General features: G+C 42.3%; 53 protein-coding genes and 1 CRISPR repeat array (2 of these 54 cut by a window edge). Of the genes, 9 read left to right on the forward strand and 44 right to left on the reverse strand.

The genetic code is table 11. From position 1 onward, the window contains the following. On the reverse strand, positions 1 to 1,926 hold the 5' portion of the coding sequence (locus JOC94_RS09930; protein ID WP_321189683.1) for a heavy metal translocating P-type ATPase. It extends 465 nt beyond the left edge of the window; 1,926 of the gene's 2,391 nt are visible here — the first part of the coding sequence; it begins with the start codon at positions 1,924 to 1,926; the stop codon falls past the left edge of the window. A gap of 229 nt (positions 1,927 to 2,155) precedes the next feature. Here JOC94_RS09930 and JOC94_RS09935 point away from each other — a divergent pair, with 229 nt between their 5' ends. Together JOC94_RS09935 and JOC94_RS09940 are read left to right on the forward strand one after the other, a co-directional pair. Next, entirely contained in the window at positions 2,156 to 2,248 is a 93-nt protein-coding gene (locus tag JOC94_RS09935; protein WP_083717573.1) for a YjcZ family sporulation protein, read from the forward strand. A 100-nt stretch (positions 2,249 to 2,348) separates the two neighbouring features. Beyond that, a complete protein-coding gene (locus JOC94_RS09940; RefSeq protein ID WP_077112219.1) occupies positions 2,349 to 2,651 on the forward strand; it encodes a hypothetical protein in 303 nt (100 codons plus the stop codon). 23 nt (positions 2,652 to 2,674) lie between these two features. On the opposite strand, the gene JOC94_RS09945 is transcribed toward JOC94_RS09940, so the two are convergent. Next, positions 2,675 to 3,019, reverse strand: a complete 345-nt coding sequence (locus JOC94_RS09945; protein WP_077112217.1) for a hypothetical protein — start codon at positions 3,017 to 3,019, stop codon at positions 2,675 to 2,677. Positions 3,020 to 3,547: 528 nt separating this feature from the next. After that, a complete protein-coding gene (locus JOC94_RS09950; RefSeq protein WP_077112215.1) occupies positions 3,548 to 4,960 on the reverse strand; it encodes a SpoVR family protein in 1,413 nt (470 codons plus the stop codon). 280 nt (positions 4,961 to 5,240) lie between these two features. On the opposite strand from JOC94_RS09950, the gene JOC94_RS09955 reads away from it, so the two are divergent. The 3 genes from JOC94_RS09955 to JOC94_RS09965 all read left to right on the forward strand — a co-directional run bounded on the left by JOC94_RS09955 (position 5,241) and on the right by JOC94_RS09965 (position 6,518). Then, positions 5,241 to 5,489, forward strand: a complete 249-nt coding sequence (locus JOC94_RS09955; protein WP_077112214.1) for a YhdB family protein — start codon at positions 5,241 to 5,243, stop codon at positions 5,487 to 5,489. A 127-nt stretch (positions 5,490 to 5,616) separates the two neighbouring features. After that, positions 5,617 to 6,051, forward strand: a complete 435-nt coding sequence (locus tag JOC94_RS09960) for a disulfide oxidoreductase (protein ID WP_321189682.1) — start codon at positions 5,617 to 5,619, stop codon at positions 6,049 to 6,051. Beyond that, entirely contained in the window at positions 6,048 to 6,518 is a 471-nt protein-coding gene (locus JOC94_RS09965; protein ID WP_205179262.1) for a thioredoxin family protein, read from the forward strand. The genes JOC94_RS09960 and JOC94_RS09965 overlap by 4 nt, the downstream gene beginning before the upstream one ends. A 196-nt stretch (positions 6,519 to 6,714) precedes the next feature. On the opposite strand, the gene JOC94_RS09970 is transcribed toward JOC94_RS09965, so the two are convergent. Together JOC94_RS09970 and JOC94_RS09975 are read right to left on the reverse strand one after the other, a co-directional pair. Then, a complete protein-coding gene (locus JOC94_RS09970) occupies positions 6,715 to 7,116 on the reverse strand; it encodes a DUF5365 family protein (protein ID WP_077112212.1) in 402 nt (133 codons plus the stop codon). Between the two features lie 121 nt (positions 7,117 to 7,237). Next, positions 7,238 to 8,071, reverse strand: coding sequence for an aldo/keto reductase (locus JOC94_RS09975; protein ID WP_077112412.1), 834 nt, complete (start codon positions 8,069 to 8,071; stop codon positions 7,238 to 7,240). A 341-nt stretch (positions 8,072 to 8,412) separates the two neighbouring features. Between JOC94_RS09975 and JOC94_RS09980 the strand changes: the two genes are divergently transcribed. Continuing rightward, the gene (locus JOC94_RS09980; protein ID WP_077112210.1) at positions 8,413 to 9,711 is read left to right on the forward strand and encodes an NCS2 family permease; all 1,299 of its coding nucleotides are present in this window, start codon (positions 8,413 to 8,415) and stop codon (positions 9,709 to 9,711) included. Between the two features lie 282 nt (positions 9,712 to 9,993). Here the strand turns inward: JOC94_RS09980 and JOC94_RS09985 are convergent, their stop codons facing one another. The 18 genes from JOC94_RS09985 to queG form a co-directional block, all read right to left on the reverse strand. Beyond that, positions 9,994 to 11,412 carry a dihydrolipoyl dehydrogenase family protein gene (locus tag JOC94_RS09985; protein WP_077112208.1) on the reverse strand — a complete coding sequence of 473 codons (1,419 nt, stop codon included), beginning with the start codon at positions 11,410 to 11,412 and terminating at the stop codon, positions 9,994 to 9,996. Between the two features lies 1 nt (position 11,413). Further along, a complete protein-coding gene (locus tag JOC94_RS09990; protein WP_077112206.1) occupies positions 11,414 to 12,619 on the reverse strand; it encodes a dihydrolipoamide acetyltransferase family protein in 1,206 nt (401 codons plus the stop codon). Between the two features lie 17 nt (positions 12,620 to 12,636). Further along, complete coding sequence (locus JOC94_RS09995) at positions 12,637 to 13,635, reverse strand: alpha-ketoacid dehydrogenase subunit beta (protein WP_077112204.1); 999 nt, start codon at positions 13,633 to 13,635, stop codon at positions 12,637 to 12,639. Continuing rightward, positions 13,632 to 14,699: a pyruvate dehydrogenase (acetyl-transferring) E1 component subunit alpha gene (pdhA, locus tag JOC94_RS10000; RefSeq protein WP_077112202.1), complete on the reverse strand. Its 1,068-nt coding sequence runs from the start codon at positions 14,697 to 14,699 to the stop codon at positions 13,632 to 13,634. Before pdhA ends, JOC94_RS09995 begins: the two co-directional genes overlap by 4 nt. A gap of 31 nt (positions 14,700 to 14,730) precedes the next feature. Then, positions 14,731 to 15,840 carry a Leu/Phe/Val dehydrogenase gene (locus JOC94_RS10005; RefSeq protein WP_077112200.1) on the reverse strand — a complete coding sequence of 370 codons (1,110 nt, stop codon included), beginning with the start codon at positions 15,838 to 15,840 and terminating at the stop codon, positions 14,731 to 14,733. A gap of 220 nt (positions 15,841 to 16,060) precedes the next feature. Next, positions 16,061 to 16,858: an ABC transporter ATP-binding protein gene (locus JOC94_RS10010; protein ID WP_077112199.1), complete on the reverse strand. Its 798-nt coding sequence runs from the start codon at positions 16,856 to 16,858 to the stop codon at positions 16,061 to 16,063. Next, positions 16,836 to 17,885 carry an ABC transporter permease gene (locus tag JOC94_RS10015; protein ID WP_077112197.1) on the reverse strand — a complete coding sequence of 350 codons (1,050 nt, stop codon included), beginning with the start codon at positions 17,883 to 17,885 and terminating at the stop codon, positions 16,836 to 16,838. Before JOC94_RS10015 ends, JOC94_RS10010 begins: the two co-directional genes overlap by 23 nt. Positions 17,886 to 17,907: 22 nt before the next feature. Continuing rightward, on the reverse strand, positions 17,908 to 18,900 hold the full coding sequence (locus JOC94_RS10020; RefSeq protein WP_077112410.1) for an ABC transporter substrate-binding protein: 993 nt from the start codon (positions 18,898 to 18,900) through the stop codon (positions 17,908 to 17,910). Positions 18,901 to 19,062: 162 nt separating this feature from the next. After that, on the reverse strand, positions 19,063 to 19,836 hold the full coding sequence (locus JOC94_RS10025; protein WP_077112195.1) for an enoyl-CoA hydratase-related protein: 774 nt from the start codon (positions 19,834 to 19,836) through the stop codon (positions 19,063 to 19,065). Between the two features lie 11 nt (positions 19,837 to 19,847). Continuing rightward, positions 19,848 to 20,624: an enoyl-CoA hydratase/isomerase family protein gene (locus JOC94_RS10030; protein WP_077112193.1), complete on the reverse strand. Its 777-nt coding sequence runs from the start codon at positions 20,622 to 20,624 to the stop codon at positions 19,848 to 19,850. Beyond that, a complete protein-coding gene (locus tag JOC94_RS10035; RefSeq protein ID WP_077112192.1) occupies positions 20,617 to 20,922 on the reverse strand; it encodes an EthD family reductase in 306 nt (101 codons plus the stop codon). The genes JOC94_RS10030 and JOC94_RS10035 overlap by 8 nt, the downstream gene beginning before the upstream one ends. A 57-nt stretch (positions 20,923 to 20,979) precedes the next feature. Continuing rightward, positions 20,980 to 21,354, reverse strand: coding sequence for a 1,2-phenylacetyl-CoA epoxidase subunit PaaB (paaB, locus tag JOC94_RS10040; RefSeq protein WP_077112190.1), 375 nt, complete (start codon positions 21,352 to 21,354; stop codon positions 20,980 to 20,982). 494 nt (positions 21,355 to 21,848) lie between these two features. Then, entirely contained in the window at positions 21,849 to 23,018 is a 1,170-nt protein-coding gene (gene yhbH / locus JOC94_RS10045) for a sporulation protein YhbH (protein WP_077112188.1), read from the reverse strand. 241 nt (positions 23,019 to 23,259) lie between these two features. After that, positions 23,260 to 25,155, reverse strand: a complete 1,896-nt coding sequence (locus JOC94_RS10050; protein WP_077112186.1) for a PrkA family serine protein kinase — start codon at positions 25,153 to 25,155, stop codon at positions 23,260 to 23,262. Positions 25,156 to 25,499: 344 nt separating this feature from the next. Next, positions 25,500 to 25,973: a tRNA (uridine(34)/cytosine(34)/5-carboxymethylaminomethyluridine(34)-2'-O)-methyltransferase TrmL gene (gene trmL / locus JOC94_RS10055; protein ID WP_077112184.1), complete on the reverse strand. Its 474-nt coding sequence runs from the start codon at positions 25,971 to 25,973 to the stop codon at positions 25,500 to 25,502. Between the two features lie 80 nt (positions 25,974 to 26,053). Beyond that, the gene (locus JOC94_RS10060) at positions 26,054 to 26,920 is read right to left on the reverse strand and encodes an amidase domain-containing protein (protein ID WP_077112182.1); all 867 of its coding nucleotides are present in this window, start codon (positions 26,918 to 26,920) and stop codon (positions 26,054 to 26,056) included. 276 nt (positions 26,921 to 27,196) lie between these two features. Next, on the reverse strand, positions 27,197 to 27,595 hold the full coding sequence (locus JOC94_RS10065; protein WP_077112179.1) for a KGG domain-containing protein: 399 nt from the start codon (positions 27,593 to 27,595) through the stop codon (positions 27,197 to 27,199). A gap of 297 nt (positions 27,596 to 27,892) precedes the next feature. Next, positions 27,893 to 29,029 carry a tRNA epoxyqueuosine(34) reductase QueG gene (gene queG, locus JOC94_RS10070; RefSeq protein ID WP_077112177.1) on the reverse strand — a complete coding sequence of 379 codons (1,137 nt, stop codon included), beginning with the start codon at positions 29,027 to 29,029 and terminating at the stop codon, positions 27,893 to 27,895. Positions 29,030 to 29,139: 110 nt separating this feature from the next. Between queG and JOC94_RS10075 the strand changes: the two genes are divergently transcribed. Continuing rightward, complete coding sequence (locus tag JOC94_RS10075) at positions 29,140 to 29,808, forward strand: B3/B4 domain-containing protein (protein ID WP_077112175.1); 669 nt, start codon at positions 29,140 to 29,142, stop codon at positions 29,806 to 29,808. Positions 29,809 to 30,562: 754 nt separating this feature from the next. On the opposite strand, the gene JOC94_RS10080 is transcribed toward JOC94_RS10075, so the two are convergent. The 4 genes from JOC94_RS10080 to JOC94_RS10095 all read right to left on the reverse strand — a co-directional run bounded on the left by JOC94_RS10080 (position 30,563) and on the right by JOC94_RS10095 (position 35,946). Then, the gene (locus JOC94_RS10080; protein ID WP_077112173.1) at positions 30,563 to 31,795 is read right to left on the reverse strand and encodes a dihydrolipoamide acetyltransferase family protein; all 1,233 of its coding nucleotides are present in this window, start codon (positions 31,793 to 31,795) and stop codon (positions 30,563 to 30,565) included. Between the two features lie 71 nt (positions 31,796 to 31,866). Beyond that, complete coding sequence (locus tag JOC94_RS10085; RefSeq protein ID WP_077112171.1) at positions 31,867 to 32,901, reverse strand: alpha-ketoacid dehydrogenase subunit beta; 1,035 nt, start codon at positions 32,899 to 32,901, stop codon at positions 31,867 to 31,869. A gap of 4 nt (positions 32,902 to 32,905) precedes the next feature. Beyond that, entirely contained in the window at positions 32,906 to 33,859 is a 954-nt protein-coding gene (locus JOC94_RS10090; protein ID WP_077112408.1) for a thiamine pyrophosphate-dependent dehydrogenase E1 component subunit alpha, read from the reverse strand. Positions 33,860 to 34,092: 233 nt separating this feature from the next. Then, positions 34,093 to 35,946, reverse strand: a complete 1,854-nt coding sequence (locus tag JOC94_RS10095; RefSeq protein WP_253191895.1) for a sigma-54-dependent Fis family transcriptional regulator — start codon at positions 35,944 to 35,946, stop codon at positions 34,093 to 34,095. A 181-nt stretch (positions 35,947 to 36,127) separates the two neighbouring features. On the opposite strand from JOC94_RS10095, the gene JOC94_RS10100 reads away from it, so the two are divergent. Together JOC94_RS10100 and JOC94_RS10105 are read left to right on the forward strand one after the other, a co-directional pair. Beyond that, complete coding sequence (locus tag JOC94_RS10100; RefSeq protein WP_077112165.1) at positions 36,128 to 37,447, forward strand: Na+/H+ antiporter family protein; 1,320 nt, start codon at positions 36,128 to 36,130, stop codon at positions 37,445 to 37,447. A 134-nt stretch (positions 37,448 to 37,581) separates the two neighbouring features. Further along, entirely contained in the window at positions 37,582 to 38,772 is a 1,191-nt protein-coding gene (locus JOC94_RS10105; protein ID WP_077112163.1) for an MFS transporter, read from the forward strand. Positions 38,773 to 39,226: 454 nt separating this feature from the next. On the opposite strand, the gene JOC94_RS10110 is transcribed toward JOC94_RS10105, so the two are convergent. The 17 genes from JOC94_RS10110 to JOC94_RS10190 all read right to left on the reverse strand — a co-directional run bounded on the left by JOC94_RS10110 (position 39,227) and on the right by JOC94_RS10190 (position 56,352). Next, on the reverse strand, positions 39,227 to 40,003 hold the full coding sequence (locus tag JOC94_RS10110) for a sulfite exporter TauE/SafE family protein (RefSeq protein WP_077112161.1): 777 nt from the start codon (positions 40,001 to 40,003) through the stop codon (positions 39,227 to 39,229). 50 nt (positions 40,004 to 40,053) lie between these two features. Continuing rightward, a complete protein-coding gene (locus tag JOC94_RS10115; protein ID WP_077112159.1) occupies positions 40,054 to 40,281 on the reverse strand; it encodes a sulfurtransferase TusA family protein in 228 nt (75 codons plus the stop codon). Between the two features lie 20 nt (positions 40,282 to 40,301). Further along, positions 40,302 to 41,429, reverse strand: coding sequence for an MBL fold metallo-hydrolase (locus JOC94_RS10120; protein WP_077112158.1), 1,128 nt, complete (start codon positions 41,427 to 41,429; stop codon positions 40,302 to 40,304). Between the two features lie 36 nt (positions 41,430 to 41,465). Beyond that, positions 41,466 to 41,699: a glutaredoxin domain-containing protein gene (locus JOC94_RS10125; protein ID WP_139345659.1), complete on the reverse strand. Its 234-nt coding sequence runs from the start codon at positions 41,697 to 41,699 to the stop codon at positions 41,466 to 41,468. Continuing rightward, positions 41,699 to 42,271, reverse strand: a complete 573-nt coding sequence (locus JOC94_RS10130; RefSeq protein ID WP_077112154.1) for a sulfurtransferase TusA family protein — start codon at positions 42,269 to 42,271, stop codon at positions 41,699 to 41,701. Before JOC94_RS10130 ends, JOC94_RS10125 begins: the two co-directional genes overlap by 1 nt. Positions 42,272 to 42,352: 81 nt before the next feature. Further along, complete coding sequence (locus JOC94_RS10135; protein WP_077112152.1) at positions 42,353 to 42,832, reverse strand: DsrE/DsrF/DrsH-like family protein; 480 nt, start codon at positions 42,830 to 42,832, stop codon at positions 42,353 to 42,355. Between the two features lie 114 nt (positions 42,833 to 42,946). Next, entirely contained in the window at positions 42,947 to 43,213 is a 267-nt protein-coding gene (locus JOC94_RS10140) for a metal-sensitive transcriptional regulator (RefSeq protein ID WP_408021913.1), read from the reverse strand. Positions 43,214 to 43,861: 648 nt separating this feature from the next. Then, complete coding sequence (locus JOC94_RS10145) at positions 43,862 to 44,998, reverse strand: response regulator (RefSeq protein ID WP_077112150.1); 1,137 nt, start codon at positions 44,996 to 44,998, stop codon at positions 43,862 to 43,864. Between the two features lie 789 nt (positions 44,999 to 45,787). Continuing rightward, the gene (locus JOC94_RS10150) at positions 45,788 to 46,468 is read right to left on the reverse strand and encodes a class C sortase (protein ID WP_077112148.1); all 681 of its coding nucleotides are present in this window, start codon (positions 46,466 to 46,468) and stop codon (positions 45,788 to 45,790) included. After that, positions 46,458 to 47,285: a class C sortase gene (locus tag JOC94_RS10155; protein ID WP_077112146.1), complete on the reverse strand. Its 828-nt coding sequence runs from the start codon at positions 47,283 to 47,285 to the stop codon at positions 46,458 to 46,460. Before JOC94_RS10155 ends, JOC94_RS10150 begins: the two co-directional genes overlap by 11 nt. Positions 47,286 to 47,374: 89 nt before the next feature. Then, positions 47,375 to 48,952 (reverse strand): SpaH/EbpB family LPXTG-anchored major pilin, encoded by a 1,578-nt coding sequence (locus JOC94_RS10160; protein WP_077112144.1) that lies wholly within the window; start codon positions 48,950 to 48,952, stop codon positions 47,375 to 47,377. Positions 48,953 to 48,963: 11 nt separating this feature from the next. Then, positions 48,964 to 49,707 (reverse strand): MucBP domain-containing protein, encoded by a 744-nt coding sequence (locus tag JOC94_RS10165; RefSeq protein WP_077112142.1) that lies wholly within the window; start codon positions 49,705 to 49,707, stop codon positions 48,964 to 48,966. A gap of 20 nt (positions 49,708 to 49,727) precedes the next feature. Beyond that, positions 49,728 to 50,333 (reverse strand): hypothetical protein, encoded by a 606-nt coding sequence (locus JOC94_RS10170; protein WP_077112140.1) that lies wholly within the window; start codon positions 50,331 to 50,333, stop codon positions 49,728 to 49,730. A 77-nt stretch (positions 50,334 to 50,410) separates the two neighbouring features. Next, complete coding sequence (locus tag JOC94_RS10175) at positions 50,411 to 51,736, reverse strand: vWA domain-containing protein (protein ID WP_077112138.1); 1,326 nt, start codon at positions 51,734 to 51,736, stop codon at positions 50,411 to 50,413. Between the two features lie 988 nt (positions 51,737 to 52,724). Continuing rightward, the gene (locus JOC94_RS10180; RefSeq protein WP_083717568.1) at positions 52,725 to 52,994 is read right to left on the reverse strand and encodes a YesK family protein; all 270 of its coding nucleotides are present in this window, start codon (positions 52,992 to 52,994) and stop codon (positions 52,725 to 52,727) included. A gap of 900 nt (positions 52,995 to 53,894) precedes the next feature. Beyond that, a complete protein-coding gene (locus JOC94_RS10185) occupies positions 53,895 to 54,245 on the reverse strand; it encodes a DUF2200 domain-containing protein (RefSeq protein ID WP_077112134.1) in 351 nt (116 codons plus the stop codon). 742 nt (positions 54,246 to 54,987) lie between these two features. After that, a complete protein-coding gene (locus JOC94_RS10190; protein ID WP_171973924.1) occupies positions 54,988 to 56,352 on the reverse strand; it encodes a glycosyltransferase family 2 protein in 1,365 nt (454 codons plus the stop codon). Between the two features lie 501 nt (positions 56,353 to 56,853). Beyond that, a CRISPR array of direct repeats spans positions 56,854 to 57,671; the repeat unit is 30 nt; unit sequence GTTTCAATTCCTCTTAGGTAAGATGTCAAC (it continues 145 nt past the right edge of the window).

Genomic DNA, 57,671 nt, shown 5'->3' on the forward strand with positions numbered 1-57,671 from the left:
CATGATGACTTCCAGCCCTTGTTTTTTTAATTCGTGAATGGCATCACGCGCATGTTCTTTTACCGTATCTGCAACTGCAACAATTCCGGCCAAGCGTCCATTAATGGCTATGAACATAACGGTTTTCCCTTTTTTCTCAAAATTCCGCACCTGTTTCGCCTTTTCTTGGTATAACACGAGTTGGTCCCGCATCAGCTTTCTAGTGCCGATTAAAATTTGTTTGCCATCAATATCCGCTTTAATCCCTTGTCCTTGTATTGCCTCGAAGCTTTTGACTGCTTTCGGTTTGACTCCCTTTTCTTGTCCATATGTTACTATCGCATCTGCAAGTGGATGCTCGGAAACAGATTCAGCCGAAACCAAATACTGTAAGGCATTTTGGTGGAAAAGCTCTATATCGGTAACAACCGGCTTGCCAACTGTAATGGTGCCTGTTTTATCAAAGATAACCGCATTTACTTTATGAGCAATCTCCAAATGTTCGCCACCTTTAAATAAAATGCCCGTTTCCGCCCCCTTTCCCGAACCAACCATAATGGCAGTCGGAGTGGCAAGTCCCAAAGCACAAGGGCAGGCAATGACAAGAACAGTAATGGATGCTTCCAGTGCTTTTTCCAGATTCCCCTGGTCTAAAAGGAACAGCCACGCCAGAAAAGTCGCAATGGAAATCGCCACAACGAATGGAACGAATATGCCTGAAATGTTGTCTGCCACCCGCTGAATGGGCGCTTTGCTTCCCTGGGCAGCTTCCACAACTTGAATGATGCCGGCAAGCGCTGTATCTTTCCCGACTTTTGTTGCCCTTATTTGAATCATGCCGTTTTTGTTTACTGTGCTTCCGATCACAACATCGCCCATTTGCTTTTCTACTGGAATCGCTTCTCCAGTAATCATTGATTCATCGACAAACGTCCCGCCGGAAATGATCTCTCCATCAACAGGTATTTTTTCCCCGGGACGAACTACCAAAATATCCCCCGCCTGGACTTCTTCAATTGGGACTTGCCGCTCAAGCCCATTCGTAAGGATTGTTGCATGTTTCGCCTGCAAGCGCAATAAGTGGGATAATGCCTCAGTTGTTTTTCCTTTCGCTTTCGCTTCCAACCATTTTCCAAACAATATGAGTGTGATTAACACCGCGCTCGTTTCAAAGTAAAGATGTGGTTTATATGTTGGGTAAATGAGTGAACGGATGCTTTCTAAAACACTAAAGAAAAATGCCGCGGATGTTCCGAGTGACACAAGCACATCCATATTGGCGCTTTTGTTTTTTAATGACTTGTAAGCTCCTTCGTAAAACGGCCAGCCAATATAAAACTGGACAGGGAACGCCAATGCAAGCTGTATCCAGGGGTTCGTCAAAACATGTGGAACAGGCAGTGCCAGGCCGCCTGGTAAATGAACGAGCATCGTATAGACAAGCGGCAGGGACAGCAATGCTGAAAGCAACAGTTTTTGTTTCTGTCTAAGGTCATGTTCTGATTTGTTACGTTCCGTATTTTCCTTGTTTTGATGCACCTTCGCCTCATAACCTAATGATTTCATTTTATCAATGATATCGGGAGTGGAAATCATTCCTTCCTCCATGTGGATGGATGCCGTTGCTGCCGCCAGATTCACATTAGCAGATCTGACACCCGCCATTTTATTCAATGTTTTTTCGATTCTGGCAGAACACGCAGAGCACGTCATTCCATAAACATCTAAAAGGACCTTATCTGTTTTAATGTCATAACCCAAACCCTTAATTTTATCAACGACATCAGCGGGTGTTAATGTTGTGCTGTTAATGGAAACAGAAGCTTTTTCAAGAGTCAAATGAACGGTTGCTTCCACACCCTCCATTTGGTTCAGTACTGTTTCAATTCTGTTGGAGCAAGCCGCACAAGTCATACCTTCAATGGAAAGATCAAACCGCGTTTTCACAAAATGGGGTCCCTCCTCGAAAATTAAAATGGAATGGATCACAAAATGGACATGGCCAGTCGCCACACAATACCGCATCTTTATCCCATTAATTCTACATGCTATGTCCGCAATCCTTTTTTACCTGCTTTGTCAATAAAATTAGATATTTCTCTCTATAATCTGTCCAGTCGAAGCCTTGCACCTTTACATATGATGTAGGAGATTCGGCATAAGGAGGTGGCTGTCCATGAGTGGAGGATATGGAATGGGTTTTGCCTTGATCGTCGTGCTGTTCATTTTACTAGTAATTGTAGGAACAGCTTACGGTTATGGCTATTAACGGCTATATGATGTAAAAAGAAGCGTCTATTTAGGCGCTTCTTTTTCATGTTCGAGCTTTTTTGGGACATGATAATGTTAAATTGGTTAGGAGGATCGTTATGGAGCATTTTCCAGTAATACATACAAATTTTTGGGATGCCGTTATCGCCGTTCCCGCTGTTTTGGTCGCAACTCAAATCATCAAGCTTTTGCTCCCGATACCCCGGGTGATTATTCCGACAATCGCCACTATTCTTGGATTGATGTTTTCCCTTTTCATCGCCCACCGTTTCAATTTTTGGGGGGCTGTTTTCATGGGTTTGTTCTATGGGAATGCCGCTGTCGGGACATATGCTTCATTAAAAACGACTTGGGAAACATATAGAGCATCCGGAAATAAATACTCCGGTAAACAAATTTGAAAGGAATACAACATGACATTCGGCTAAGAATGGAAACCGATCAACTTCGTTTCTTTTCCCGCTCCCACCGGACGCAGTTGCGGAAAAGCAATAATCGAATCAATATAATCCCATTTAATCAATAAATTCGTCGGACAATTTTTCCTTGACTGGTTTTCCTTTGGAACAGTAGTACCGTCTTCTTCCTGCACTTTTGTATGCTCATAACAGGGGTTTTCAACCCAAATGCCGATTGGCTCCGTATATACGAGCTTGGCAACACACCATTTTTCCGGAAAATAGATCCCTGTAATGGAGCCAGATAAAGATTCAGGCAAATGTTTAAACTTGATCTGGATTTTTTGATTTACATAATTATCTAAAAACATGATCATCCTCCTTGAAATTGGTTCTTTACTTATTCATTCCTTCATTCAAGGAGCTTAAAACACGAAATAGAGGCTGGGGCATAAGCAAATACGAAATAGCAAAAACCGAACAATTCATTTATAGTTGTTCGGGCTATTTGTGTTTAAAAAATCCCTATCATCGCTACGTCAACCTATTTCGCTTTCCTCAGGTCTCTTCAGCTTCCTCGGAAAGCAAAGGTCGCTTTCCTGCGGGATCTTCAGCTCGAGCTATTCCCGCAGGAGTCTACCTATTTTGACTACGCTAAAAGCTTGCGTATGATATACTGGGACAATTTTTCCCGCATGTAAGGTGCCGTATTGAGTGAATACAAAAGGGCTAAGTGGGAGAAAACGGCACCTAAATGCCCGATTGGTTCAACTAACATTCAGTTAGAGCCCTACTGAATGAAGTTTCACTTTATTGTTCGTTTTTTCATCAGCTGATTTAGCTGTGTTCCAGGCTCTCCATCTCCTTTAGAGAAAAGCCCCCTTAAAAACAGCCCCCGCTCATATGAATTTCCGTTGTACGTTCCTGCCGTCATAACTGAATAACATCGAGCGATTTTCCACTACGCTCTCCAAGTGAACGGTTCTTCCCCACAATTGATAAATATAAGGCAGTACTTTTTCCAAATATTTTAGGTCAAGTTCAACTCCCTCATAAGAATGTTTCAAATATAGCTCCCCATTCTTCATATAGTCGCCGTCATTGACTGTAATGTACGGGAATCCGCCGTTTACTCTCATGCTCACAAGCTGGTCGCGGACCTCGGTCCATTTTTTGTCAACAATTTTATAATCCCTTCCTTGCTTTTGAAATAAATACATATCTTCCCGCAATACAAGATCTTTTGTTAAATAATTTCTTAAAAAGGATATATCGGATTCCAGTTCGCGAACTTCGAACATCTTTTCCCGACCCGAATTAGGCTTAACTCCTTGTTTTTTCATTTCTTCGTCCGGATTATTCCATCTTTCTTCAATATCCTCGAAAATTTTCAAACCAAGATAATAAGGGTTGATACTTGTCCTTGATGGCTGAATAACCCCCGCATTCAATTTGGCGAATTCAATTGCCTCATCGCTCGTCAAATCCAACTCACGGATAATCCGCTGATGCCAATAAGACGCCCAGCCTTCATTCATAATTTTCGTTTCAAGCTGCGGCCAAAAATAAAGCATCTCTTCTCGAACCATTGTCATGATATCCCGTTGCCAATCAGACAGCTCCCGGCTATACTGTTCGATAAATAAAACGATATCCTTTTCCGGCTGGGGCGGGAATTTTTTTCTCCGTTTTTTCCTGGCCGGCTCTTCCTTTTTCTCTTCATCCAAGCCCCATAAATCATCGTATTCCGTTACCGGTGTAGTATCTTCTTCCCACTCCTCCTCTTCATCCATCTCCCAATCCAGCACCGGCCGCATCAAAGACGGGTCAATATGCTCTTCAATCGCGAGCACCGCATCCAAAAATTGCTCCACTTCTTTTTTTCCGTGTTCCATTTCATATTGCCTGATTCTCCCTGCTGTCGCCGCCATGCTTTCCACCATATCCCGATTCGTGTTTTTAAATCGAACATTGTTTTTAAAAAAATCGCAATGAGCTAGAACATGCGCCACAATCAGTTTGTTTTGAATCAACGAGTTGGAATCAAGGAGAAAGGCATAACAAGGGTTTGAGTTGATCACGAGTTCATATATTTTACTTAAACCAAAGTCATAATGCAGTTTCATTTTAAAAAATTGCTTTCCGAAACTCCAGTGGGAAAAACGAGTCGGCATTCCGTAAGCGCCAAATGTGTAGATAATGTCAGCCGGGCATATTTCGTATCGCATCGGATAAAAGTCGAGGCCAAATCCACTGGCAATTTCTGTTATTTCATCAATAGCATATTCTAATGTTTTCTCATCCGCACTCATGAATATTCCCTCCTTTTATCCACAATGTATGAAAGACAAGGAAATAACATGAATTACATCCGCCTTGGCCGCCAAATTATTTTCCTCACCAAAAAGAGTAACTTCTCACCAATGATCTGGCGAACACCCAAATTCGGCTATGTCACGTTTTACACGTATTGGCTGGTTCTTATTTTTTAACCGTGGTTAAACCCAAATCCAACCATGTCAAGATTTACACCCCTATATATCCCGGCTCCGCGGATATAATAAAGGCAACTCCTAAAAAGGAGGAAACCAGATGGATTATGATCGTGCCCTTTACTATACGCATCGGTCGGAATGGGATAATCTGATCGTTTTAATGGTTCGTACAAAAGACCATATGCTGTCAAAAAGAATAGAACGCTTTTTACACGCGTATTATTTTTCCCGCGATTATTCCCTGATTGAGCGTCAACTCTACTCACTGCTTCGTTATCTAGAGCATGCCGTTTCTGTTACGGAAGAGGAAAGCATCTTTGAGAACAGCCCCTTGGTTCCCATTTAACTGGCTGCCGCAAGCAGCCGGTTTTTTTAGTAGCCATTTTGGAAAGATAGCGTTTTCATTTACTTTAAACAGTTTTTTCCATTATAATCAAAGGAATACATAAACGATTTTAAAGGCAGTGATTTATGTGGGGAAAAAAGATCAGCGGGAAAATATGATTTTTTTTGCATGGGCTGTAGCTGTCATAGCGACACTCGGAAGTTTATATTTTTCGGAAATCAAGCAATATGAACCGTGCGAGCTTTGCTGGTACCAAAGAATTCTAATGTATCCGCAAGCCATTTTGCTCGGAATCGCCTTGGTCAAAAAAGATTACAAAGCGGCAATATACACATCCGTACTTTCGGGAATGGGCGTGCTTTTATCTTTTTACCATTATTTAATTCAAAAAGTTGATTTTTTCTCCGCTTACTCCCCCGCTTGCGGGCGAGTTCCATGTACGGGGGAATATATTAACTGGGCGGGATTTGTGACCATCCCCTTTTTAGCCTTTATTGCTTTTACACTCATTTTCTCCGTAAGTTTGATTTTATTGAAACAATCGAAAGGTGATGCACAATGAAAAAAGTAGTTATATTTTTAGTCATTATTATCGGGTTGTTTGTCGCGATCGCCATAGTAACAAAAGTGCAGCAGGAAAAGAAGTCTGAAGGCAACGTATATCAAAAAGAAAGCTTGCATCCCACAACAGTCGAATTGTTGGATGATCCGCTGTACCAAAACATCATTTTGCCGGATGAGTTGGAGAAAAAATTGAAAAATAAGGAAGATGTCACCGTTTATTTCTTTAGCCCGACTTGCTCGCATTGCATAAAGACGACGCCGGTAGTTACACCCCTTGCGAAAGAAAAAAATATTGACCTTGTCCAATACAATTTGAAAGAGTTTGAAAACGGCTTTAAAAAATATGGAATTACCCATACCCCGACGCTTATGCATTTCAAAGATGGGAAAGAAGCAGCACGAATGGTCGGCTCCCATCCAAAAGAAGATTTTGCGGCTTGGTTTGATGAACATGTAAAAAAATAAAAGCGCCCATCCTTTTGGACAAGCGCTTGCCAGAAAAAGATTCCCCTGCACTATTCAAACTGGATTCAGTGCAGGGGAGCCATTTTCATGTTCCTGAGACCGTCAGGTTGGACAATCCAAAACGTGTAAACGGCCTTAGCCCCGTGAAAATAAGCCAAAGCCGTTCGGTTGTCTCAACAGCCGAAAAGTGTATGTTTCAAATTAAAAAATCGTTGTATGCAGGCGTAAAAATGCTTAACGAGTGACTCAGCCCTTTTTGTCGTGTGTACTGTGAATATGTGAAAGGAAATGATATGTCATGGCTTTCCAAAATCTTTTTGTTTTTGTAAAAAATACTTTCCAAATGAGGATTATGTGAGTCGATGTTTCTCAATTCCAATAATGTTTTCATGACTTGCAGCGCCGCAATCACATTCAACGCATCCGATGCGCTATTGGGCCAATCTTCAAAAGAAGGTGTTTTCAATATATTCAGTTCGCAAAACGTGTAAATATCATCGTCTTGAAAATAAGAAGGTAAAATGGATGAATAAAAATCGTCAAGCAAACTGCTTATTGTTTCCTTCTGTTCTTGTGTAGCCGCAAATACAACCTTCATATCCGAAAACCTGCCTTATGCTCTGAATGTTCTCCCCATTAGAATAACATATGAAAAGCCTACAGATCGTTGGGAAAGTAAGGTAATCGATTAACAAGCGGCATAGGCGGCCAATCACTAACTAATCAAAGTTAAAATGATCAGGATGAGGGCCATACCTTTCGTCCAGGTTCAATCCATTTATTTCATTCATATCTTTGAGTGAAAGTTCAAAATCAAAAATTTCCGCATTTTCACGGATACGATTGCTATTGATCGACTTTGGAATAATGATGTTTCCGTTTTGCAAGTGCCAGCGCAAAATAATTTGCGCACTGCTTTTTCCGTATTTTTTGCCAAGCGCAACGAGAGAAGGTTCTTCAAGCAAACGTGCGCGGGCAAGAGGCGACCACGCTTCGACAGCAATATCATGCTCTTGGCAATATTCCCGAAGCGGTTCTTGTGTCAACCGTGGATGCAGTTCAATTTGATTAACGACAGGCTTTTCATTACTGCGGACGGCCAAATCTTCCAAATGATGAATTTGGAAATTGCAAACGCCAATGGCCCGGACAAGCTTTTCATCATATAACCTTTCAAGCGCACGCCACGTGTCCACATACTTATCTTTTACGGCCCAGTGAATTAAATATAAATCCACATATTCCATTTGTAATTGATTCAAACTTTCTTCAAATGCTTTCAAAGTGTTGTCATAGCCCTGGTCCGTGTTCCATACCTTAGTGGTGATAAACAGCTCCTCCCGCGGAATTCCAGAATCCTTTACCGCCTCTCCGACAACATCTTCATTTTCATAAATTTTTGCCGTATCAATCGACCTGTATCCGTATTGTAATGCATATCTTATGGCATTAACCGCTTTCTTTTTCTCCTTCATTAAGTAAACCCCAAGTCCGAGGTACGGCATGTCGATCCCATTATGTAATGTTTTTACACTTTGCAAATGTTGAACCATTTCCATCACCCTTTCTCCCATTTTCTTCATTGTATATTGATCCGTTGTATAGTGCTAACTATTTGTTCACATATTTATTTCGACAGAAGCTTTTAACTTTCCCGCAAATAAGCTAAAATAAGATCGTTTGTTAATTTGTTTTAACTCACGATGAGGCCCTTTCATCCAGAGAGAAATATGGATCTAGGTTCCTTTTTCACCATGAGCGGCGCCACTTATCTTTCTTTCGTTGTTCCTAAAATTGTTTGGCGTAAAAGAAACTGACTACACTTCGTTTATTGTTGTTTATATTAATGAGGCAGCCGATAAAAACGAGCTGCCTGATGCACTGGAGGTCACCTATGTTTAAATTAAAGGAAAATCAAACAAATGTTAGAACTGAAATCATTGCAGGAATGACGACTTTTTTAACGATGGTATATATTATTGTTGTCAATCCGATCATCTTAAAAGATGCCGGCGTGCCTATTGATCAAGTGTTTACTGCAACGATCATCGCGACTGTTGCCGGAACACTTTGGATGGCGCTGGCGGCCAATTACCCGATCGCGATTGCTCCGGGTATGGGATTGAATGCCTATTTTGCTTATTCCGTTGTCGAAACACACGACATTTCTTATATAACGGCGTTTGCTGCTGTATTTGTTGCAGGCATCATATTTATTATTTTATCCTTGACACCTTTTCGCAAAGTATTGATCGAAGCCATACCTGCAAACTTGAAACATGGTATTACGGCGGGAATCGGACTTTTTATTGCATTTATCGGAATGAGACTCACCGGTCTGATCGTGGCTCATCCAACTAACCTTGTAGCCTTGGGAGACCTTCACTCTCCTCCTGTCTTGCTTGCACTTTTAGGCTTGTTCGTGACAATCGTTTTACTGGCTTTTCATATACATGGAGCATTGTTTATCGGGATGGTCATCACAGGTTTAACAGCCTTTTTTACTGGCCAGCTTCATTTTGACCAGGGCTTTGTACAAATGCCATCGCTTCCTGAAGGAATCTTGATTACCAACCCATTGTCCGCCTTTAGCGAAGTGGCAGAACATTTTCTTTTTGCGGTTGTCTTTTCTTTTCTGCTTGTAACTATCTTCGATACTACAGGTACAATGATCGGTGTCGCTCAGCAAGCGGGACTGATGAAGGGCAATACTTTTCCCCGGGCACGGCAGGCACTGTTGGCTGACTCGGTGGCCACTACAATCGGGGCCATGGTCGGTACAAGCCCGACAAGCGCCTATATCGAATCTTCTTCCGGAGTCGCTGCCGGCGGCCGTACAGGTCTGACAACTGTGACTGTTTCCCTTTTATTTATCATTGCGGCTTTTTTCGGCCCGCTCGTAAGTGCCGTTTCCGAACTGTCCGCAATTACTGCTCCTGCGCTAATCATTGTCGGAAGCATGATGATGGGGGCTATTTCAAAAATAAATTGGTCACAAATTGATGAAGGATTTCCCGCGTTTTTAATTATATTGAGTATGCCTTTAACCTCCAGCATTGCGACAGGCATCGCTCTCGGATTTATTTCTTATCCAATCTTAAAGATCGTAAAAGGAAAGTGGCGGGATGTCCATCCGTTAGTATATATATTTGCTGTCCTATTTTTCTACCAGTTGGCTTTCCTGCCGCATTAAGCTTGCTCCCGACATTCAGAGCGCAGACAACCAATGTTCTAATCATTTTTGCCAACAGCTTGGCGTTTTGGCAATGCCAAGAGGGTTCGGGTGCAGCAAGTTTGTCAACGTCTTTCCGCTCCTTATGCTCACTCGGGAAAACCGCCCTCGCCTTCTCGTCAAATAGGCAGCATGCCCGCTTTGTAAGAGGGACACTTTCGGAGCCGACCTTCTCCTGCTGAGAGGGCATACTTGGTTCCATCCTATTCCTCTTGGAACTAAACAAAAAACCTGATCAAATGATCAGGCTTTTTGTTTTACTTTTTTTGGCGGCTGGTGAATGGCAAGGCCTTTCATTTGTTCAACAGCTTCCAATAAAGATTCGCTTGTGCTCGGATGTGGATAAAATGGAAATAGAAAGTCTTCATCTCTTGCCCCCATCTCCAAACCGAGTACAGCGCTTGAAATAAGGTCGACTGCCCCTTCCCCAATGAAGTGTACACCTAAAAGCCGGTCCGATTGGTCGTCAAACACAACTTTTGCCATCCCCTCCTTATTTTGCGTCAATGACGCGTATCCGTTGGCGGTTAATGGGAAAACCCCCGTCTTAATTGTAAAACCCGCTTCTTTTGCTTCACTTTCGGTAAATCCTGAAAAAGCGATAGGCGGGTCTGTATGGATGACTGTCGGCATCCATGTCATATCAACCTCACCCGTTTTCCCACATGCTATTTCAGCGGCTGTTTTTCCTTGGCGAATTCCTTTTACAGCAAGTAATGGCGGCCCTGTCACATCTCCAATTGCAAAGATGCCTCCCCTGTTTGTTCGACATTGCTCATCCACGACAATAAAACCTTGATCATCCAACTCCACTCCTAGACGGGACACACCCAAGCCGTCCGTGTTCCCCCTAATCTCTTCCTGAGAATAAATATGAGTTCCGGTCACTTCACGCCGTTCCCCGTTGGCATTATTGAAAGTGCAATCAATTAGATTGTTTGATATATGCCAGCGAATATTCTTTACATCAAGGTGCAGATCAATCTTTCTTTTCTTCAGCAGTCTTATCAACTCTTTTTCAATTTCAGCGTCCAAAAAGCCGCTGTCATCTCTTGTGGCAAGAACCGTCACATCACATCCCAAGCCGGAATAAGCGAACGCAGCTTCTAAAACAAGGTAATTCCAGCCGATAAGAAGTAATTTTCCGGGAAGGTTTTCCGGATTAAACAGCTGATAAGAAGAAAGCACCCGGTTAGTTTCATCTTCCTTGATGTATGCTCCCGCAGCAATGATCGCTTGGGAAAATTTGATTGTCTCGTATTGATGCCCATTTTCCACTCCGATCCTTTCATGATCAAGGAAATAGGCTTTTCCGGTTATGATCTCAATTTTATGTGCTTTACACAGCGCCATGACGCCTTTTCTGAGATTGTCTATGGTATTGTTTTTATATTGATGGTAAGTGGATAGTGCAAATGACGGGTCATCAAACAAAAAGCCCAACTCTTTCATTTTTTGCAAGCGTCCGCTTTGCTTGGCCGCATGAACCAATGTTTTGGACGGAATGCATCCTTTATTCAGGCAGACTCCGCCGATTTTTTCTTTTTCTATTATGACAACTTCTTTGCCGAGCTGTGCCGCTCTAATGGCCGCAGTGTAGCCGGCAGGTCCCCCGCCGACTACGACCAATTCTTTTTCTTGAACTAGTTCTCCTACGACCATTCTACATCAACTCCAATAACATTTTAGCCGGATTTTCGATTAAGCGGACAAATCGGTTCGTAAATGCCACTGCCATTGCCCCATCGGCTACACGGTGGTCAAAGGACATCGATATATTCATCATGGAGCGGATCGTGATCTCATCATTGACAACGGCCGGGCGTTTTTTCGCCTTATGAAAAGCCATCAAACCTGTTTCCGGATAATTAATAATAGGAGTGGCGGCAATGCTGCCGAGCGGTCCTACATTGCTGATTGTGAAAGTGCTGCCGGACATTTCTTTCGGGTTCAGCCGGTTTTCTTGCGCTTTTTGAATAAGTTGCTTCATCTCATCATGAATTTGTTTGATGGATTTACGTTCTGTATGACGGATCACTGGGACAATCAGCCCTTCTTCCGTATCAACGGCAATCCCCATATGGCAATGGTTTTTCATTTTGATTACTTCGTTCTCCTCATCCAGTACAGCGTTGAATACCGGAAAGTCCTGCAGCGCAATCTGAACCGCCTTAATGAAAAAAGCTGCGACAGATACATGATCTCCTTCTTCCTTTAGTTGCTGTGTCAGGTTTAGGACATTTGTTACATCTGCTTCTTCAAAATGGGTGACATGCGGAATTGTAAACAGCGATTTTGCCATTTTCTCTGCAATGATTTTTCTCCGGCCTTTAAAAGGAACGATGTTCTCCTCTTCTGTTTCCAGCCGCCGCGCAGAAGCGGACGCACTTTCCTGAGACACTTGTCTTTTTCCCGCTGCTGATTCGTTCGTAAACCTGTAAACATCTTCATCCGTTATTCTTCCGGCTGGACCCGTTCCGGTTACTTCTTCTATATTGACTCCAAGATCACGAGCTATTTTTCGAGTATAGGGTGCGGCCAAAACCAGTTTCTTATTGGCAGGCTTAGTCACTTGGATTTGCACGCTTTTTTTTGCTTGTTCCTCTTCTTTTCTTGTGTCAACGGTTGCAGATTGGCCTGGATCAATGACAAGCAACGTGGTTCCGACAGTAATCTGTTCTCCTTCGGGAACCTTGATGTCTGTGATAGTGCCTTGAGCCGGCGAAGGCAGTTCAGCAGTCATTTTGTCGGTCTGCACCTCAACAAGTGGCTGGTCCGCCTCCACTTTTTCACCAATTTTAACAAGGTATTGGATCACTTCTCCTTCGGTGATCCCTTCTCCGATATCATGAAATTTCACATCGACCAAAAACACTCACCCTTTTCTTAAAAATTGACTGTTGTTTCAATGGCCTTCATTACACGCTCGGGTGTCGGCAAATAATGTTGTTCCAGTGTATAAAATGGGACAGGTACATCAAAGCCGGTAACTCTTTCAATCGGGGCTTTTAAATATAAAAATGAAGTGTCTTGAATAAGGGTAATGATTTCCGTCCCAAGTCCGCTTGTGGCATGCGCTTCATGAACAATGACGGCTCTTCCTGTTTTTTGGACAGATTCGGCTATCATGTCTTTGTCAAGCGGATATAGCGTTCTTAAATCAAGCACATCACAATGGACGCCTTGTTCCTTCATTTGTTCAGCCGCTTGAACCGCCACTGGAACCATCGCTCCCCACGCAATGACCGTCACATCATTGCCCTCCATTATCCTCTTTGCTTTGCCGATTTCGACCGTGTACTTTTCAGTAGGAACATCTTCTCGAAACGCTCGATATGATCTCATGGATTCTAGAAACAAAACAGGGTCAGGATCCTCGATGCTCGCAATGAGCAAGCCTTTTGCATCATACGGACTGGCTGGACAAACCACCTTGATTCCCGGCATATGGGTAAAAAATGCTTCAACACTGTCAGAATGGATTTCAGGGGCGCGGATACCGGCGCCATACGGTGCCCTTATGACGAGCGGAACGGTAAAATGGCTGTTCGTCCGCATCCGAATCCGTGTAACATGAGTAGCGATTTGTTCAAATGCGGGATAAATGAACCCGAGAAATTGCATTTCCACTACCGGAAGCAGCCCGTTTACCGCCATGCCGATGGCGGTGCCGACAATCCCCGATTCACTAATCGGCGTATCAATGACACGATGTTCGCCGAATTCATCCATTAAGCCGTCTGTTGCGCGAAACACTCCGCCATTCACGCCGATGTCTTCACCCATTATAAGCATCTCATGGCGCTCCCTCATCATCGTGCGCAGCCCATCGGTGACCGCTTGAACCAACGTCAATTTTTGAGTAGCCGGTGCCGATACATTCATGAAGTAACACCTCGCAAAAAGTCAAAGTATTTGTTTTTCTGCTCTTGAATCGTCCATGGATTTTCCTCAAATACGTGATCAAATAAATCATTCACATCGGCAGCAGGGAAGGCTTCCATGTCTTTAACCGCTTTTTCAACCTGATCAGCCGCTTCCATTTGAATACTTGCGGCCCACTGTTCATCCCACAAGTCTTCTTTTTTCATATATCTTTCCAAGCGTAAAATAGGATCGCCTTCTTCCCTCTTCTGTTCGCTCAATGATTGGTCACGGTATTTGCTCGGGTCATCTGCAGTTGTATGTGCACCGTAACGCCATGTAACAGCCTCGATCAATGTAGGGCCTTCTCCATTTCGAGCCCGTTCCAACGCTTTTTTTGTTTCAAAATAAACAGCGAATATATCATTGCCATCAAGACGGATGCCGGGAATATCATAAGCTACGGCTTTTTGGGCAATGGTTCTGGAGTTCATTTGCCTTTCGATCGGGACAGAAATGGCATATTTGTTGTTTTGGTTAAAAAACACCACCGGCGCCTTAAATATGCTTGCGAAATTCATCCCTTCATGAAAATCTCCTTCTGACGTAGAACCGTCCCCGAAGTATACAATAACGGCATTGTTCGTCCCTTTGTATTGTTCAGCCATCGCCGCACCTGCAGCATGGGGAAGCTGAGTTGCGAGCGGAACAGCAGGAGGGAAAATTCTTTTCCCGGAAGGGGGGATACAGCCTTCGGCGCGCCCATTCCAATATAAAAGGACTGTTTCAAGAGGAAGTCCAAAAGTCATTGTAGCAGCATGATCCCGGTATGTCGGGAATATCCAATCATCATTTTGCAGGGCCAAGGCACTGCCTACTTGTGCGGCTTCCTGTCCCTCAAACGGGGCATATGTTCCAAGCCTCCCCTGCCTCTGTAAATTAATAGCCTTTCTGTCGAATGTTCTCATTAAGGTCAACTGCCTATATACCTTTCTAAGAAATTCGTCAGATATTTGGTCCCGTATTTCTTCTTTGACCAGCTTCCCATTACCTTGCAAATAAACGACTTTTTCAAAGTTCTCCATGCTTCTCCTCCTTTAGATGATGACACGGATTTTAATGTTTGATTTGCCACTTGGGCGGAACCTTGCGCGCGAAGAAACTATTTCCAGCTTTTCTTGCCGCCAATTTTTGCTCACAAAACCTATTGGCTGCTTCCACGGTGGAAACGCTATCATTTTCCGAGACAATAAATATTTCCATCAATGAATCGTAGATTGCTTTTGTTTTTTGCAATACCCGCTCTTGATTGACTCCGTACAATTCGTCAGCTACTTGAATCAATCCGCCAGCATTCACAATATAATCCGGAGCATATACGATTCCCTTTTCTTGCAGTGCGGCGCAATGACGCTCCTCCTTTAATTGATTGTTCGCGGAACCGACAACGGCTTTTACTTTTAACATGTCAAGCGTTTCATCGTTCAACACGCCGCCAATGGCGCATGGAACGAAAACATCCGCTTCAACTCCGTAAATATCATTTGATGAAACCACTCGAATGGATGGGTTTCCAATGCTCTTTCCATAATCCACCAGTTTGGTGATCGCTCGCTCGTTCAGTTCTGTCACATATAGATCAGCACCTTTTTCCAGCAGCTGCTCTGCTACCTTTAATCCCACTTTACCAAGACCTTGTATAGCATATGTTTGATTACCCAAGCCACTGGAACCGCTTACAAATTCATTGGTAGCCTGAATGCCGTATAAGACCCCAATCGAGGTTGGCACGGATGAATCTCCGCCTCCTCCATACTCCTTTGGAAGTCCAATGATACAGTTTGTTTCTTTCATCGCATGAACAAAATCTTCCGGGGTTGTGCCCATGTCAGTTCCAGTGTAAAATCGTCCATTCAATGATTCTACAAATCTTCCGAAAGAACGGAATAGTTCCGGTGATTTGTCTTTTGCCGGATCACCGATGATAACCGATTTCCCGCCTCCAAAATCTACGTCGGCGGCAGCACATTTATATGTCATGCCCTTCGAAAGGCGCAGAACATCATCCAGGGCATCTTCAAAGGAACGATATGGATACATTCTGCAGCCGCCGGTTGCCGGACCGAGCGTTGTATTATGGATGGCTATAATCGCTTTCAATCCTGTGTTTGGATCATTGCAAACAACTACTTGCTCATGTTCATGAATCTGTTCAAAAAAACCCATCTTGACCTCCCCTTTTTCCGCAATCTCTTTCTGTAAAAAACGAGGATTTGATCTTTATTTACTTTCATTCTATGAACAGTTATCCACCATTTAGTGCATATAATGGATAATTTTTTTGGAAAATAATGGTAAAAATCATGTAAATTGGGTAATAAAAATGAGAGAACATCATAAAGAAGCCTCCCTTTTTTATTTAAAAATCAAGAAACGCAAATATCTCCTAACTCGATAATAGCGCCTTGTCACTTGCAAATTGTTCTCCGCGAATCCGCTGAAACTCTCCAAGCAACTTTTCTATTGTTAAATCTTTTTTCTCTTCTTTGTTAACCTCCAAAATAATTTGACCTTTATCCATCATGATCAAGCGGTTGCCAAGATCAAGCGCCTGCTGCATATTGTGTGTGACCATGAGCGTTGTCAAACGATCCTTTTCAACAAGCTCTTTTGTCAAGTTCGTAATGAGCTCCGCTCTTGCCGGATCCAGCGCCGCGGTATGCTCGTCAAGAAGCAGAATAGACGGTTGAGTGAATGTTGCCATTAAAAGCGATAGAGCTTGCCTCTCTCCCCCTGACAACAACCCCACTTTGGCATTTAAACGGTTTTCCAAGTTTAAATGGAGCGTTTCGAGCGCCGCACGGAAAAAGTCCCTTCTTTTCCTGTCGACACCTCTCCTTAAACCGCGCTTTTTATTGCGTGAATAGGCCATCGCCAGGTTTTCTTCGATCGTCATGGATGGTGCAGTTCCAGCCATTGGGTCCTGAAATACCCTCCCGATTAATCGCGATCTTTTATATTCCGGCAGTTTTGTTACTTTTTTGGAACCAATTTCCACTGTCCCGACATCCGGAGTCAATACACCGGAAATCATGTTCATTAATGTGGACTTACCCGCACCGTTACTGCCTATCACTGTGACGAAATCGCCTTCTTCCATTTCCAGGTTCACTCGATCCAGTGCTATTTTTTCGTCAGGTGTCCCTTCATTGAAGATTTTGCTAATCTGTTCGAGCTTCAGCAACGGATTCTACCTCCTCTTTTCCGGCCGATTTCAAAGCTGCCATTCGCTGGGTGTGCCACTTGGCCTTCCGCTTGTTTGCTCTTCTTTTTTCGATGATTTGCGGCATGACAAGTGCGGCAATAACAATGACTGCCGTAATAAGTTTCATATCCCCTGTATCAAGCAACTTGATTCGCAGCGCCAATCCAAGAACAATTCGATAGATAATAGCACCAGCTACTACAGCCAACGTTGTTCGAACAATTGTTTTCGTACCAAAAATCGCTTCCCCAATAATGACCGACGCAAGCCCAATGATAATCATCCCGATTCCCATACCAATATCAGAAAATTTTCCATATTGGGCAATCAATGCTCCGGAAAATGCCACAAGCGCATTGGAAATGCCAAGTCCAAGAATGACAAGTGAATCCGTATTTGCGGAGAAACTGCGAATCATTCGTTTGTTGTCACCGGTGGCACGAATCGCAAGCCCCACTTCGGTTTGAAGAAACCAGTCGGCAATCAGCTTGATGATAATTGTTACAATTGCCATAAGGATCAATATTCCCCAAGTGGAAGGGATATGCTGAACGCCAATGGATGACAACATATTGTTCAACGCGGCATCAATTCCCAGGTTTTCCCAAAATACTTGAAATTTTGTAAAGATTGTTTCAGAATTTAATAAAGGTATATTCGGGCGTCCGACCGAGTTATCAGAAGTTAAACCCATAATCCGCAAATTGATAGAATATAGTGCAATCATCATTAAAATGCCGGATAATAGCGGGTTTATTTTTCCTTTCGTATGCAATAGTCCCGTGACACAACCAGCCAAAAACCCGACGACCAAGGCAACAGCCGTTGCCGTTGCCGGATGATACCCGAAGATAATCATCGTGGCGGCAACCGAAGCTCCTGTGACAAAGCTGCCGTCAACCGTCAGATCCGGGAAGTCGAGCACCCGGAATGAAAGATATACCCCGAGTGCCATTATTGCATAGATGATTCCTTGCTCTACGGAGCCAAACATTGCTGCAAACATCTTAGAATCATCTCCTATCTATTTATTTGCCTTCGTAAATTTCAGCTTCCCATTCATCTTTAATTTCTTTTCCAATCTTATCCGCAATTTTCTTGTTGACCATTAATTTCAAGTTTTGCGGAGCCTGTACTGGCATTTCGGCTGGTTTGTCCTCTTCTTTTAAAATCTTCACTGCCATTTGTCCAGCTTCATATCCAATGTCAAAGTATTCAAAACCATATGCTGCAAAGCCGCCCTTTTTTAATGAATCCAATTCTCCCACCACTAGTGGAAGTTCGTTGTCATTGGCAACCGAAATAACAGATTCCAATGCGGAAACGACCGTGTTATCCGTAATAATATAAATAGAGTCAGCCTTTCCAAGCAATGATTCTGTTGCCTGCTTTACTTCGGCAGAGGTTGATACGGGTGCTTCTACAATGTTCAAATCAAGATTTTCTTTTTTGATCGTTTCTTTTACGATATTTACTTGAGCGACCGAGTTTTGCTCCCCTGCGTTATAAACCATTCCCACATTTTTGGATTCTAGTTCTTCACTAATAAACTTAACAGAATTCGGAATGGCCTCTGGATGGGTGTCAATGGTTCCAGTAACATTAGCGCCGGGCTTTTCCAATGATTCGACCAATTCAGCCCCGACTGCATCCGTAACAGATGTGAAAACGATCGGAATGTCTTTTGTAGCGCTCGCGACAGATTGTGCGCTCGGTGTTGAGTTGGCAAATATCAAATCAACGCCGGCATTTACAAGGTTCGAGGCAATCGTCGTGTTATTATTTGGATCTCCTTGCGCATTTTGTTCATCATATTCCACCTCTAATCCTGCATCCTCCAAGGCTTTCTTAAAACCGTCGTAGGCAGCATTCAAAGATGGGTGGTCAACGAGTTGCGTAACACCGATTTTATATTTTTTTCCTTCTTCCTGCTTTCCATTATTATCTTCTTCCTTCTCTGGGGCAGATGTATTATTGCCACATGCAGCCAATACAAGGACCGCACCGCCAAACAATGCCATTAAACCTTTTTTCCATTTTACGCTCACCTTTGTTCCCCCTCTATTTAAAATTTTATCGCCTTTTTCACACTATGTAAACGGCAATAATTATCGTAATGGTACACTGGTTATGGTAGATAGTCAATAAGTTTGGCAGGTTAATAAACGTGCGGAAGAAGCTCTTTATTTCCCTTGAAAAGCAGGTTTGCGCTTCTCGACAAATGCTCGTACTCCTTCTAGATGATCCTTCGATCTGCCGGCCAACCGCTGCGCTTCCGCTTCCAAGTCAAGCACCTCTTCAAGAGTTGAGTTCCATGATTTCTGCACATTGCTTTTCATCATGGCGATGGCCTTTGTCGGCATGGACACGATCTTATCCAAAAATTCCGATACTTCATGATCCCACCCATCCGCTGGAATCATTCTCGTGACAAGCCCTAATTGATCAGCTTGTTCAGCACTTATTTTTTCCCCAAGCATCATGAGTTCAAGTGCTTTTGCATGGCCAATCATGCGCGGTAAATAGTAAGTATTTCCAGAATCTGGAACTAGACCGATGTGCACGAACGCATTTAAAAAACTGGCCTTTTTTGACACGAGTCTGAAATCCGCAGCCAAGGCCAGGCTGAATCCCGCTCCTGCTGCCGTACCATTCACTACCGCAACAATCGGCTTTTGGCTTGCGGCCATTTTCAAGATAATCGGGTTGTACCGATTGGTAAGCAGCTCCCCATAATCAAAGGCGGCATCGGCTTCCCCCAAGTCTTGTCCCGCGCTGAAAGCACGTCCCGCTCCCGTAATGACGATTGCCCGCACATCATCATCTTGATCTCCTTTTTCAAAGGCGCTCAGCAATTCGGCGTGCATTTGGGCATTGAAAGAGTTCAATTTATCCGGACGGTTTAACGTAATCCATGCGGCGGATTTCCTAACTTCATACAAAATTGTTTCAAACATGGCAACCTCCATTAATATCCTTTAAAATCAGGTTTTCTTTTTTCCATAAAAGCTTTCATGCCCTCTTTTTGGTCTTGGGAAGAAAATAGCAAATAGAAGTTCTTCCGCTCAAAATACATCCCTTCTTGAAGTGGATAGTCTACCGCTTTGTGAACGGCTTCTTTGATCATTCGAACGGCGAGGGGGGGCTTTTCAGCCAGTTTTTTTGCAAAATTCAACGTTTCTTCAAATACAGTGTCAGCAGGATACAACTTATTGACGACCCCAAAGGATAGGGCTTCTTCGGCTGACATCATGTCGCCGCTCCAAATCCATTCAAGCGCTCTTGTCTTTCCAAGCAATTTAGTCAACCTTTGCGTGCCTCCGGCACCGGGCATAACCGCCAGGTTTACTTCCGGAAATCCAAACTTGGCATCGCTTGCGGCATACATCATGTCGCATAAAAGAGCAAGCTCAAAGCCTCCGCCTAAGCAATAGCCGTGTACTGATCCAATAATTGGCGTTTTAATTTGGGCAAGGCGGTCCCAATCGGCAAATTGATTCAATAATTCCATCGAGATTGTATTCTCTTCCGCCATTTCATCAATATCCGCCCCAGCGGCGAATGCCTTTCCTTTCCCGGCAAGCAAAATAACCCTGATCCGCTCTTTCCGATCAAATCGTTCGAGAGCCTCCAAAATCTCTCGAACCATTACTCTGTTTAGGGCGTTCAATACATTTGGGCGATTGAGCCACACAACCCCGACCGGGCCTACTTCTTCTGTTAAAATATGTTGATAATTACTCATTAACTTCCTCACCAAACATAAATGTGACAAGGTTGCCGGCGAATTTCATGACATCCTTTCCAGAAGCTTTTGATTCCTCTGTTTTGGACGCCTCTTTAAATGCTTCTTTACTATCATAAAACATTTCACACATCAAATAATACGGACTTTCTCCCATCGGCGATCCAGTAAATTTTGTCACGTTGACTTTGCGGAGTCCGGGAATTTTTTCTGTCAAAGGCAAGTGCGTTCCAAAATAATATTGATCAAACTCCTCAGGGTCTTCCGGCTTTTTGAACAGTGCAACCATTTTAAACATGTACATATCCCCTTTCATAATGTGCTTTTTATTAAAGGCAAAGCCTTTAAAAACGTTTTATGGCTGGCGCTTTTCTTTGTGAGGGCGGTCTTCCGCCCATGACATGATTTCTTTTTCATCGAGCATTTTTTGCTCGTACTGGCGCCACTTCTTTCTTAAATATCCATAACCTTTCGTCAGCCGGTAATCTTTGTTGTCAAGCCTTTGAACAATGTCCCGCTCCTCCGGCTTCATCCTTCGGATGTCCGAGCGCTTTACCACCCATATATCCACTACGGGCTCCCTGCGCATGAAATTTTCCTGAGCCATGATAAATGCCATATCGGCATTCGGGGCCAACAAACTGAATTGATGCTGAAAGTCCCCTTTATGGCTTCTCTTGCTGAAAACCTCGTATACATCATAAAAATCATCTGTTTTCCCGCTATCCATAGTTGTTCCTCCTCCTCACGGTGCATGATTTTCGGAAAAGCGATCCTTTTTTGTTTTTTCGGGTATTTCTGCCGTCTGCTTGAGGTGATGGTTCCCTTACTGGCTGTCTAAGTTGGCTTTAACGGAGGCTCCTGCCAAAACGATCCCGAAAAAGGAAATCCACTTCATTTTTGGCAAGCTGTCTTTCATGATTTTTCCAGTAATAAACGTTAGCATGTTTTATATGGGATTTCGTTTGATAGCCAGTTGAGTGTTTATGGGTGGGTCTGTGTCATTACTGTCTTCATAATATTTTAAATTTACAGTTTTGTAAGCGTTTAACAATTGACGCACAGCGAATTGGGTATAACAAAATAATTCAAGTAGCGTGAAATGTCGTTATATTATTTTTATTTTAAGGATACTTTTTATTTTCTCCGCTGTCAACCACAAAATGGGCATTCCAAAAGAAAAAAGAGGAAACAACATCTTGCTTCCTCTGATGACTTCCATATTTACATATAGCTGTTTTCAGGCTTCTTTCGGAAAAAGCTTTTCATTGCGTGATACACGTCCGCCTTTTGCTTCAAAATATAATAATAAAACTTTTCATTTTTAATATTTTTATAAGCCGACATTAACGTGGAATTGCGCTGATACTGATTTACTTCACCGTACCCAAAAATATTTGACTTCTCCATCAGTTCATTCACGAGCTTTACACATCTTGCGTTATCCGATGTCAAGTTATCTCCATCGGAAAAATGGAACGGATAAATATTGTATCGCTCAGGATCATATTTATCCGATATGACCTCCAATGCCTTTCTATACACGGAAGAACAAATTGTTCCGCCGCTCTCTCCTTTGGAAAAGAAATCTTCTTCGGATACTACTTTTGCTTCCGTATGATGGGCAATAAATTCAATAGAAACCTTTTCATATTTCGTCCGTAAAAAACGGGTCATCCAGAAGAAAAAGCTGCGCGCCATATATTTTTCCCATATCCCCATCGAACCGCTTGTGTCCATCATTGCAATGACAACTGCATTGGATTCCGGTTTTTCAATTTCATTCCATGTCCGGAATTTCAAATCTTCCGGAAATATCGGGTAAAAATCCGGTTCTCCTTTCATGGCATTTCGTTTAAAGGCTGTCATCATTGTTCTTTTCTTATCAATATTGCCCATTAACCCTGTTTTGCGCACATCGTTATATTCAATATTCGTCACTTTGTTGGCATCTTGCTCTTTCCGCTGTAAATTGGGAAGCTCAAGCTCCTTGAATAACGCTTCTTCCAAATCCAGCATGGATACTTCCGCTTCGTAATAGTCTTCGCCCGGCTGGTCACCTGCTCTTTGCCCTCTTCCCGGACCGGATTTTTGTGACCCTCCATCTCTGGCAACAACGTCACCAACTTGACTATCTCCGTCTCCTTGGCCAACATGTTTGTTTTTATCGTAATTATAGCGAATTTTATATTCATCCAAAGATCTGATGGGAATTTTTACAACATCGCTGCCATCGGACATAATGATACTTTCCTCGGTAATCAGGTCGGGCAAATTATTGCGAATTGCTTCCTGTACCTTTTCTTGATGGCGCTGTTGATCATCATAACCTTTCCGATGGAGGGACCAATCTTCTTTTGAAATAGCAAATTGGTGAGACATTGACTCTGACATGATTACGACGCCCCCCTTTAATGGTTTTATTAAACATGTGTACCCGAAAATCCGTGTACAATCACCTTTAATTATTCTATCTTATGCGAAATCGCAAATTTATTTACTGCTAGTTGTAAGAATGGGACAAAGATTTTTCATGCAGGACTGCTTCCTATCAGGTATACGGTGAGTTTGAAATAAAAAGAAAACCCCATCCAGTTATTGAACTTGTCGGTTCATAATGGAAAGGGTTGATGTTTTATCGGTTTAGCAAGCTTCCCACGTAACGAAGAAGTTCGTTGGCCGAAGTTGAGTTATAACCATGTTCGTCTATTAAACGGGCTACGACTTCATTTATTTTCTTCAGTTGCTGTTCATCCGGCGTTTTGGCTGAAGTTGTGATTTTTACAACGTCCTTCAGATCGGCAAACAGTTTTTTCTGAATGGCTTCCCGCAATCTCGCGTGTGATCTGTAATCGAAGCGTTTGCCTTTCCTTGCCAATGCCGAAATACGTATTAATATTTCCTCCCGGAAAGCTTTCTTCGCGTTTTCGGAAATACCGATCTGCTCCTCAATCGAACGCATTAATTTTTCATCAGGGTTAATCTCTTCTCCGGTAAGTGGATCGCGCAACTTCGATTTATTGCAAAAGGCTTCCACATTATCCAAATAATTATCCATCAATGTTTTTGCGGATTCTTCGTAAGAATATACGAAAGCTTTTTGAACCTCTTTTTTCGCCAGTTCATCATATTCTTTTCTCGCAAGGGAAATGAAGTTTAAATATTTTTCCCTAAGTTCATTTGTGATGGACGGATGTTGATCCAGCCCTTCTTTTAACGATCTCAACACATCCAAAGCGTTAATCGAAGGAATATTTTTGCGGATAATGGCTGATGAGATCCGGTTGATGACATATCTTGGATCGATTCCACTCATTCCTTCATCCTGGTACTCTTTTTTCAGCTCGTTCAAGTCAGATGAGTTATATCCTTCCACATTTTCCCCGTCATACAGGCGCATTTTCTTTAAAAGGTCAATATCTCCTCTTTTTGGCTCCTTTAATCTCGTTAAAATGGTAAACATGGCCGCTACCCTTAACGTATGGGGCGCTATATGAACGTCGGCCACATCGCTTTCACGAATCATCTTTTCATATATCCTTTCCTCCTGGGATACCTTTAAATTGTACGGAACGGGCATGACGATGATCCGTGAATGAAGCGCTTCATTCTTTTTATTTGAAATAAAGGACCGATACTCAGTCTCATTTGTATGGGCAATAATGAGCTCATCTGCCGAGATAAGCGCGAATCTCCCCGCTTTAAAATTTCCTTCTTGTGTTAACGACAAGAGATGCCACAAAAACTTTTCATCACATTTCAGCATTTCCTGAAATTCCATAAGCCCACGGTTGGCTTTGTTCAACTCGCCATCAAATCGATACGCCCTTGGGTCTGACTCTGAACCATACTCTGCAATGGTGGAAAAATCGATGCTGCCTGTCAAGTCGGCAATATCCTGTGATTTGGGATCAGATGGACTGAACGTTCCAATACCAACCCGCTTATCTTCAGAAAAGAATATCCGCTCAACTAGCACATCTTCAATTCTGCCTCCGTAATCTTCCTCCAAACGCATGCTATTTAGCGGGGACAAACTTCCTTCCACCCGAATGCCGTATTCTTTGTAGAAATCTTCCCTTAAATGCTGTGGAATTAAATGGAGTGGATCTTCGTGCATCGGGCACCCTTTGATTGCATATACAGCGCCGCCATCTGTTCTGGAATATGCTTCAAGTCCCCGCTTCAACATCGTAACAATGGTTGATTTTCCACCACTGACCGGCCCCATTAGTAATAATATTCTTTTCCTTACATCAAGACGTTTCGCTGCCGGATGGAAATATTCTTCAACCAGCTTTTCCAAAGCTTCTTCTAACCCGAACATCTCATGGCTGAAAAAGCGGTATACTTTTTGTCCGTTTACTTCTTCGACCCCCGCATCCCTGATCATGTTATATATACGGGAGTGTGCCGACTGAGCAACCCATGGTTTTTCCTTGAGTAGTTTTAAATAATCTGCAAAAGTTCCTTCCCACTTTAGTCTCGCTTCATGAGACCGATATTGTTCAATTTTTTTTAGTATATCCATAAGGACCTCCCTGTTTTGCTTGATGAGGAATGATTAATTAAACCATATGCACCCTGGTGCTTGAACATGCTTAATTAAAGGTATGTCAATAAATGTTCGGTTGTGAATAAACCGTTTCAACATTTCGCCATAAGTTTCATTCACATTACAAAAAAAATGGGATATAATAACGGAAGGACTACTTCTGGAAAAGGAGGCTTACATATATCTTATGAAAACAATTTTGATTTTGGGCGTATGCATCGCATTTTTGGCAGCCATCTTTACTGCAGGTTACGAAGATAAGCCGGGAGTTTACAGAAAGTAAGGTTGAAAAATCCCCCTTCACTTTGAAGGGGGATTTCTTATTGCAAGTTTGGATAGCCCTGCTGCCGAAGTGCTTCATATACAAGAATTGCGGCAGTGTTGGACAAGTTGAGAGCCCGAACATTTTCCGTCATCGGAATTCTCAAGCACCGCTCTTGATGTTGTGCCAACACATTTTTTGGCAATCCGGATGATTCTTTTCCAAAAATAAAGTAATAGTTTTTATGAGGATCGTTATATTTGAATGCGGTATGGGGATGCTTTCCATGTTTCGTTAAGAAAAAATGCTCGCCGTCTTCATTTGCCGCAAAAAACTCTTCCAAAGAATCATAATAGGTGATGTTTACAAACGACCAATAATCAACACCCGCCCGTTTGAGCATCTTGTCATCCGTTGAAAAACCGAGCGGACGGATCAAGTGTAATCGTGCATCGGTAGCGGCACATGTCCGAGCAATATTTCCAGTGTTTGAAGGAATTTCTGGCTGATATAATACAACGTTGATTGGCACTGCTGTTCACCTCAATTTTTGCTTACCGTGACATTATACCACCACTATGAGGACAATGAAAAGGGCTATGACCTTTTGCGCTAACTGTCATCCACAATCGTAAACATTTTATATTGAATGTTTGGCGTATATGCCGAGGAGTCCTCGTATGCCCAATATCTCATCCGGCTGTTATACGTATGGGCGTTTACAAGGGGCATACCCGTTGCGTCTTTTCCCGTCACAATCGTATTGTGGTCAAATCTCCCGTCTCCCTGGAAGTCGTAACAAATGACATCACCAAGCTGAAGTTCAAGGGGATCGTGTACCTCCTTCGCTCGTAATCCGGTCCGTGAATGCTGCAAATACGTTTTTAGAGCGTTTGCCACAGACCAGCTGAAGCTCCAATTTCTGTTGCGATACCACCAGCCATTGCTTCTGTTTGGATAGCCTCTCATCGGTGCTCCACCGGCATGAAGGCATTGGGAAACATAATTTGTACAATCCACTTCAAATTTGATATATGCGGGGTTGTAATCGTTCCACCATCTTTCCGCATAGCGAACAGCCTCTAAACGGTCATAATAATACGGGATCCGTTCGCTTTCCTCTCTTTTCCAACCTTCATCCATATTTAACGTCTCCGCTCTGAACTCAACCGGAACCTCACCATCTTCGCATATGCGGTCATTATAAAATGCGGCTTTTCTTTTTTCCACCTCCTCTTCAATATAAAAGTACCCGCCCTGTTTAATCATGTATTTAAAATGAAAATGATACAGTAAATAATCCATCCCCTGTTCCGATGTTTTCTCCTTTACTTGACCCACCGCATCCACTTTGACGATCTCACATTTGCGGTTTGCCAAAGATTGCAATTTTTGATTCACTTTATCATCCTTTGATTTTTTCCTCCCCGCATACTCCTCTACCCTTTCTTCCAAAATATGCTCTAAACAATTTCTCACTTCATCCCTCCTCGCTCATATATATGGGAGAAACACCTTCTTTTTTCATTTCATTCCACAGAAAATTTACAAGCGCATAGATTACCTTGGACACGAGCATGTTTACTCGTTTTTTCAACGCATAAAAAAAGAAGATGAACTTGAGAAAATACACCTGCATGAAGGTGCTATGTAACAATAAAAAATGGTTCCAACCATCAAAGACCGACGGTTGAAACCATTTCTGCATATTTTTGGCCAGTTATATCTCAACTTCTTTTCATCCTATATATGAATTTACTTGTTGTCGTTTTCACGTTGTTTTGCGCGGGCATTTCCGCCTTTTTCGCCAATGTCTTCATAAAAGCCCCTATCATGATTTTCGGAAGTTGCTTCTCCGCCTTTGCGGCCTATTTCTTCATAGAAGTCCCTGTCATGATTTTCAGAAGTTGCTTCTCCACCTTTGCGGCCGATTTTCTCATAGAAATCCTTGCCATGATTTTCGGAGGTTGCTTCTCCACCTTTGCGGCCGATTTCTTCATAGAAATCTCTGTCATGATTTTCGGAGGTTGCTTCTCCACCTTTGCGGCCGATTTCTTGATAGAATTCCTTATCGTGTGTTCTGGCAGTTTCTTCTCCACCTTTTCTTCCGGCTTCTTCTAGTGTCATTTTGTCACGCTTGTTGTTGTCTGCCATCGAGAATTCCTCCTTGAAAATTTTTTCTCTTACAGTTCTCTATGTTCCCGCTCATTTGAGTATAAAACATTTTTTTCAAAAAGAATCATTTAAGGAGGCAAACATTCAGTGGAACAGTCAAATGTGAATAGGTGGAGCCATTTGCAAAAATGAAAAAGCAGGCAACTGATGCCTGCTTACATGTCATTGATCTAAAAAACACGGCGAGCGCCCAAAAGCATAAGATCAGAAAACTGCCTAGTTGTCCTTATTGCGATAAAGACATGTTCGACGCCTCATCACTTGCCCGCTAATTTGTTATTGTTCATTCAACAAATGTAAACCTTTTTGTATTTCTTGTTGGACGTCACTGTTTTTTTCATGGACACGTGCCGTTAAAAGGGCCGTTCTTGCTTTCTCTCCTCCAATTTTCCCAAGGGACCACGCCGCCGTTCCCCTTATTTCAGGACGAACATCTTCTTGTAAGACCTTAATTAAATCATCTACCGCCTGTTCTTCCTTAAAATGGGCGAGCGCCAGTATGGCATTCCGCTGAATGGGCTTTTTTCCTCGCCAAGAGCCTGCCATTTTGCCAAATTTCTCCTTAAACTCACGATTGGATAGTTGAAGAAGAGGCTTAAGAAGCGGCTTGGCTGTTTCGGGATCTGGCTCCATTTTCGGATGGAAACGATTGTCAATCCCTTTATTTTTCGGGCATACTGTTTGGCACGTATCACAACCATACAAACGGTTACCAATTTCTTCTCTGAATTCATCCGGCAAAAAGCCTTTTGTCTGTGTGAGAAAGGCGATACAGCGCTGGGCGTTAAGCTGCCCAGGCCCAACAAGAGCTCCCGTAGGGCATGCTTCCAGGCATTTCGTACATTCTCCGCACTGGTCATGCAGCGGTTCATCCGGTTCAAAAGGCAAGTTTGTAATCATTTCACCCAAATACACGTAAGAACCAAATTCCGGCGTAATAATGGAGCAGTTTTTCCCGCTCCATCCGATTCCTGCCCTTTCAGCCACTGCCCTGTCCACAAGCTCTCCGGTATCAACCATCAGCTTACATCGCGCTTCGCTTACTTTTTCCTTAATATAAGCCGCCAATTGTTCCAGTTTTTCCCGGACCAAAATATGGTAGTCGATTCCCCAAGAAGCCCGACAAAAAATCCCTCTTCTTTCCCCGCGTTTTCCGCGTGGAGGGTTTGTCATTTTAGATGGGTAGGCGAGCGCAATGGCAATAATCGAGCGCGGTTCTTCAAAAATGAGTTCCGGATGAGTGCGCTCATCAATATTTTTATGTTCAAACCCGGACTGATAGCCGAGAGCTTCCTGCCTCATTAACAAATTTTTCATTTCAATAAACGGGTCGGAAGCGGCAAAACCGATTTTGTCAATCCCGATCTGCTTGCTATATTCGATGATCTCTTCTTTTAGTTGGCCATAATCCAATTGCGCCCCTCCTTTCCATTACAAGTATCCGTAAGCAGCCCTTATTACTTCCATACAGCAAACTCATTATTATGATAAACTATTTTTAACATTAGTTGGAGGTGTAAACGTTGGAAGTTGTAATAGACGAAACGTTGCGTGCAGCCGTTCCACAAATAAAGTTCGGAATCATTCACTATGAGGATATTACAGTCGGAGATTCCCCGCAAATGTTAAAAGGAAGGCTTCAATTATTTCAAGAGTCGCTCTTTTTTGAGCTGGAAGATCAAAATATAAATGAGCTCCCCGAAATAAAAGATTGGCGCTCTATTTTTAAAAAGCTTGGAAAAGATCCTAATCGGTACAGGCATTCGGCTGAAGCCTTGTATCGGCGAGTCAAAAAACAACAATACATAACATCCATCAATTCAGCCACTGATTTAAATAACTTTTTCTCTTTAAAATATCGGATTCCACTCGGCATATATGATAAAGAGTTGATACAAGGAAATGTAGTCATTCGTAAAGGAGCAGAAGGAGAAAGCTATGAAGGCTTAAACGGACGGCAAAATAATGCGGAAAACTTGCCCATATCCGCGGATGATGCCGGCCCATTCGGCAGTCCGTTCGTGGATGCAAAACGGACTGCCGTTTCCGCCAATACGACAAGAGCTTTGCAAATTGTCTACCTTCCGCTAATGATAGAAACAAACGATGCAATGAAGCTGGTTGAATCGTTCGCATCTATGTTCACCCATATCAATGGGGGAACTGCCCACACCGCCATCCTTGCAGACTAAAAGGAAAGTCTTTCACCCAGGCGCTTCCACTGGCTATTATCATTTTAACTACATTGGCTTCGAACTTACACAAAAAACGCAGTGCTTCGTCCTTAATTGGAACGAAACACTGCGTTAGTAAGAAAATATGTATGAGAGCAAGTGATGGGATTGAAACCCACAACAGCCAGCGGCTGCCCTCGCATACATCATTGCATGCACAGACTATTATACAAAATGCGACAGCACACGGCAATGGATGTCACAGAATGTTCAATTTTTCACAAAATCTGTCACCGGCAGTTACGGCAAGACTTCAACCAATAGAGATAAATACCAGCGATGCAGGTCACCCTATGTTTCCACCGGATGTGGCGTTCTTAATCTGCGAACCTCTTGGTTGGTTTCCCCCCACCTCTTCGAGCTTCCTTTTGGTTTAAGATAGGCGTCTTTCTTCCAGTGAATCCGAGATAAAGCGGCTGCATCAGATCCAGCCACTTAGGCTATCGAGAAACCTTAGAAAGCTTCATCACGGCAAATTCATCCCCACCTTTGGGATTTACTCGTCTTTCTCGGGGTTTACTAGCGACTTTTTTCACTTACTATCCACTTCTTTGATTTATTCACGACCTTTGGAAAATACTATCCACTTTTTTGATTTACTCGCCGATTCCAGGTAATTACTCGCCTCTTTTTCGATTTACTCGCGGCTTTTGGGAATTATCATCCGCTTTCTCTACAAGCTGAGCGGCTGTATCCAGCCGCTCTATTCTCGTTATATCAACATTTGATACGGTTTTTCAAGATTGTCCTTGATGAGGTGAAGAAAACGGCTTGCTGGTACTCCGTCAATAGCCCGGTGATCGAAGGTTAAACTGAGCGGCAGCATGCTTTCCCGTTTGACTACTTCTCCAACGAATACCGGTGTGTCAACAATAGAGCCTACGCCAAGAATCCCCACCTCTGGTGGATTTAAGATCGGTGTGAAAAACTCCACTCCTTCCGCACCGAGGCTTGTCACTGTAAAAGTAGAACCTTTCATTTCCTCCGTCTCAAGCGTTCCTGCTCTCGCTTTTTTCCCCAAGTTCTTAATTTCGTTGGAAAGCTGAAATATGGTGTGCTTTTCCGCATTCTTTATGACGGGAACGACAAGTCCATTATCCACGGCAACAGCAATTCCCAAATGAACTGAATGATACGTTTTTATTTGCTCCTCCTCATATGTACTGTTCATGATTTTATGATTTGCTAATGCCAATACTGCTGCCCGCGCGATGAAGTCAGTCATCGTCAACTTGACCTTTTTTCGGCTGCTCGTATCATATTGGTCGTTTATTTTTTGGCGGAGTAAAAGCAATTCGGTGACATTTGCCCGCATATGAATGGTGAGCTGCGCACTTTGCTGGAGGCTTGTAAACATTCTTGACGCAATCACTTTTCTCATGCCGGAAACTTGCTTGACTGATATTTCATTTTGCGCCTGCTTATCTGTAGGATGAACTGGTTGTTTTTCAACTTTCGCTTTTTTCTTTTCGATTGCTTTTTCAACATCTTCCCTTGTCACTCTTCCTTTTGGCCCGGTACCAGAAATTGTATGGATGTCAATGTCTTCTATTTGGGCGAGCTTCCTTGCCGCAGGTGATACTCTAAGTTTTAATGGCCTGGCGACCGGCTTATGGGCCGGAACTTCTGCCGCTTGAATAGTAGCGGCTGTTTCTTGGCGCTGTGCCGTTTTTTCCTCTTCGCTTGCGGCTGTTTCCATTTTCTCCCCGGGCTGTCCGATATAGCCGATCGCTTTCCCGACCGTTACGGTTTCATCGACATCGGCGGCAATTTTAAGCAAAACGCCATTATCCGGCGCTTCAATGTCTTTTTCGATTTTATCAGAGGAGATAACTGCAACCGACTCTCCTTTTTGAACCTGTTCCCCCTGTTTTTTCAACCATTCCACAACTGTCCCTTCTTCCATGCCCATTCCTAGCTTTGGCATAATAATTTCTACAGCCAACAAAATCGTCTCCTTTCTAAAATCAGCGTGCCACGTAATGACACGCTGAATATGTTTTGTAAATGGCCTCTTTATATCGTGACGATCGTTTCATCACCGATCATTTCAGCGACGACTTGCAGTACTTTTTCTGGTGAAGGCAAATATAAATCTTCCAACGCGGGTGAAAAAGGAACCGGACAATGCGGTGCCGTAACCATTTTGATGGGCGCATCCAAAAAGTCAAAGCCTTTATCAGCCACTAATGCCGAAATATCGGTTGCCGCGCTACAACGCGGATTTGCTTCGTCAATAATAATGAGACGATTTGTTTTCGCAACAGAAGTTAAAATGGTTTCCTCATCAAGCGGTGACAAACTTCGCGGATCAACTACTTCAGTATCAATTCCCCTTTCCGCCAATTGGTCGGCTGCTTTCAGCGCTGTATGGACTTGTTTGCCAATGGCAACAATCGTCAAATCTTCCCCGGCCCGCTTAATATCCGCTTTTCCAATTGGGATCGTGTAGTATTCTTCATCCACTGCCCCTTTCATACTGTAAAGTGTCTTATCTTCAAAAAAGATGACAGGGTCATCATCAAAGATCGCTGAGAGGAGCAGCCCTTTCGCATCGGCAGGAGTAGATGGTACAACAACCTTTAATCCCGGAATATGCGTGAAAATGGCATACAAACTTTGTGAATGCTGGGCGGCTGCCCGAAAGCCCGCTCCATGCATCGTTCGAATCGTAAGCGGCACTTTCGCCTTTCCTCCGAACATATACCTCAGCTTCGCGGCCTGGTTCATGACTTCATCAAGACAGCTTCCGATAAAATCGTTAAACATTAATTCCGCGATCGGACGAAGCCCTGTTGCCGCGGCTGTAACAGAAGCACCGATAAAACCCGCCTCGGCAATAGGCGTATCCAATACCCGGCTTCTGCCAAACTCCGTCACGAGCCCTTTTGTTACGCCCATCACGCCTCCCCATGCGTCTTCATCCTGTAAATGATCCACTTCCGCTCCGCCCGCCACATCTTCTCCCATTAAAATAACTGTCTCATCCCGTCTCATCGCCATTTTCATAGCTTCATTCAAGGCATCTGCATAAGAAATATTCCTTGTCATTTTTTCACCCCCATCCATTTTCGTAAGCCACATAAACATCTTTTACCAAGTCATTTGCAGAAGGAAAAGGGCTCTCTTCGGCAAATTTGACTGCCTCATCGATTGATTCCTTCACCTGTTTTTCTATACCGTTGAGCTCCCCATCCGTTAACAATCCGTGTTCCGTTGCGTAGTGGCGGAACAGTCCGATCGCATCCAATTCATGTAAATGCCGCTTTTTCTCATCCTGCTTTTTATACGTCTGGGCATCTCCTTCAAAGTGTCCATAATTGCGGTACGTAACGCATTCGATCAATGTGGGGCCTTCTCCTCGTCTTGCTCTTTCCACCGCTGCTTCTGCCGCTTGATAGACGGCCATCACATCTTTTCCATCCACAGTTTGTCCGGGGATATTGTAAGCTTTTGCTCTATCCGCGATATTGGTGCAGCTAGACGCATAATGGAATGGGGTAGCTTCCGCGTAACCATTATTTTCGGCGACAAAGATGACCGGCAATTTCCAAATGGCGGCAAGGTTGATCCCCTCATGGAAAGTCCCGTGATTGTTTGCGCCATCACCAAAAAAGCAGACAGCTACAGCATCGGTTTTCTTTATTTTAGCGGTTAATGCCGCTCCAACAGCGAGTGGAAAACCACCGCCAACGATTCCGTTCGCTCCGAGCATTCCTTTTTCAACGTCGGCTATATGCATAGAGCCGCCTTTTCCCTTGCAAAGCCCCGTTGCCTTTCCATAAATCTCCGCCATCATCGCATGTAAGTCACATTCTTTGGCAATGCAATGGCCATGGCCCCGGTGTGTACTCGTAATGCTGTCACTTTCGTTTAAATGGGCACAAACCCCGACTGCCACCGCCTCTTGTCCGGCGTATAAGTGTACAAAACCCGGCAACACCCCCGTTTGAAAAATGTCATGGACCCTGTCTTCAAATTGACGGATTTCACACATTTTTTCATACATCCATCTGGCCTTTTGCTTCGTCAAACCGGCAGATACCGATACCGTCACATTTACTCCTCCTATCTTTTTGAAAGAATGGGTAAAATCACTACTTACTATAGTTAATATTGCAAAAAATGTGCCAACTTTAAAAATAACGCGTTTATGGGGTTTTGCACGACAACCTGAACCAAGCGGCCAACTTGCATTAGAATAAATGAGACTATGTATCATTTTGTCTCACTTTTTCCCACCTAAAGATTCAATTTTTTTAGTTTTCTATAAAAAGTGCTCCGCGGCATGTTTAATTGAGCAGCGGCTTTTGTCACATTTCCGTTGGCTGCGATAAGTGCTTCTGCAATTTTGGATCTTTCCATTTGCTCTCTGAAAGTAAGTTTATCTTGTAGTGAATTGTCCAAAGACGGTGGCAGTGTTTTCTTGGGGCTTAACATTGATGAGATCAATTCGAGGGTCGGTTGACTAGAACCGGCTTCCACATGGAGCCGATCCAAACAGTGAAGCAATTGTCTGATATTCCCGGGCCAAGGAAAGCTTTGCAAATAGGCCACCACTTCTTTGGGAAAATGGATGTGCCAGTCATTCTTTTGGCCATAATCCTTTATGAAGCAGGGAATATCTTCTATACGTTTTCTTAATGGAGGGAGTTCGATCGGATAAACAAAAATTCGATAAAATAAATCTTCCCGCAGACTTCCTTTGTCCACCATCTCTTCCAAGTCGCGGTGCGAAGCAGTGATGATCCGTATATCAACATCGACTGGTTTGACACCACCCAAAGGTATAACCTTCTTATCTTCGAGGACTCTTAGCAATGCAATCTGCATTTCTTGGCTAATCTCGCCAATTTCATCCAGAAAAAGTGTTCCGCCGTGTGCCTGTTCAAATTTTCCCTTATGACCGCTTCGTTTGGCTCCTGTAAAAGCTCCACTCACATATCCAAACAGCTCGCCAGCCATTAAATCTTTTGGAACAGCACCGCAGTTGACGGGAATAAACGGGCCGGATGTACGAGGACTGTTTACATGAATGGCGCGAGCCAATAGTTCTTTTCCTGTTCCCGTTTCTCCTGAAAGATGAACCGGTATGTTGGTTCTGCTTGCTTTTTCCGCTTGTAGTAATGTCTTTTGAAATGTTTCACTTTTCCCTTGGACTCCTTCATATGTAAATGTCGAACGAATTTGCGACAAAAGTTTCGGAATCCTTTTTTTCAGGTGAATATGATACCCAATTACGGAATCTTGTTGTTGAAAAGAGTATAGAGGCTTTTTCCTTGCTATTGAAAAACCCTCTCCTTTTACATCGGATAGTGTTAATTGATGCCATTTGGGAAGCAACTTTCGCATGGAGTCTGTTACCCAAACGAGTTTTCCTTGGTTATTGCAAATGATTGTAAGGGAATGTGAAAGCTGAATGAGCGAGGCATGCTTCAGCAATTCCAACTCTCTGGTCCGGGCATCAGCAACAAGCCGCTGCTCAATGGCGTAAGTTGCGGCAATGACAAATGGCAGCATCTGCTCATCTATTCCCAAGCGAACCGGGTAAGAAGTATTCAATATTCCCGCCATTTGGCCGTCCGCGTTCCAAATGGGTGAAGAACAACAGCCCCACGAATGGGAAGCAACAGCATAATGTTCAGCCCCTACAATTTGAATCGGCTCTTTGATCCGCAGAGCTGTGCCAATTGCGTTCGTTCCGACCTCTTCTTCTGTCCATTTCACGCCTTCGATGAAATGAATGGATTTTGCCTTATGCAAAGCCATTTCGTGACCATCCATAAAAAGGACGTAGCCTTCCGGGTCAACTAGCAAGAACACCGCCCTTGTGTGATTAAAAAAAGGCAGCAAGTTTTTCAGAACCGGGAGAGCCGTATGTAGCAATTTTTTGTTTGCTTTTTTACGTTCTTGAAACTTGTCATTCGTCAATATTGTCTTTCCTTTACCGTAATAAGGATTAATTCCTTTCTGACGGCAAAAAAGCCAAGATTCGGAAATTCTTTTGTTGATTCTGCTGTCATCCAATGCGCCTTCCTTCACAAAGCGATCCCATACAGAACGGTTTAGCGCGTCTCGTACATCCAACAATACCACCTCGCATTTCTCATTTTTCTCGTTATTAACCATTTCGCTTTATTTGGAAAAATTCCTTTCTTTGCAATCAGAATAGCTAGAAGATTTTTGTCTGCTAAAGAAACTTTAACTGATTTTCCATTGACATTTTTAAGCTGTACTAGGATGATAGATAGGGCAAAAGTAGAAAAGAGGTGCATCTATGCTTACCAATGCCGTCATTGTCAGTGTCATCGTGATGGTTGCACTTAGTTTAATGCGGGTAAATGTATTGTTTGCAATCACCATAGCGGCCTTAACAGCCGGTTTAGTGTCGGGGTTAAATTTCTCTGATTCTGTTAACTTGATGGTTTCAGGTATGGGGGGCCAAGCAAATACAGCCTTTAGTTATATATTGCTTGGAATGTTCGCCGTCATGATCGGTTTTTCAGGTATTACCACTTTACTTGTACAAAAAATGCTAACCATTTTTAAAGGGAAAAAAATAGTCCTCGTCCTCACCATAGCGGGGATTGCCTGTTTATCGCAAAACGTCATACCGGTCCACATCGCATTTATTCCTATATTAATTCCTCCTCTCCTTGGCTTATTTGACCGTCTCAAGCTGGACCGACGAGCAGTGGCTACCGCGTTGACGTTTGGATTAAAAGCTCCTTATGTGATGATCCCGGCTGGTTTCGGACTCATCTTCCACGGTATCATCCGTGACGAGATGATTTCCAACAAAATGGACATTTCCATGACGCAAGTTGCCGAAGCCATGCTAATTCCCGGATTGGGCATGGTCGCGGGATTGTTCATCGCCATTTTTATTTCATATCGGAAAGACCGGGTGTCCAAACCTGCGGAACAAATGGATTTTCATGGAGCTGACAAGGTAGAAGAAAATCAGCTGCCGGCCTCTTGGAACATCACGCATACGTTTACGGTAATCGCCATTATCATGGCACTTGTCGTGCAAATAGTTACAAAATCTCTTGTTTTAGGTGCGTTATCCGGAATCATCATTTTATTCCTGACAAGAGTCGTTCCATTTCGCCGGGGCGACCGGGTTGTTCAGGAAGGAATCGGCATGATGGGAATGATCGCTTTCGTTATGCTGATCGCGTCAGGATATGCCCATGTGTTGAAGGAAACCGGGGAGGTGGATGATTTGGTGGAGAAAACAACCAGCATGGTTGGCACCTCTCCTTTCGTCCTTTCCTTCTTCATGCTGCTTGTCGGTTTAATCATTACAATGGGAATTGGTTCATCATTTGGAACGATTCCAATATTGGCCGCTTTATATGTGCCGCTTTGTGCGGCGGCAGGGTTGTCTCCGCTGGCAACAGCAGCTTTGATCGGTACGGCGGGCGCACTTGGGGATGCGGGTTCACCTGCCTCTGACAGTACGCTTGGACCGACATCCGGATTAAATGCCGATGGCCGTCATCACCATATTTGGGATACGTGTGTACCCACTTTCCTGCACTATAATATCCCTTTATTTATTTTTGGCATGATAGCAGCCCTCATGTTGTAGCTGACAAACAAAACCGCTCTAGCACAGGCTGGAGCGGTTTTTTCATTCCTATATTTTTCAAAAAACATTGACATTTCACCGGTGATATTGTTATATTAAATAGCTATGGTTTTTTACATGAAAGGGGGATTTTTATGAATCCGCAGCAAAGAAAAAAATTATTTATCCTTATGGTCAATATGTTTATCGCCATTGGGAGTTTTGGAATTATTATTCCAATTCTGCCAGCTTATCTTATGTCCATTGGCGAAAGTGGGATGGCAGCTGGATTCATGATCGCCATTTTTGGTGGAGCACAATTTGTGATGTCCCCCTTTGCGGGAAAATGGACAGATCTTTACGGCAGAAGAATCATGATCATCGCCGGACTTAGTGTTTTGGCCCTATCCATGTTTATTTTTTATTTTTCGCATTCCATTGGGGTATTGTATATTTCCCGCGCGATCGGCGGAGTTGGGGCAGCGCTTTTAATTCCGGCCATTTTTGCCTACGTCGCCGATATCACCACAATGGATCAACGGGCAAAAGGGAACAGCCTCATTTCTGCCGCCATGTCGCTTGGTATCGTAGTAGGTCCGGGCATCGGAGGCTTTCTGGCGGAATTCGGCTTAAAAATGCCGCTGCTTGTCTCGGCGATTGTCGGAGTCATAGCAGTGATTTTTTCATTGATCGTCTTGAAAGAAAGCAGGGAAAACAAGGACGTCTCCGTTCCAAAGGATAATGATCCGATGTTTCAAAAGCTTGCCAAGTCGATTCACAAGCCTTATTTCATCCCACTTGTCATTACACTTGTCATGAGCTTTGGATTGATGGCCTATGAATCTATCATTGGTTTATATATCGATAATGCTTTTGGCGCATCTCCACAAGACATTGCCATCATGATAACAGTCTCGGGAACGATCAGCGTCATCGTGCAATTATTTGTTGTGGATCGTCTTGTCAGACATTTTGGCGAAGGTAAAGTATTAAATATGTTTGTCTTTGTCGTGGCGGCCGGCTTTTTATTTTCTATGTTCGCCTCGACTTATATCCTGTTTTTTGTCATTACCCTTATTATTTTTCTTGCAACTTCTATTTTAAGACCGGTCCTGAATACCCTTATTTCCAAGCGGGCTGGAGATGAGCAAGGATTTGCCATGGGAATGAACAACGCTTATATGAGTATAGGAAACATACTGGGACCGACGACAGCGGGGCTCCTCTACGATTTCCACAATATTTACCCATTTTTGCTCGGTTTTGCCGTTCTCTCCTTGACAATGGTTGTTTCAGTCATGTGGCAAAAGAAACAAAGCATCAAATCTGCACCGGCTCTAAAATAGAGAAAGGCTGCTTTTCCTATTTTCATAGGAAAGCAGCTTTTTTATTATGAAAAATATTCTTTCAAAAAGCAAAAAAAGAAATGCTCATGCGCCTGCCCCATCGGTAATAGACAGAGCATCCAGGTGCTAGCGTTGTGACATGGACGCCCCCGAGATGACTCTATGACGGACTGCACATTGGACGTTGTGCTAGGAGATGCGCCGACAGGCAAGGAAAGCTTTAACACGGCAATAATCGTATGCAAGAAATGCGTGAGCTTCGAGGACGTAGCACTTATAAGCAGTGGAAACTTCAATACAGGAAGGATTCAAGGGTAATTGTTAATAGTGAGAAAGTTTGCAACTCTGCTGCGGCTGATGAATTTGCCTCCTCCCCGTCATTGGCTTGTGCTTGCGGCCTGGCTGTACGATTGCCGCTGGCTCCAGCAGTTGTTGCCTTTTTCAACTGGTGATTTTAAAAAATATCAACCCATATTTTAATGGCTGTCGCCAATATCAACACAGCCAAAATGACCTGCAATACTTTTGTGTTTACCTTCTTTCCTGCAATCGCTCCAAGCGGTGAAGCAATCAAACTTGCAACGATCATAATAAGCGCCGGAAAATAATCCACTTGACCCGTTGTCACCTTTCCTACAGTTGTTCCGATTGAAGAAATGAACGTAATGGCCAAAGATGAGGCAATGGTCATGCGGGTGGGAATTTTTAACACAACCAGCATGATAGGCACCAATAAGAATGCGCCCGCGGCCCCTACAATCCCGGCTCCCAGGCCGACAATAAATGCCAGCAATGCCGCCAGCCATTTATTGAATGTCACCTGATCGAAAGGAGTGTCATCAATTCCTTTTTTCGGTATAAACATCATGACTGCGGCAATCAAAGCCAATATGCCATATATTAAGTTAATGCCGCCTTCAGACATCAATTTTGAGCCATAGCCGCCGATAAAGCTCCCGATTAAAATACTCATTCCCATATATCCAATCAAAGCCTTATTTAAGTAACCGCCTTTTCGATAGGCCCATACACCGCCAATTGTTGCGAAAAACACCTGAACGGCGCTGATTCCGGAAACTTCATGGGCGGTGAATGCCGCCAATCCAAATAGGGGTGGAATATATAAAAGCATCGGATATTTAATGATAGAACCGCCAATTCCCAGCATTCCCGAAATATAGGATCCGATAAAACCAATTAAAAAAATGACAATGATAAATGTAAAATCCATTGTTCAACCCCCCTTAAGAAAAAGGGAACCAATGCGGTTCCCTCCATTTGTCAGGCTTTCTTAATCCAAAATTTGAAAACACCATTTTCTTCTTCTTGTTTGAACAGTTCATGACCGCTAGATTTTGACCATGCGGTTAAATCGCTTTTGGATCCTTTATCCGTTGTATGGATTTCCAATATTTGTCCAGTCTCCAATTCATTCATCGCTTTTTTGGCTCTAACAATCGGCATTGGGCAAGCTAATCCTTTTGCATCTAAAAACTTTGTTGTTTCCATTTGTCATTCCTCCTAATATATTATCGAACCGCACAACGGTTTGGACCAATTTCCATTTCTCGTTGTTTGTCAAGATCGGGAGTTATTTTTCCCATATTTGTTTCACGGATTTCCTGATAAGCATTTGGCTGGGGAGGCAAGTTCTCCGTTACCAGTTTCCTGAACTCTTCTTCACTTTCCACATTCAAACCATGATTTTCCGCAAAAAGGGTTCCCAACTTTTCGGAAACACTTCCATCTTCATTCAATTCATCCATGATCATAAAGTGGGCGGGCAAAACAATCAGCTCTTCAGATAGGCTTCTATATCGCGAATACAAAGTTTCCCGAAGGTCGCTCACCCAGTCTTGGGCCAATCCCGCAAGGTCGGGTCTTCCGATTGAGTCTACAAATAGGATATCGCCTGACAATAAATATTGCCCATCTACGATAAAAGATGTAGATCCAATCGTATGGCCGGGAGAATAAAGGGCATGGATATCTATTGCGGTATTGCCCACAGTAATCACGTTTCCATCTTCCAAAGGCTGATAATCAAACGTCACCTCTGCAGCATCCTTGGGCGGAAGCCAGTACAACGCTTCTGTCTGCTCTGAGATGGTTCTTCCTCCAGAAATATGATCGGCATGAAGATGAGTGTCGAGCACATGAGTAATCTTCGCATCTTTGCTTTGCGCAAAATCAATGAACACATCTGCCATGCGGGTTGCATCGATAACTGCTGCTTCACCGTTGGAAATAACCATATATGACAAGCAGCCTTTTCCGATCCGGACAAATTGATACATTTCTCCGCCGCCTTTCAAGTCTCCGATTTTTACAGGCTCCAAATGTTCACTCCACGCCTTCATGCCACCTTGGAGGTATGATACGTCCAACCCTTGCTCTGACAACATTTCAGCAACCATGATTGATGACCCTTCTTTTGCACAAACAACCAAGACTTCTTTTTCTTTAGGAATTTTATCCAGAATGTCCTCCACACCATCAAGCAGTTCAAAATAAGGAATGTTTAGATGTGCAATATGTTTCCCTTCAATCTTCCAATCCTTAAAATCACTTTCATTGCGGACATCCAAGATAAACAGATCCTCATTATTCAAAATTTTGTTTGTGACGTCCTTAGGTGTCATTGCTGTTACTGTCATTTTTACCCCTCCCGGTATATTTTTTATAAAAAAAAACTACTTTCGCAATGTTGCCATAATGCTATTCGGATCAAATCCGATAATCCATTCGCCATTGATTTCGGTTTGCGGCACACCCATTTGTCCTGTCGTATTGATTAGTTTCTGCATTTGTGCAGGATCTTTTTCCACATTCACTTCATTAAAAATGATTCCTTTTTCTGACAAAAAGTTTTTTAGCATGACGCAATACGGGCATCTTGTCGTTGTATATATGGTGACAGACATGATTATTGACCTCCTTCCGTTTCTCCGGTCCATTTACTCATACCCGGTATGACATTAAAAACGTTGTGAAATCCTTTATCTTTCAACTTTTTCGCTGCCAAATCGCTACGGTTGCCTGTACGGCATATGACGAAAATATCCTGGTCTTTCCTTAGTTCATCCGCCCTTTCATCCAATTCTCCCATTGGAATAGAAACAGCTCCGGGGATATGGCAAGAGGCATATTCCACTGCTTCCCTTACATCGAGTACAACAATAGACTCATTGGCTTCCATTTTTTCTTTCAGCTCATCGTTGCTGGCAATATGGGGGTACTTTTTCCCATCTGCTTCGTCATGAGTATGCTTTTTGAGAAAATGCTTCAACACACCATTCTCTTCTAAAGTACCCAAGTATTGATGGCCTGTGCTTTCAGCCCAAGCTTTTATATCGGCTTGTGATCCTTTATCGGTCGCCTGAACCTCAAGTACCTTGCCGGGCTCCAATTGGTTGATCGCTTTTTTTGTTTTAACGATTGGCATTGGACATGCCAATCCCTTTGCATCTAGGATGACATCTGCACTTATTTTATCCATCCTTATACCTCCATTTGTATATTCAGCTTTCTAGCCGCCAAATCGTTGAAAAAGATACTAACGAGAATATGGTTTATAGCATTAAATAAACAGATTGACATGGCCGATTTCGGCATCCGCAAGATAGGCGGCAACACCTGCGTATTCAATTCCATCCAAGAGTTCCTCTTGCTGCAAGCCAAGTAAATCCATCGTCATCGTACACGCAACTAACTTAATGTCCTGCTCTTTAGCCATTTCAATTAATTGCGGAAGCGGAACGGCATTATGCTTTTTCATAATATTTTTGATCATTTTGGGACCAACCCCGGCAAAGTTCATTTTGGAAAGCCCCATCTGGTCGGCACCTCTTGGCATCATCTTTCCAAACATTTTTTCCATAAACCCTTTCTTCACTGGAATGCTTTCTTCTTTTCTCAATGCATTCAACCCCCAAAAGGTATGAAAAATAGTTACCTCATGATCATACGCCGCCGCACCGTTGGCAATGATATAAGCTGCCATTGCTTTATCGTAATCGCCACTAAACAAAACGATCGTTGTTTTCTTCTTCTCCGTCATTGTTCACCCTCCAAACTATATACCCCAAAGGGTATTAATAGTCACAAAAAAATATTTACCTTTACCCCTATGGGTATTATAATCACAAATAAAAATGATGTCAACCGTCTTTTTTTAACGGCTGCGCACCAACAAGTCGACTGCTTCTTTGACCAATGCTTCCGTATCCGCATCACCACTTGCCTTTGCCAATTGAACACATTCAACCAAATTGGAACTGACGATGAGGCCGATGCTCCGGTCAATCGCAGATCTGGCTGCAGATAATTGGGTGATGACATCTTTGCAGTCTTTGTTTTCTTCCATCATCTTTAAAATCCCTCTTAACTGCCCTTCGATTCGCTTTACCCTGTTTTTTATCTGCGCATCATATTTCAACATACTCCCTCCTTCCAAAAATCATTTTTTATTGAACTTAATATTGATTATATACCTGCACGGGTATATTGTCAAACAGCCATGCTTTATAACGGATACGTTTCGCGCTTTGGATTAACATTAAGGATAATAATCTCTGCGACAACAGCCTTGATAAGCTTTATCTCCACCTTCTATATATTCTTTCTTCAAACATTTTTCTCCAACGTACTAATACAGCTCCCTTTAGATTCCGAAATCGGATGATCTAGTTGAAACAAAAAAACTTTACTCGTTTTTGCAAGAGGAGTTACCATTGCATTATTTGCATGCTCGGCTCATCTTCCCTACGAGAAAAAATTACTTCCGTTCTCCTTTGTTTAAAAAATGGTATTCACAGCTTAAAACGTTAATCTTTTGAAGCTTTCGAGAATATTAACTTCAATTATTCCATTGCTCGTAGCAATCTCCCCTTCAAACAATGGAAGAAAAGCAATGACGATTACTTAGCTTCTACAACCAGTCCAATCATCATTGCTCCTCACTTCATGCTCGCTATCCGATCAATCCGGCGTCTAAGATCACTTTATCACTCTTGATTGTCATTGCGTATAAATCGGCCCTTATCTTCATCGAAATAGCCGTGACCCGGCCTTTACCCGACTTTATAAATCAAGAAATGTATTGAGTGAACGACGTTCGCTTTTCCCAGTTTTCGTACCATCTTTGAATATCTTCCCTGGGAAGAGTTCCATATTCCTCTTGCAACATTTTCTTTAAGTGCGTATATTCTTTTTTCACCGAATCGCGTTTCTTTAATGCATCATACAACTGCATCAGCATGAAATAACTATCTTCTTCAAGTGGCTGAATCTTTTGCACACGCAAATAAAGCAAGATGGCTTCAGTATAATCTTCATTAAAGATAAAATAATCCGCCAACCGTTTGATATGGCTTAACCAAATCACTCTTAACCGCTTTCGTTCATTATCAGCCCACAAATAATCATCTTTGTCAAAGTAATCGCCTTTATACAAATCAAGTGTTTTTATGTACTCTGGAAGCGTTTCTCTTGTCAAAAACGATAACCTTTTCATTCCGTTTTCCCATTCTTCAACATCTACACGCACATCATTTAGTTCCAGCTTATAGCTATTTTCGGAACTAATAATTTTAATCGGGAAGTCAATGGATTTCAAAGTCTTCCGAATTTGATAGACAGTAGAATAAAGTTGGGTGAATCCATCTTTCCAACCGGCATTCGGCCAAAAGTATTCCAGCAGTACATCCTTGCGTACAAATTGCTCGCGATGATGTATCAAATAAGCAAACAATTCCCGAGCTTTCGTTGTTCTCCAATAAACATCTATCATTTCGGGTTTTTTTCCGTCCATTTTAAAATGAAGTTTATTAAAACAACAAACCATCGGTGAAGCAGCTGTTTTTTTTCCAGTCAATTCCAACAGTTGATCAATCGTTTTAAGCAATCGTTTCTGCCGAATCGGTTTTACGATATAATCCGCAGCATTGATTTCAAATGCATCTACTGCGTATTCATTATGTGCTGTTACGAAAACAATCTTGACACTTGGCATCAACCTTTGAATTTTCTTCGCTAAATCCATCCCGCTTATTTCAGGCATTTCGATATCGAGAAAAACAGCATCAGGGTGGTTTTTTGTTATTTCTTCCAACCCTTTATAGGCATCATTGTATTTCCCGATAATTTCAATTCCACCGATTTCATCCAACTTTTTCTCCAAGAACTCTAGAGCCAATGATTCGTCATCAATAAGTATTACTCTCAAGCAAAATGTACCCCCTCTAATTATATAGTACTTTTTTACCATATCAATATACCCATTTTTATCCAAAATGAAACTTTAGACCTACTTTTGTGAGTCTGAGATTGGGTGACATATCATGAATCACTAGCAATACACTAGTTATTTTTGAACTTCCGTATAAGTTCTTTTGAAAAAGTGTCAAACAGATAAAATCCCTATTGCGCATCACATTTTCTATTTGCGTTAAACATGTACGGGTAGACTAAGGAACGACGATAGTAAAAAAGTTGGGTGGTTGGATGACCTAAGTAACTTGTGGAGATCAAACATTGTGATAGTATAAACGAAACGGTTAACAAAGTTGAATGTATTTGGATCAACTTACATGATTTGTCCGGTTGAACAGACAACAAGAAAACGCAGCTTCGGCTCACCCGTTAGCAAACGAATTGGAAGCCTGCATATTGTAAGAGTTCGACACTTTTCCGGGAAAAAAAGTTGCCGCTGTTCAATTGTGCCCAAGTTTTTTAAAGAGCTTCTCATCATTGATTAGATGCAGGAGCTTCAACTCTTAGAACTGGGCATTTTTGTTATAAGGAGGGTTGTGTCCACAAAACCCTTTAACTATGAAAAAAGTAATGAATACACATCATTGCGAACTGTCTACCACCTCCATTGTAAAGTATTTTTTTTTGTTATACTAGTAAAATATTGAATATTTTTATTATTGCGAATTGATATTATTGCTTTGGAACAAGCCAAAATCAACCATTTCTCCTGGGTTTAATGATGTCCTCGGGCGGTAGCATCTTACTGATCCCGCTCACCTTGGATCAACAATCGCTGATAATCATAGCGATAAGGATGACACGTTAATAACGTCGCCAAATCCCTATTTTCTTCCACTTCCAAAGAGTCCGTTTCGTGGGGCTCAATCACCTCTTGATTAAATACACGGTAGGTTAATGTTTCGTTCATCGTATGAATGTAAAATACATCGCCGTCATGCAGTTCATCTATATTTCGAAACATCGCTTTTGTTCCCATTCCACGATGGCCGGCCAATACGGTATGTGTATTTTCCCCGCCAAGCGGCAATGAAGAACCTTCCACTTGGCCAATTCCTTTGCTTAACACTTCCTCTGATGAACCTAAATAGATCGGTATCACTAATTTGAGCTTCGGTATTTCAATGGCTCCAAAAATATCATCATTGCCAAAACCGAGGCATTCATTGAATGCTGTCAACTTTTCTTGATTGTCCCCCCACGGATCACGAAAGCCATCCAAATCATAATAGATTTCTTTATTACACTTTTGAGCCCGTGCCATCAATTCATTAATCTCGTCATCCGATAAATGGTCCAATCCGCTTTGAAAGTTCTCCACCTGACTCTTTTGCAGATAGCCATTGACGAGTTGCGCGATATGCGGGTAACCCAAAATAAGGAGGCCAATAAGAAATAAGAACATAATACCTTTATGTTTCATCGGTCGCCTCCTTCTTCTTTTTCCTTCGGTAAATAAAGTAAATAAGGGAAAGAAGAACGAGAGCTGCCAGCACATACACATATACAGGTACCCCGTCGTTTTCACTTGCTTGTTTTTCCTCTGGAGAATAAGGTACACGTTTCCCCTTCACCAACAACCGGTGTGTATTGACCATATATGGTTCACACGTCAGCAAGGTGACGATATCTTCATCCTGCTTCATTTGCAGCCAGTCTGTTTCATGCGGCAGCACGATGTCAACATCAAACACTTCATAGGCCATTTTTTCATCAAGCACTTGGATAAAAAATTTGTCGCCAAACGCTAAAGAATCCAAATTTCGAAACAGCTTTGAAGTAGGCAGCCCCCGGTGGGCCGTTAAAACGCTATGTGTCCCCGCTTTCCCTGTAGGTAAGGAAGAGTTTTCCAAATGGCCTACCCCTTTCGATAAAACCTCTTCGCTTGTGCCATGGTATATGGGAAGCTGGATATTGATTTTAGGAATGTCTATGCTGCCGATGGCGGGCCCAACATTCAAGGCATCATAATAACTGTTATTCCCGCGTCTTTCATCCGATTTGGCATCTTCCGAAAAAGGGTCCACAAAATCCAATTGTGAATCGGCTAATTCTTCGTTATGTTGATCGGCTTTCTTCTTTTCCGCCTCTATTTGTTCCTTATCCATCTTTTTTACTTTATCGCTATAGCCATGGACAACGGATTGGTGCACTTGTGTAGATAAAATATTACTTATCATAGGATAGGAAAAAATGCCTAATCCAATAAAAAATATGGCTATGACAATTGCTTTTTTCATCGCTTTCCCGTCCTATCGTAAATAAATTTTATTTTGGCATTAACAAATAAATGGGAGAGAAATCATTCCCTCTCCCACTTATTACGCTTTTAACCTACTTCAGCACCCGATTTTCTACGACGTACATAAAGAACGAATGCCGTAACCATCAATGCCAATCCGATAAGCGTAAACAGAGTTGTACCGATACCGCCTGTTGTTGGCAGCTCCCAATCTGTTTTGGAGTTATCGACCGTGATCGTTTGCTCATGGTTGCTTTTATCAACTGTAACGTCAATCGGCTTTGTTAATTTACGGTAACCTTCCGGCGCTTTTGTTTCTACTAGTTGATATTTCCCGTAGTCAAGCTCCTTGAAAGAAAGCTCCCCATTATCATTCGTTACACCGCTTTTGATCACATTACCTTCTAAATCGCGAAGTTCAAATTCCGCACCCGCCAGTCTTTTTTGAGAAGACTTATCTTGCTTAATGACTGTCAAATAACCCGCTGTCGGATTAACAGGTGTTTCATCCGTTTCTTTATGCCCGTCATTTCCATGCTGATTTTCAAAGTCGATGATCGCTTTGTTATTAATCACTTCATTAGGCGGCGCATCTTCTGCGATTTTTGCCTTGAAAGAAATTTTCATTTCTTTCACGCCTTCAAGTGCGGCGAAATTGTGCACTGTCCATTTCAATGTTTGGCCGTTTTGCTCAAATGTCAGGGCGGATGGATCAACACCTTCAACCGTCCAGCTCCCATCGACGTAAGATAATCTGTCATCCAACACGTCCGTAATTACAAATTGTTTGTATTTGTGAATATCGCCAGGGAGTGTGTTTGTAATCGTATAAGTGACTTCTTCTCCACGGTTCATATCACTTTCATCGACTTCTTTTTTCGGTTCGGGAGATTTATAGTTATCAATATTGACCTCTACAATTTCCCCTGTTGTTGTTCCATCTTCTTCAAATTTCCCGCTGTTTTGAATAGAGAACGGGACATTTTGGCTGCCTAATACATAGCCGTCTTTTGTCGCGACTTCTTTAAAGAAATAGTCGCCATAGGCAAGACCATCAATGCGAATTTTTCCATCTGCGTCTGTTGTGAAAGTACCTTCCACTTGTGTGCCGTCTTTGTGATAAAGTTCAAATACCACGCCATCTAATGCTTTATTCGTGTCACCATCCACTTTCGTCAGCTCAACAGCTCCGCGGATTGTTTCGTTTTTCGGATAAATGTGAACATCATAGTTTAACGTGGATCCGTCTTTACTTGTCATCGGAATATCGACATAAAACGTATCCGGATTTAAATTGACATGATCTGGACCACCCGTTTCAACAACTGAATAACGGCCCAAAGGCAATTCTTGTGTTACCTCGCCATTTTCATTAGTCGTTAACGTATATTCCGCCCCATCGCTTACTTCAGTCCAATTTTCTCCATCATAAGAATGTGTTTGTTTTACTTTGTATACAACTCCTGGCAACGGCTTTCCTTTAGGATTTTGGCCAGAAGAGCCATCTGGTTCGCCCTGTTCAGTGCCAGGCTCCTGCTCATACTTATGAATCGTTAATGTCCCCGACGTCCGGTCTTCTGCACTGGCAAATCCTGTCGGCAGAAGTAAGCCAAAGATAAGTAATGCGGTTAATATTCTATAAAACCCCGATACTGTTTTTCTCATGTTATTTCCCCCTATAATTTGTCTTTCGTCCTACGCCTTGCATTTTTAAAGAACAACCAAAAGCATGCGCCTGCCATCAGCAGGATGCCAAGTCCATAAAACCCAAGGGCACCGATGCCCCCCGTGTCCGGAAGTGTCCAATCGACTTGCGTATTTTCCACTGTTTTTTCAACATGCAAATGCTCTTTCGTAATGTCCACCTTGATCGGATCTGTTAATTTTCGATAGCCTTCTGGCGCTTTCGTTTCAACAAGTGTGTACTCGCCCCAGTCCAGATGATCAAATAGGATGATTCCGTCTTCTCCTGTCGTTTTCGTGGCGATCAAAGTGTTGTTTGCGTCGTACAATTCAAATGTCGCGCCTGCAAGAGCTTTGTCATGATCATTTTTGTCTACTTTCTTAATTGAAAGCGAACCCAGTTTTTTCTTATACACATAGATGACGGTTTGCTCTTCTTTTGTAAAAGTACCCTCTGCCGGTGCGCTATCTTGGTGCATCTCTTTAAACTCATAACCGGGAATCTTTTTCTGCTCCGTGGTGTAAGTTTCACCGATTTTTCCTGAAAGAATCTCTTCTTTGGCGATTGGATTTCCGTCTTCATCGACGTACTTTACTGTAATATCACCAGCTTGCAATTCCTCGGTTTTTACATATCCAAACCAAACCGTTTGTTTTGGATTTGCTGCGGTCAAACGGACATTCGTCGGATTTTCCCCCACATGAAGCGTATAACCGGGAACATCATTAGCCGGCACCGAGTATGTTTCATTAAACTTTAACTCTTTGCTTCGATTTTCTTCATGGAAGACATCATAAAACTGCTTGCAACCACATTGCCATTGCGGTCAATCGGTTGGCCATCAACATTTACACGGTAGCCCTTTTTAACAATTAACCCTTTATCGATCCCGGCTTCCGGGATTGGAAAAGGTTTTGTTGACGGCTTTCCGCTTGGATCCGTGTAATTCAAAGGCGTATCGCCATTCGTAGGATATAGAACGTTTCCTTGCGGATTTTTATCCCAGTCGATCGTGATTTTGTATTTCAGTCTGTATACCTCATCCTCTTTGATGTCTCCCACATTCCACGTGAATGTTTCTGTTGCATCATCCCATTTGACGGTTCCATGTGAGGCTGTAAAATTTTCACCGTTATAGCTGCCGTCTTTAACAAGATTAAACATCTCGCCCATTGGATCGGTAACAATAGCATTTGTTGCCGCATAATGGATTTTAGCCGCGATATCTTCAAAGATTTCGCTTAAATCATCTTGGCCGCCGAGGTAATAGCCTTTATTCTGACTATTTTCAAGCACGTACGTTGCATTCCTGTTGCGGCCAACTTCGAGGCCGACTGAGTAAATGCCGACTCCGGCGTTCATAATATGCTTTGCTTCAGATATTGTAGCGATTCCGTTTGTTTCGACGGTATGACCATTGACACGGTAGCTGTACCACCCTAGATTGTAGCCCCCCCTGAACCGATGATCGTATTGTAATCAAAATTGGACAGGATAAAGCGATATTTATTCCCAGGCCATGAATAGGCTGATGCATTACTGGCTTGAAAGCTGTACGTCGGTTCACCATCACTTAATACGACGATAACCTTTTGATCTGCACTGCTTCTTGCAAGCATCGTTTGTGCTTGGTGAAGCCCGGCTTGAATATTCGTGCCGCCTGATGGCCAAACACCATTAATCGCGTTTTTTAATTGTCTTTTATTGGAATATCCGGAAAAATCCTGATTTATGGTGGCTTGATGATTAAATGAAACCAATGCGATTCTTGTCGAAGAACCTTCCAATAGAAGATTGTCAACAAATTCATTAGCCGCTTGTTTGGCTTTTGACAATCTCCTTCCTAGCCCCATACTGTTTGATTTGTCCAGTACGAGCACTATATCAGAACTCGTTTTTACATTTTTCCCTTCAATCGCTAACTCAACTTCCCATTCGGCATATGTACCGGTTGGAGTAGCGTCTTTCATTAACTTGAGAGAGCCTGGAGCAGGCCATTCACTTCCACTTTGCATTCCTGCTAAAGCACTTGGCCTTGCCGTTGATAAAAATGGAGGATGGGGTTTCCCTTCTATCTGCTTTACATCCTTTTCTTCTGGACCCGAGTTTTCTATTTTGGGCTTTTCTTCTGGAGGCGAATTCTCTACTTTTGGCTTTTCATGTTCAGTTTCTTTACCGGCTTCATTACTTTCTTTCTTTTGATCTGAAGAGTCTTGATCTGGCGTTGTTGGTTTTTCCTGATTCTGATTTGCAGGTTTTTCCTCTTCAGCCACTTGCCCATCATCGTTGATTACTGAACCTTCGGAACTTTCTCTCGGCAACGTTGTTTGATCAGACGCTTCGAATTGGCCATCTGGAAAAGTCGCAAGCGCTTGAACTTCATAGATTGTTTGTTTTGAATCTTTGATGTTAGTTACCAGTTCCAACTCAAATGCTTCACTTCCAGCCGGTGTTTTGATGTCGTAACCATCAGCTGTTTTTTTGATTTCAACATTCTGTATTTCCGTTATAGAACCATGAGTTAAACCTGGACTAAAGCTTATCTTTGCGCCGATTCCGTTATTTTCTTGGCCAGAAGCATTCATCACAACGTGCCATTTGATCGCTTCCTTGCTTTGATCGACTTTTTTGACTTCGATTCTCCCGTTACTTTCCCCATGTCCTGCGCCTAAAGCTGGATTCGCAAAGGTTGTTGGAATTGGGACAAGTAATTGCAAAATCAATAACATACTAAAGAGAATCGAAAATCCCCTTAATTTTGTCAAGCAGTTTCCCCCTTTCCCATATGATTGGGTCCTTTATGGAGCTTATTGAAAACAAATAACCCAATGGAAATAAATCAGATGCACATATTCAATAACCGGTATATTTCTGGTCAATTCATATACAGCTGATAGCGTTTCCAATTAGGAAAAAGGTCACAAATAAAGCAGGAAAAAGAAAAATCTGGCTGTTTTGTCATTACAACGCCAAAGCAAAATGTCCCATATCTGATCAATTTCTGTACATTTCATGTACAAATCGGTATAAATAGAGGCTGAAAATAAAGCAGAGAAAGAGCAATGTGGTTTTTTACTTGTTGTTACGGTACAAAAAGCGAATACAACCCTTATATGAATTTTTTCTAGGCTAAAGCAAGCTTGGCTGATTCGAAAAAAGCATTTATGGTGGAAAAACCCGCTGGAGGAGCACCATAGAATCATGAAGAAAGAATGGCAGTAACATCTGAGAAGCGGAGGAAACAAATGGAACGTCAAGGTGGTTTCCAAATCCGTAGGGAAAGTTATTGAAAAACGCAAATTGATCGCGCGTCCTAACAAATCGCCCCTTTTTCAACCACTAAAAAAACCATCTTCACTTAGATGGCTTTTTTAATTAGTTATGATTGATTTTCATTTGTCATGCAGCATTAACGATTGCTTGTCTTTTTAACATTGTCAAATACAAAAATGGCAGAAGTTTGCCTATAAAAGAACCTGTATCGTCCGCAAATGCGTACAAAAACACCCCCATCATGAACCAACCATCCGGGATGAATAGGTATGAGTAGATAATAAATAAAACCGATCCCACCGTAGGAACGATCGCCGGCAATAAATAATATATTTTTTGCGGGAATTTTTTAATGAAGTAATACGAAGATATATAGAAAATCATAATCGCCATTAAACGAGCTAAAACAAAATGATCATTTTATCTTCCCTAAAAAACCGACTCGAAGCATTCATATATCAATGGTCGAAAAGGCAATCATCAATAGCCTTTTTTCTTTTTAAAGGCCTCATAAAACGTTAAAACAATTAACGAAATGAAAGCCCCCATAAATAACGCTAAACTGAAAACACCGAGCCCCATTCCTTCCCAACTTCCAATTGAAAAACTAATAATCAATAAAATGATACTCAACGCTAGTACAATATATGGCAATATAAGGCTTTTTCTTTTGAATACAACAAGGGAAACAATAGTGGTCAAAAAAGCGATCATCATTGTCATTGTCATAAAGCCGGGAATGCCGCTCATGGTCAATTCTCCTCTCAAATTAAAAAGAGGCCTTGCTCCCGCCGATTTTACTCCGATAACAGAGCCTCAAAGAAAGTTCAAAGATGGAAAAAGAATACGATTTTGTATGATATAAGGCATTTTACGAAAAAAGATTTCCATGAGGGCCCTTTCATGAAGACAGCTCCCTCAAAGGTTATCATTCTTAAAAACTTCCAATATCTTTGCCCATGCTATCACACTGTTGGGGGCCCTTGACACTCTTCAAGATCCCATTTCAATTCAGTCCATAAAACCGTAAACTTTTATGCAGAAAATAAGCTGTCAATTCCGTCCAATAAGGTGCTTATTTTTATACAGGCTTTCATCACCCATTTACGTAGTTCAACAAACAAGAAGCATAATCACCGTTAACTGTATAAAACGTAATTTTCCTATTGAGATTCTACAAGTTCTATATGAAGTACATCACTTCTTGTGCTGAAAGGGTACAGTAATGAGCAACCGCGACTGAATCGTATGCTCCCGCAAGTATGCTGCTCGGCGCCGTCCATCAGCTTTTTCATCAGAAAAACCGTTCCACATGCCTTCGATATCCTTTCGGCAGCTAACAAGCGATGCTACTGCGAAGTCAAATTGGAGATTCGCACAACTGCCGCCTTCCTTCGTTCGCCTGGATAAAACGTCATCTCTCCGGACGCGTAACCGCCGTTCACTCCCGGCACAGCATGAACAAAGTCAGCCGTTACAGCTTGGACATGATTAGGATCATCGAAAAATAGTGGAGAAAAAAATAATTACTTATAATCGCCTCATAGCCATAAATCCGATAACAAAACTCATTTGGCTGAAGTTTCAACAACAAAAACACCGATTCTTTTTAGCTTCAAATGGGGAATCAGTGTTTCTTATGTTTCATTATTATTTTCGCAAAATCTTCTCCATCGCTTTTCCCTTTGCTAACTCATCGATTAGCTTATCCAAATAGCGAATTTCCCGCATCGTTGGTTCTTCGATTTCTTCCACTCGGACGCCGCAGACAACCCCTTTGATCAAAGCACGTGAAGGATTTAATTGGGGAGCTTCCGCAAAGAAGGTCTCAAAATCTGCATGTTTTTCCAGTTGTGCTTCTAACCCTTCCTGGCTATACCCTGTCAACCAGCAGATGATTTCATCGACTTCTGATTTTGTACGCCCTTTTTTCTCTGCTTTCGTAATATAATGAGGATAGACACTTGCCACACTCATTGTATAAATCCGATGTTTGGTCATATTACATCCTCCCTTACATGGTTTTTTTACTATAGCAAGAAAATTAGTCATGTTCAAACGAAGCAGCCGTCAATTATTTATTCAAATCCTGCATTGATTTCCAGCGAAATACCCGATGATTTTTAAACAAATTGCTCTCCAAAGCGCCGAGCATCATTGATCATTCTTTGACACTGATGTTATTGGCCGCCCGATATGAGCCAATTGGACTAAAGCGGGCAGGGTGTAATCGTTGCTATTGGAAAAAGAAATTTCCCCCATCACCTAACTCACATTACGGATCTTAAGTTTCAAAATTTTGGCTCTGACATGTAATGAAATTAGGATCCAAAATCCGCCGGTGGCTCTTCAAAAGGATATCCTAGTTATAATTGAAGGTCACGTGGATTCTTGGAGAAACCCGCTCTCTCCTAATCGATTTACATACCGCTTTTCCTCAACAATATTCATTCTTAGCTTGCGGTGTAGGCCCATTTTATGAGACATGGGCGATTATCGCTTGATCATACTCGGATTCAGCTCCCACGTGCATTATGTATTTTTGATAAAAAACACGCCTTCAATCGGCGTGCTTCATATTATTATGTTATAAGCCGAAAGGGCTAACCGCATGGCATTAAGGCGCCCTTTTACACTGACAGATCGCACCCAGATGATCAAAAGCTGCGGTTATCTGAAGATGGCGACATAATGTTTGTCATAACAAACTTTAGTTGAGATCACCACAGTATGGCAAATCATATTACCTTACATCGTCAAGAGATTTTGCAACTGTGTGAGCAATCGGTTTCCATTCTACATCCTTAAACAAGGCGACGACCGCAATCGGCAAATAGGTGAACATAAACAATGGAAAAGTGATCGTGTAAGCAATTTTTTTCCATCCAGAACAATGAATTTTTCTCCACTCCGTCAAAGTTGTCATAAAACCAATCATGAATAGTATTCCATAAAACCAGAAAGCGGATTTTACCATTGCAATGGTCGTTGTCTGAACAATCCTTTTTTCATCAACAAATTCAAATAAGCCTGCTAAGTAAAAAAATACATTAACGATAATGCTGATGCTGGAAAAGAGTATGGCCGGCATGATTGTCATGGTCATGTCATAACACGAAAACCAGTTGCTCTTTCCTTTAAATATACAACCAATTAATGCTCTTCCATATTTCGAAAAAACTTGATAAAATCCTTTGGCCCAACGTAATCTCTGATGCCAAGACTGGCTAATGGTTATTGGCTGCTCATCATAAAACATGGCATTTCTACAGTATCCGATTTTTTCACCCTTAATAATTTGCGAAATGGAAAATTCAATGTCTTCTGTAAGAAGATGGTAATTCCAACCACCATTATCTTTAATCAGATCAGCATGCACCAAAAATCCCGTTCCAGAAATGGCACAACTAGCGTTTAAGACCATTCTGGGAAGATTAAGATATTCAGCTTCATGCAAAAACCAAAGAGCATAGCCTGCAGAAATCCAGTTCTGATCATAGTTCTTAGAATTTCTATAGCTTGTGATCACCCTGTATCCTTGATTAAATGTTTTGTTCATCTCCATTATATAATGCTCATCAAGGAGATTGTCCGCATCAAACACAAAATAACCTTCATACTTTCTGGACGCATATTCACTTTCAATGATTTTGATCATATAATCCAGCGCATATCCCTTTCCAACCTGCGTTTTATTAAAACGCTCCCTCACAATAGCTCCTGCTTTCTCGGCAACCCTGGCTGTATTATCGGTACAGTTATCTGCTACTACGAAAATATCAATGAAGTTTTCGGGATATTTCTGATTTTTAATACTTTGGATAAGCTGTCCGATGACAAGCTCTTCATTTCGCGCTGCAATAATGACAGCGTATTTGTTTAATACATTGCTATTCCCGGAATGTTCACCCTTTTTGGCCTTGAGGGCAACAAACAAATATACAAATTTATAAGAATACAACAATGTAAATAAAACAAACATGATTAAATTAAAATCATTAATAAAAGTTGATATAGGTGCGTCCAAGTTGATACCAATTATGCCGAGCAATATAAACGCAATGAAAAGAATATGTTGATATAGGTGCGTCCAAGTTGATACCTCCATGATTTATCATAGTATTTTTAACAGAAGATTCTTCTATTTTCCAATGACTCACATGATCGTGGAGGATAGTGAAAATAAAAATTGAAGCATCTAGTCATACGGCATAATAGCATGGTGCCTTCCTTTTAGACGAATGATCGTTTCAAACAAAATGCTTCGAGATCCAATCATGATCCCTTAAAGCAAAAGTATATAACAAAAATTCAAATCCCAAATAAAAATTATGTTAAGAGTAAGTAAAAATTTCCGCAATAAAAAACCTATCACTCCAATAGAATGATAGGCAAGCATCCTGATTTTTATAAATACACGTCTGATCAACGGAAACCCAAGGGGAAGGACGGGCTGGGACATAAGCAAATACGACCGTACAATTCATTTATAATTGTTCGGTTTATTTGTTAAAAAAATCCCTATCATCGCTACGTCAACATATTTCGCTTTCCACAGGTCTCTCAGCTTCCTTGGAAAGCAAAGGTCGCTTTCCTGGGGGATCTTACGGTTTCAATTCCTCTTAGGTAAGATTTCAACAATGCCAGCCGACAGTTCGACCGCCAGCTCCGTTGAGGTTTCAATTCCTCTTAGGTAAGATGTCAACTCGCTGCACGCTTATGTTTGTAATCTCGCCTTTAGGTTTCAATTCCTCTTAGGTAAGATGTCAACGATATTTAGCTGGATTTCTGTTTTTTATTGGCATTGTTTCAATTCCTCTTAGGTAAGATGTCAACATTGTCCACTCTATTACTAAGTGAAACTAACTCACCAGTTTCAATTCCTCTTAGGTAAGATGTCAACGGGACGGTGTTGTTAGTGCTTTCACTACGGCCTACGAGTTTCAATTCCTCTTAGGTAAGATGTCAACGCTGATGGGCAGTCAGTGGATATTGCCACTCTTTCGCTGTTTCAATTCCTCTTAGGTAAGATGTCAACCCGCCCTGTTCACCCTTGACGGTCACCCGCTCCCCGGTTTCAATTCCTCTTAGGTAAGATGTCAACGTGTTATTCCTGTTAAATCGCATAAAAAATAGCCCGGTTTCAATTCCTCTTAGGTAAGATGTCAACAAAATCCCGATTTTATCGGGAATAAAATGAATGATCTGTTTCAATTCCTCTTAGGTAAGATGTCAACCCACGCTTTACTGCCCAATTCAAGCGATTCCCGGAAGTTTCAATTCCTCTTAGGTAAGATGTCAACCAATACGGCCTACTGTCTCTCCATCCATTTCGACGATGTTTCAATTCCTCTTAGGTAAGATGTCAACGAGGGCGGGGTCGGACGTACTTACCAGCCCCTCAAAGCGTTTCAATTCCTCTTAGGT

Source organism: Siminovitchia thermophila (assembly GCF_016909185.1).
GTDB classification, from domain to species: Bacteria; Bacillota; Bacilli; order Bacillales; family Bacillaceae_C; genus Siminovitchia; species Siminovitchia thermophila.

What these genes read in the sequence shown, in the direction of transcription:
- JOC94_RS09935 (WP_083717573.1), top strand. Translation starts at nt 2,156, where the DNA reads ATGAGTGGAGGATATGGAATGGGTTTTGCCTTGATCGTCGTGCTGTTC.
- JOC94_RS09940 (WP_077112219.1), top strand. Translation starts at nt 2,349, where the DNA reads ATGGAGCATTTTCCAGTAATACATACAAATTTTTGGGATGCCGTTATC.
- JOC94_RS09945 (WP_077112217.1), bottom strand. Translation starts at nt 3,019, where the DNA reads ATGTTTTTAGATAATTATGTAAATCAAAAAATCCAGATCAAGTTTAAA.
- JOC94_RS09950 (WP_077112215.1), bottom strand. Translation starts at nt 4,960, where the DNA reads ATGAGTGCGGATGAGAAAACATTAGAATATGCTATTGATGAAATAACA.
- JOC94_RS09955 (WP_077112214.1), top strand. Translation starts at nt 5,241, where the DNA reads ATGGATTATGATCGTGCCCTTTACTATACGCATCGGTCGGAATGGGAT.
- JOC94_RS09965 (WP_205179262.1), top strand. Translation starts at nt 6,048, where the DNA reads ATGAAAAAAGTAGTTATATTTTTAGTCATTATTATCGGGTTGTTTGTC.
- JOC94_RS09970 (WP_077112212.1), bottom strand. Translation starts at nt 7,116, where the DNA reads ATGAAGGTTGTATTTGCGGCTACACAAGAACAGAAGGAAACAATAAGC.
- JOC94_RS09975 (WP_077112412.1), bottom strand. Translation starts at nt 8,071, where the DNA reads ATGGTTCAACATTTGCAAAGTGTAAAAACATTACATAATGGGATCGAC.
- JOC94_RS09980 (WP_077112210.1), top strand. Translation starts at nt 8,413, where the DNA reads ATGTTTAAATTAAAGGAAAATCAAACAAATGTTAGAACTGAAATCATT.
- JOC94_RS09985 (WP_077112208.1), bottom strand. Translation starts at nt 11,412, where the DNA reads ATGGTCGTAGGAGAACTAGTTCAAGAAAAAGAATTGGTCGTAGTCGGC.
- JOC94_RS09995 (WP_077112204.1), bottom strand. Translation starts at nt 13,635, where the DNA reads ATGAATGTATCGGCACCGGCTACTCAAAAATTGACGTTGGTTCAAGCG.
- pdhA (WP_077112202.1), bottom strand. Translation starts at nt 14,699, where the DNA reads ATGGAGAACTTTGAAAAAGTCGTTTATTTGCAAGGTAATGGGAAGCTG.
- JOC94_RS10005 (WP_077112200.1), bottom strand. Translation starts at nt 15,840, where the DNA reads ATGGGTTTTTTTGAACAGATTCATGAACATGAGCAAGTAGTTGTTTGC.
- JOC94_RS10015 (WP_077112197.1), bottom strand. Translation starts at nt 17,885, where the DNA reads ATGTTTGCAGCAATGTTTGGCTCCGTAGAGCAAGGAATCATCTATGCA.
- JOC94_RS10020 (WP_077112410.1), bottom strand. Translation starts at nt 18,900, where the DNA reads ATGGCATTGTTTGGCGGTGCGGTCCTTGTATTGGCTGCATGTGGCAAT.
- JOC94_RS10025 (WP_077112195.1), bottom strand. Translation starts at nt 19,836, where the DNA reads ATGTTTGAAACAATTTTGTATGAAGTTAGGAAATCCGCCGCATGGATT.
- JOC94_RS10030 (WP_077112193.1), bottom strand. Translation starts at nt 20,624, where the DNA reads ATGAGTAATTATCAACATATTTTAACAGAAGAAGTAGGCCCGGTCGGG.
- JOC94_RS10035 (WP_077112192.1), bottom strand. Translation starts at nt 20,922, where the DNA reads ATGTTTAAAATGGTTGCACTGTTCAAAAAGCCGGAAGACCCTGAGGAG.
- paaB (WP_077112190.1), bottom strand. Translation starts at nt 21,354, where the DNA reads ATGGATAGCGGGAAAACAGATGATTTTTATGATGTATACGAGGTTTTC.
- yhbH (WP_077112188.1), bottom strand. Translation starts at nt 23,018, where the DNA reads ATGTCAGAGTCAATGTCTCACCAATTTGCTATTTCAAAAGAAGATTGG.
- JOC94_RS10050 (WP_077112186.1), bottom strand. Translation starts at nt 25,155, where the DNA reads ATGGATATACTAAAAAAAATTGAACAATATCGGTCTCATGAAGCGAGA.
- JOC94_RS10065 (WP_077112179.1), bottom strand. Translation starts at nt 27,595, where the DNA reads ATGGCAGACAACAACAAGCGTGACAAAATGACACTAGAAGAAGCCGGA.
- JOC94_RS10085 (WP_077112171.1), bottom strand. Translation starts at nt 32,901, where the DNA reads ATGACAAGGAATATTTCTTATGCAGATGCCTTGAATGAAGCTATGAAA.
- JOC94_RS10090 (WP_077112408.1), bottom strand. Translation starts at nt 33,859, where the DNA reads ATGTATGAAAAAATGTGTGAAATCCGTCAATTTGAAGACAGGGTCCAT.
- JOC94_RS10100 (WP_077112165.1), top strand. Translation starts at nt 36,128, where the DNA reads ATGCTTACCAATGCCGTCATTGTCAGTGTCATCGTGATGGTTGCACTT.
- JOC94_RS10105 (WP_077112163.1), top strand. Translation starts at nt 37,582, where the DNA reads ATGAATCCGCAGCAAAGAAAAAAATTATTTATCCTTATGGTCAATATG.
- JOC94_RS10110 (WP_077112161.1), bottom strand. Translation starts at nt 40,003, where the DNA reads ATGGATTTTACATTTATCATTGTCATTTTTTTAATTGGTTTTATCGGA.
- JOC94_RS10115 (WP_077112159.1), bottom strand. Translation starts at nt 40,281, where the DNA reads ATGGAAACAACAAAGTTTTTAGATGCAAAAGGATTAGCTTGCCCAATG.
- JOC94_RS10120 (WP_077112158.1), bottom strand. Translation starts at nt 41,429, where the DNA reads ATGACAGTAACAGCAATGACACCTAAGGACGTCACAAACAAAATTTTG.
- JOC94_RS10130 (WP_077112154.1), bottom strand. Translation starts at nt 42,271, where the DNA reads ATGGATAAAATAAGTGCAGATGTCATCCTAGATGCAAAGGGATTGGCA.
- JOC94_RS10135 (WP_077112152.1), bottom strand. Translation starts at nt 42,832, where the DNA reads ATGACGGAGAAGAAGAAAACAACGATCGTTTTGTTTAGTGGCGATTAC.
- JOC94_RS10140 (WP_408021913.1), bottom strand. Translation starts at nt 43,213, where the DNA reads ATGTTGAAATATGATGCGCAGATAAAAAACAGGGTAAAGCGAATCGAA.
- JOC94_RS10150 (WP_077112148.1), bottom strand. Translation starts at nt 46,468, where the DNA reads ATGAAACATAAAGGTATTATGTTCTTATTTCTTATTGGCCTCCTTATT.
- JOC94_RS10155 (WP_077112146.1), bottom strand. Translation starts at nt 47,285, where the DNA reads ATGAAAAAAGCAATTGTCATAGCCATATTTTTTATTGGATTAGGCATT.
- JOC94_RS10160 (WP_077112144.1), bottom strand. Translation starts at nt 48,952, where the DNA reads ATGAGAAAAACAGTATCGGGGTTTTATAGAATATTAACCGCATTACTT.
- JOC94_RS10170 (WP_077112140.1), bottom strand. Translation starts at nt 50,333, where the DNA reads ATGAACGCCGGAGTCGGCATTTACTCAGTCGGCCTCGAAGTTGGCCGC.
- JOC94_RS10180 (WP_083717568.1), bottom strand. Translation starts at nt 52,994, where the DNA reads ATGAGCGGCATTCCCGGCTTTATGACAATGACAATGATGATCGCTTTT.
- JOC94_RS10185 (WP_077112134.1), bottom strand. Translation starts at nt 54,245, where the DNA reads ATGACCAAACATCGGATTTATACAATGAGTGTGGCAAGTGTCTATCCT.
- JOC94_RS10190 (WP_171973924.1), bottom strand. Translation starts at nt 56,352, where the DNA reads ATGGAGGTATCAACTTGGACGCACCTATATCAACATATTCTTTTCATT.